Source organism: Desulfobacterales bacterium, from assembly GCA_030066985.1.
Classification (GTDB): domain Bacteria; phylum Desulfobacterota; class Desulfobacteria; order Desulfobacterales; family JAHEIW01; genus JAHEIW01.
In genome coordinates this window covers 1-57,671 of the sequence record JASJAN010000003.1, presented here as the reverse complement: position 1 = coordinate 57,671, position 57,671 = coordinate 1, and the positions used below count along the sequence as shown (strand labels likewise).

The following is a 57,671-nucleotide window of genomic DNA, read 5'->3' as shown; positions in this document are numbered from 1 at the left end:
TTCGGTGGCGCGTTCGAACTCGGCGATCACCTGGGCGCCCAAAAGCAAGATAATCGACGCAATCTCGATACTCAGCAGAATGACCACCGCAGTGGCGAAAGAGCCGTAGATGACGCTGACCAAGGAAAGTTTGGCAAAATACCAGACCAGCACATGACGGGTAATTTCCCATAAAATGGCAGCTGTCGTCCCGCCAAGCAGGGCATGGCTTATCGTGATTTGCCCGAAGGGCATTACCAGATATAACGATGTCAGCATGAGTATCAAACCGACCAGCCCCACCAGGTAAAGCCCGATGCCGGAAGCCCAGGCGAAGCCAAAACTTTTTCCAAAAACAGTCAGGGTTTCACCTTCGATGGAATCCAGCACACCTGCAATGACAGTGATGATCACAATCCCGACGCCCATTAAAATCATATAGATGTAAGGGATGATGGCCGAGATCAGAAAATGTCGCCGATGGGTTTTGATGCGATGGTAAAAGATGACTGACATGGCCGACTCCAGCATGCTAAAGGCCATGGAACTGAAAAAAAGCATAACGCCGATACCAATAATGCCCACAAACTGGCGATATCGAAATAAGGCCCCCACTTCTTCGGCTATTTTTTCGGCGTGACCGGGGACTATCAATTCCAGCTCCTTTATGATGATTTCCAATAACTTTTCCTGCTCGATAAATTGCGACAACCCGATTAAAATCAGCGCCAGCATGGGAATGATGGACAGCAGGGAATTATAGGCCACGCCGCCTGATAAGAGCAGACCCTGATTGCGCTTAAATCCCTTCAGCACCCGCCACATAAATTTGCCCGGGCGCCTCAGTATTTGTCGGCTATATTTTTTGGTGTCCGTCATGCGTATTTTGTAGGATTTTGTTTAAAAAGCGATTTTTAAATGGCAGCTGAGAACGCGTTCGCTTTATCGTAGCCGAATGAAAGGAATTTGAATATTGGACTGTTGGAATAATGGGTTTGGTGGAACAATAATTGTTTTTAACAATATAACCGGCACCGAAAGTTAAAGCCAGTGCATCAACCGTATTTCATACCCAATATTCCATTGTCCCACGATTCCATATGCATTACTTTGTATCCAGCTTTAAATTTTTCAAGACGGCAAATTTATTTGAGCGGGTTTCCTGCGCGCACCCGCAATCATTTTGATTGAGGTTAGATCCGCATTGCGGGCATAGGCCTTTGCAGTCTTCAGTACACAATGGCTGCAGGGGAATGGCCATCAACACCTGTTCTTGAATGCCCTGCTGTAGATCTATTTCCTCTCCCCGAAAATACAGCAGGCCTATCTCTTCAAGCTTCAATTCAATCTCATCGTCATCGAGTACATCCATGAGGCCCGGCACTTCACGGGTGTAGGTTAAGGCAAAGTCTGACGCCAGGGGTGTGTCAAAATCTTTCAGGCAGCGGCTGCACCCGATACGAATTTGGGTTTCGAAATGACCGTCGACCTCGTAAAGCTCTCTGATCTTGAATGCCTTTACGCTGATATTAAAAGGTTCCCGAAATTCGCACGTCCCGTTTTTAACGAGGTCTGCAATTATCGGCAGAACCTGAGGTTTGGCTTCAAATTCACGGAATATTTCTTTATCTTTGATTTGTTCGGTATGCAGGATTAGCTTTTTCATATTTGAATGGATTGCAGAATTGATTATGAGTCGATGCTTTCAGTATGATAATGCAATTCCTTTGGTTAATCAAATGCCCTTTTTGCGCGTCCGCCAAATAAATTGAGGTTTAATGCAGACTTTGATATGTTTTCATTATGAGCGCTGCTGCGAAAAATGATAAACAGGAATCCGCGACACCCGCAACAGGTCCCAAAGACAATGCAGCGTCGACTTGCAAGCGCTGCGGCACCTGCTGCAGCAAAGGCGGGCCCTCTTTTCACGAGGCCGATAAGGCCTTGATCGAATCCGGCGTGATCCCCGCCAGGTGCTTGTATACCATTCGCAGGGGGGAAATGGCCTACGATAATGTGCGCCAGTGCCTGGCGCCGGCCAGTTCAGATATCATTAAAATCAAAGGGAAGGGCAACAGCTGGACTTGTTTGTTTTTTGATGAAGCGCATGCGGCCTGCACGATTTATGAAGACCGACCGATTGAATGCCGGGCGCTTAAGTGCTGGGATACGGCCGAACTCGAAGCGCTATATACCCGAAAACGATTGAAACGCTCGGATTTGCTGGCCGATATTGAAGGCTTGTGGGATCTCATTACAGCTCATCAGGAACGCTGCAATTACGATACAATTTTAACTCTGGTGAAAGCCATTAAAAGCAAGGGGGCAGCAGATGCCCGGCAAAAACTTGCGGAAATCATTCTATTTGACATCGAGATTCGAAAGCTGGTGATATCCCGGGGAGAGCTGGATGCAGACATGCTTGACTTTTTATTTGGTCGACCCCTCAGCCAAACGCTCAGACATTTCGGTTTAGAAGCGGTAAAAAAAGGAGATAAAATCGTCGTTGAGCAGCGTTAAGGCCATAAACGAATCAAATGATCCTTCTGATTCACGGGCCTGCAAGATGTCATTTTACCTGTGACAAACCACCCCTTGAAATTCTATCAGTGGTATCTGGTTCAGACTCCGGCTGCGGGGTTCCAGCCTCAGTGGCTGCCGGGTTTTCAATTGATGCTTCGCCCCAGATATATTTGCCGTATTTGGCATAACCGAGGACATTATTAAGCCGAGGGTCGGCGCTGCTGTCTGTCGGAATAATGTTGCCGGTAATCAGTGGGTGAAGGTAACTGGCCAACTCCCGACAACCGCCTCCGGTCAGAATGATGGAATCGATATCCCAATCATCAGCCCAGAGCCGGTCAAGATCATTCGCAATGGTCGACGCTAGCTGTGAGTAGACCTGATCCCTGATTTTTTCAAATGAGAAGCCGTGGCCGCGCATCTTGATGGTGCCTTCCTCAGCCGCTTTGTACAGACGGTAAAGCTCGACACTGACGCCGCATTTTTCTCTGAGTTTGTTTGAAATAACACCAAATCCCTTTGAAATACCGTTGTCAAAAGTGCGGCTGCCACGGTCGATATAGCGTAAATGATCAAGAATGGTAAAGTCGGTGGTGCGAAAACCAATATCGACCACCCCCACTTTTTGATTGGCCATCTCCTCGTTGATAATCTTGCCGTCTTCATCCATCAGGCAGTTTAAGATACTGCCCAGGGGCTGCGGCAGCATGCGCACCTTGTTAATATAAATTTCACGGGTGGTCTTTTCACCGCTGTGGGAATGGTAGGTGACTGTGTGATGTCCGGTCAGAATCTCGTTAAAACGCTCATGGTTTTGTTTAAAAAATCCAATCGGCAATCCAGAGACAACATTGATGGGAACATTGATCGGTGTATTGTTTTTTAAAAACAGTCCTGCAATGGTCAGTGCCAGAATTCTGACATAATCGGTGATCAGCCGTTCCTGGTCGAGCGTAAAGTTTAAAACGCTGGACTGTTGCTCGGCCAAATCGCCCACAAAATAGGATTTGCCGTCGATGGACACATGGATATGATCCGTTGGCCTGCTGTCACCAAAATCCGCCCAGAATTGGATTTCAGATGCATCCCCGAAAATTGATTTAAATATGACGGTTTCCTTACCATCGGTGGCTTTTGTAAAACCAAAACCGATATCAATGCCCAGAACTTCCATTTTTGCCTCCCTAAACTATATGAGCGACGCACACGCCAAAACCATACTTATATAAAAATATATCCTATCGTTTTTTAAAAGTCAAAAAAATCAAGTAATCTAAAAGTTGATAGATTTAATTGATTTTATATTGATTTCAGATGTTTGAAAGGCTTATGCCCAACGGCGACCCCATCAGCAGCGCTGCTGTAGTCTGCTGAAACCTCGCCAGAAACAAATGCGCCCAGCTTTGCGATAGCATTAGAAGATATTCGCTTTTCTCACAAAGCGGATCAGGGGGCGTTATGATAAGTTTCGGGCAATTGGATCGTTTTCTTTAGCAGATATCACCCGATTTTTTGATCAAATATTGATTATAAAAAGCGCGAGACTCAAACAATTGTCCAATCGATCTTAAACTTGTCTTTGAGAATCGAGGCAATATGGTCGTCAAAAAAATGATGCTCAACAATATGGGTATCGGTATTATATTTGATCTCAAGATGTTGCGCGTCCGGTACTCGGCTAACACGGCATTGTGAAAGCGCTTTAAGACCAATGCCGGCAGCTTTTAGCACGGCCTCCTTTGCCGTCCAGTACCGGAAAAAGGTCTCAATGGTCCTATCCGCCAGTTCCCATTCAGATTCAGATGCTGTTTTTTGAAACAAAGCTGAGCTTCTTGAACAAACTTTTTCAATATCAATACCGACCGGTGAGGGGGCCACCACACCGCCGACGTACGCTGCCTTGTGCGTAATCGACCAGTAGGTTCCGTCAAAGGGCAACGGCGCTTTGCGCTCATCTTGATCCAGTTTGCCGATCCGCACGCCACTTTTTTCAGCCGATATTTCCAACGCCCGACGGGCATGCTGACTCAAATACTGGACGCGTTTTTTGGGTGTTAGATCTTTAATCACCTCCGGAACAGCCATTATCACGGGATATATTGTTTTATCTCGGAATGCGGAATGCGGAATGCGGATTGAGTCCATTTTCATCAACTTTTGCTAACTTCTAATTTATAATTTTGTCTTTTTTCTTCTGTCATCCGTCCTCTGCTTGCCGCGGCGTAGCTCGACAGAGCGAAGACGGGACTTCTGACTTCTGGCCTCTGACTTCTTTCCTCTGACCACCAGCGCCAGATCATAAACCGTCTTTTTCGGAAGATCATATTTTTGAGCAAACGTGCGGGCGATTTCGGAGAGGCTGCCCGTTTTTTTGTCCAACGCTTTTTTAAGCTCAGTCTGGATGCTTTCGATATCCGGTTTTTCTATTGAATCGCTGCCTGCCACCAGCAAGGTGCACTCACCCTTCACCACCGGTCGAGCGCTGATGGTCTCTAGAATTTGAGACAGTCTGCCCCTTATAAATTCCTCATGCAGCTTGGTCATTTCCCGTGCAAGGACGGCCTTGCGATCTCCCATACAGGCAATGATGTCCTGCAGGAGTGAATGAATGCGCTTGGGTGACTCGTAGAAAATGAGGGAACAGGACGGATCCCCCAAAGCGGTCAGAAATGTAATGCGTCTACCCTTTTTTTTAGGGGCAAACCCGACAAACATATACGAATCGGTGGGTAGACCGGATACGCTTATGGCAGCCGTGGCGGCGGATACCCCCGGGATCGGGGCTACCTTGATCTTTTTTTCAACGGCGGCTGCTATCAATCGAAAACCGGGATCGGATACGGCCGGTGTACCGGCATTGGAGATTAGCGCGATCGATGTCCCGTCCAGCAATTTTCCGATCAGCTGCGGGGCGCGCTGTATCTCGTTGTGTTCATGATAAGAGATCAGGCTCTTTTTTATACCGTGATGGGACAAAAAACGGCCGGATTTACGGGTGTCTTCGGCTGCCACCAGATCAACCGATCGTAAAATGTCGAGCGCCCTGAGGGTAATGTCGTCCCGGTTGCCTATTGGTGTGGCGACGACATATAGGACCCCTCTTTTTGGGAAATTTTTGGTGTCACTCATAAGCTAAATCAAAGGCATTCTTAATAATGTCGACCCGTGGTGTGTCCTGATTGGATATCACGGAAACCACATCAAATCGGGCCCGGGCTGAGCTTTGATTGGTGGCTTTAAGGTAATAGAGGGCCACCATTGATATTTTCTTTTGTTTTTTAGGGGTTACCGCCCATTTAGGACTTCCGAACTGTACCGAAGTCCTGGATTTGACCTCCACGAAAACAAGGGTATCTTTTTCTTTGGCGATGATATCTATTTCGCCCAGGCGGGTGCGATAATTGGTTTCGATAATTTTATAGCCCGCTTTTTTCAAATGCCGAACCGCAAGCGCCTCACCCTGTTCGCCAAATTTTTGCCGCCAATTTTTCATTTTCAGATCTCAGGGCATTTTTTTTATATTTTAGATAGCTCAGTGTACACTCCTATTTTAGAATTCATCAATAGAAATAAATAATAAATAAGGTGTGAATTGCTTTAAAATGCGTAGATATTAGTCGAGGGTTAGGCGCGAGGAGGCGAAAACGGCGCCGCGTACATATAGTACGTCAGCCGCTTTCGGCGACGAGCAACACCACCCTCGGCTAATAGATGGGTATTTTTAAGCAATTCACGAGTATTCTTTGACGCCCCTAAAGGTCTTCCGATGAATCGGACAATATCCAAATTCGCGGATGGCCTCTTTGTGCGCCAGGGTGGGGTAGCCTTTGTGCTTATAAAATTCAAATTGTGGATAGTATTCGTGATACTTTTCCATCAGGCGATCTCGAGTGACTTTGGCCACAATCGAGGCTGCGGCAATCGATACGCTGAGGGTATCGCCCTTGGCAATCGGCTTTTGAGAAAGATGAGATGAAATTCTGAATGGACCGTCGATCAGAAGACAATCGGGCTGGGGGGTTAGATTGAGGGTTGCCATGGACATCGCCAACAACGACGCCTGCAGGATATTGATGCGATCGATCTCAACCGCATCGACGATGCCAATACCCACTGAAATTGCCTGCTCATAGATCCCATCATACAAAAGGGCCCTTTTTTTGGCTGACAATTTTTTCGAATCCGTAACATCGACGATCGAAAAGTTCGGCGGCAGAATCACTGCTGCAGAAACAACGGGACCGGCCAGGGGACCCCGACCGGCCTCGTCAATACCGGCAACCGTTTTGAATCCTTTTTCAGTGGCTTTTTTTTCGAAAAACCACAAATCCATAATTTCACATCAGGAATCAGAAGTCAGATGACAGAAAACAGTGGACGATTGGATGAAGACAGAGATGCATATATTTTTTCTGTCTTCTGACCTCTGACCTCTGCATCTAATTTAAACGGCGCTCTTTGATCCTGGCGGCTTTGCCTCTGAGTTTGCGCAGATAATAAATTTTGGCACGCCTGACCCGGCCCCGGGTGACCACTTCAATTTTATCGATGGCAGGCGAGTGCAGCGGAAAAATTCTTTCTACGCCGACTCCGTAGGAAACTTTGCGAACCGTAAATGTTGCATTCGTGCTACCCTTGCGTTTGCCGATAACCACGCCCTGAAATACCTGTATACGTTCTTTTTCACCTTCTTTTATTTTTACGTGGACTTTGACATTATCGCCCGGTCCAAACGCAGGGTGGTCAAGTCGCATTTGCTCTTTTTCCAACTGTTCAATCTTTTCCATCATTCCTCCAAAAAAATCAAAATATCAATTTAGTGCTTAATTTAGTCCTTACTGTTGAACCAATAGCCGGTCAAATATAATCGCCGCCGCAGAACGCACCGAAAGATGGTTGTAGTCTGTTTTCCCTACGATCGGTTCGAGCACATAATCGGCTGTTAATATAAAATCTTCGCTCAACCCCCAGGCGGTGCCCAATACCAGCACATGTGGTTTACCGTTTTTCAACATACTACGGCATTTTTTATAACTGATGCTCGCCGGGTACCTTCGCGCGCAGGTTGCAATCGTTATTGGATGCACGCCCTCTGAAGCGGTTATCTGGTCGACCACATCCGCGTATGCGTCATTGACCCGGATCATCTCCAGAGCGCTGCGCCTCTTGGGATTATATTGCGCCCCAATGCCTTCAGTCCAATGAGAAATGATTTTTTCCACCAGATCTTTTTGGTCCTCAAGGGGCGTTACGACAAAAAATGCCTTCAAGCCATATGTTTTGGTGGCCCTCGATATATCGTGCAAATCCAGATTGGTCAAGGCGGATGCTATTGTTTCGCCGTTTTTATTGACCACCGGGTAATGCATCAATGCAACATAAAGATTGGGCATATCGGTTTGCCCGTTTACCCGTTAGCCCGTTTAGCCGGTTTCCTATCCAATAACTATCGGGCTAACCTCCAATAAATTGAAGGGTTAAAATATTATGTTTTTGGTCACCTGGACATCATTTGAAAATCAGGTGTCCGATTCTTTTTTTAAATGATCCTTGTGGTGCCAACTTAAAATGTTTTGGATATTCCGGGACCACTTTTCTAATATTTCGATCTCCCTGGCGCATAATTCTTTTTTTTGCAAAAGATCGATGCGCCTGATTAACGTTCGCATCAGCGCTGATTCCAGCCGCCAATTTTCAATCTCTTTATGATGTCCGGATAACAGCGTATCCGGTACGGCTTTGCCTTCAAAGACCTGCGGGCGCGTAAAGTGGGCGTGTTCGAGCAACCCATCTGCGAAAGAGTCTTTTTGGGCAGCATCTTCACCCCCCAGCGTGCCGGGGATCTGCCGCGTGACGGCATCGATGACAACCATGGCGGCCAGTTCGCCGCCAGTCAAGACATAGTCTCCGATAGAAATTTCATCGTCAATCAGGTTGTGATCGATGCGGTCATCAACGCCTTCATAGCGCCCGCACACGAAAATAAGCTCCTTTGACGCGGCCAGTTTGTGTGCGATTTTTTGATTGAAAACACGTCCCTGTGGTGATAGCAGAATTTTTCGGGCGTTCGGCGCTTTTTGTTCGGCAGCCCGGATAGCTGCGGCCAAAGGTTCAGGCTTCATGACCATCCCGCTGCCGCCACCATAAGGTCGATCGTCAGTTACCTGGTGCTTGTCTTCGGCAAAATCCCTGATGTTCAGGGTAGAGGCAAAAATGTTTTTTTCTTCTATGGCTTTTCTAATAATCCCGTGCTCCCAAAAAGGAGCAAACATATCCGGAAAGATGGTTAATACGATATATCTCATATTTTAAAGATCAAATTCAGCTAATCTTCTTCCAGACCATCGGGCAGGTCAACCCGCATTAAATTGGATTCAATATCGATGGTCTGCACAACCGATTCAAGCGCCGGAATCAAGACCTCGCGCTCGTCATTCTTAACAACATAGACATCATTGGCGCCGGTTTCGATGATCGATTCAAGGCGCCCGAGGTAGCGATCGTCGGTTGTAAGAACCTTTAGACCGATTAACTCATACCAGTAATAAACACCTGTCTCTAATTCTGGAAGCGCCGCCTTTTCGATCTGCAGATCGGCGCCGACCAATGTTTTTGCCTGATCACGGTGGTTGACGTTTTTCAATGCCAGAAGCGCTCCCCGGGAATGTGGCTTGATCCAGTCGATGTCGTAACCTTTCTGGCTGCCGTCGGGGGTGCTGACCGTTATGATGGTGTCCGGCGCGAAAATTTCCAGCGATTCGGCATATGAATGAATCTTGAGGATGCCTTTAATGCCGTGGACCCCCACAATCTTTCCAATGATGACGCGTTCTTTTATGGGTTCCGGTTTATTCAATAATTTCCAGCACAGTGCGCTTTTTTAATTTGGCAGATGCGGCGCTGAGTATCGTTCGCATGGCCTGAGCTGTTCTGCCTTGTTTGCCAATAACTTTGCCCAAATCCTCTTTGGCCACTTTAAGTTCAAGGACCGATGTCTGATTTCCCTCAACCTCAGTTACACTGACATCTTCCGGGCGATCCACTAGTGCTTGAGCGATATAGCTGATCAGGTCTTTCATAGCGCCATCTCCTTTGTGTACCGGTTGAGTAACAGGGGGGATGAACGACTAAATATAGAGCTAACCGCTTAATGTTAGCACTATGCTTTATCGGCGAAAATGCCTTCTTTTTTGAATAAGCTTCTTACCGTGTCTGACGGAATGGCACCTTTCTCGATCCAGTAATTGATACGATCCTGATTTAAGGTGATCTCTGCCGGATCTTTTAAGGGGTTATATGTACCTAATTTTTCGAGGAATTTTCCGTCTCTGGGGCTTTCACCGTCAGCAGCGACGATTCGATAAAACGGCTTTTTCTTGGCCCCGTGTCTTGCCAGTCTAATTCTAACACCCATTAATGTATCTCCTTCAAAATGGCAGCACTCCGCGGCCCATACCGCGCATGCCACCCTGGTTTAATTTTTTTAACATTTTTAACATCTGCGTATAATTTTTTAAAAGCTTGTTTACGTCTTGAACCCGGGTGCCGCTCCCATTGGCAATGCGCTTACGCCGGCTGCCGTTGATTATTTGATGATTTTGCCTTTCCTGAGCGGTCATGGAATTAATAATGGCTTCAATTCTAACAAATTCTTTTTCATCCACCTGCAGATTTTTCAATTGTTTCATCTGCCCCATTCCCGGGATCATTTTTAACAGATCGTTAAAAGAGCCCATCTTTCGAATCTGCACCATCTGGTCGCGGAAGTCCTCTAACGTAAACTGGCTTTTTCTTAGCTTTTTTTCAAGTGCTTCCGCTTTCTTTTGATCGACGACATCCTGTGCTTTTTCTATCAGGGTAAGGACATCACCCATGCCCAGAATACTGGACGCCATCCGATCCGGATGAAATGCTTCCAGATCGCTTAGTTTTTCACCGACGCCGATGAACTTGATCGGCTTGTCGGTTATGGACTTAATGGATAGGGCCGCGCCGCCGCGGGCATCGCCATCCATCTTGGTCAGAACGACACCACCGATATCCAGGGTCTCATTGAATGCCTTGGCAATATTGACCGCATCTTGACCGGTCATGGCATCGGCCACCAGCAAAATATCAGACGGATTAACGGCAGTTTTGATATCCGCTAGTTCCGCCATAAGGGCTTCATCGATGTGCAGACGCCCGGCGGTATCCAGCAACAGCGTATCGCATCCTTGCTGCTGCGCACCGCTGAGCGCCTCCTGACAGATTTGAACCGGCGTTTGATCCGTGCTCGACGGGAAAACCGGCACATCCAGCTGGTTACCAAGCTTTTGCAGCTGTTCGATGGCAGCCGGGCGGTAAACATCTGCCGGGACCAGGTACGGTTTGCGTCCTTTTTTCCTCAAAAATACAGATAGTTTGCCAGCCGTCGTCGTTTTGCCGGAGCCCTGAAGGCCAACCAGCATGATGGCAACCGGCGTTCTGCCCGAAAGATTAAGCTGCTCGTTGCGCCCGCCCATCAATTCTGTCAGATTTTGATTGACAATTTTGATAACCTGCTGGCCGGGTGTCAGGCTTTCCAGGACCTCCTGACCCATCGCCCGCTCTTTGATATCAGCGATAAAGCCTTTGACAACCCGATAATGGACGTCGGCTTCCAAAAGGGCCATGCGGACTTCTTTCAGCCCTTCCTCTATATTTTTTTCCGTCAGCTTGCCATGGCCTTTGAGCTTGCGGAAAATTGAATTTAATCTGTCACTTAAGCTGTCGAGCATGGTTTTTACCCGATTGAATCCATAAATTCTTGAAAATACAATCACAACAATGATATGTCAAGAAAATTAATTGCCACCAAAAGCATATAAAACCACGAAGATCACGAAGGTCACAAAGAAAAATTATTCGATTTACGACTTTTAGACTCTTCTTTAACTTCGCACTCTTCGTGGTAATGTATCTTATATGTCAGAGGCATAATTGCAATTTCAGATTACAAATGCGGTGTGTCACCAAAAATGAAAACTCTCGGTAAAAAAATAAATATTATGGAGCTTTCCAGAGAACGCTTAAACAGTTGGCTGGCGAGTCGCCACATTGAATCCTACCGGGCCGATCAGATTCTGAAGTGGGTTTACACACGCCAAACAGACTCATTTGACCGCATGACGGACCTATCGCAGGATCTCCGTGCCCGCTTGATGGATAATTTTACCATCGACCGCTTGACTATTGAGCACATCGCAACATCCAATGACGGCACCCGCAAATATGTGTTTAAGCTTAAAGACAGCAAACGCGTTGAAAGTGTCCTGATACCGGAACGCGACCATTATACCTTGTGCATTTCGAGTCAGGTGGGCTGTGCTCAAAATTGTGAATTTTGCTTTACCGCCCAAATGGGTTTTCAGCGCAATTTAAGCAAGGCCGAAATTGTTTCTCAGGTTCGCGACATTAAACATGACCTCAAAGATCCCAAATTGCTGACCAACCTGGTTTTTATGGGTATGGGCGAACCATTGGCCAATTACCGCAATCTGGTCGCCGCCATCGACATCATCACCGACGGGCGCTTTGGTTTTGGTTTTGCCGGGCGTCGGGTGACCGTCTCGACGGCCGGTCTGGCATCCCGGCTGGCCGATCTGGGCCGCGATACCCGAGCGAATCTGGCGGTCTCGCTCAATGCAGCCGACAATCAAACCCGCAGCCGTTTGATGCCGATCAATCGAAAATTTCCTATTGAAAAATTACTCGAAGCCTGCCGGCACTTTCCGCTGCCCGGCGGCCGGCGCGTCACTTTTGAATATGTCCTTTTAAAAGATGTCAACGACGCCGCCGATGATGCCCATCGTCTGGCCAAACTACTGCGGCCCATTAAATCCAAAATCAACTTGATACCGTTCAATTCCCACCCGGGATGTGGTTATCAACGGCCAACCGAAGATGCCATCCTGCGATTTCAAAAAATTCTAATCGATAAAAACTACACGGTCATGATCCGGCGCAGTAAAGGACAGGATATTTCAGCCGCCTGTGGGCAGTTAGCTGTAAGGGGGGCAGGTTTATAGGTAAGAGAGGTATTACGCATTGAGTGTCTTTTAATTTTATAGGTAACATTTAGCGGGTTCAAGGTTCTGCGTTCATAGGTTCAGAGTTTGATTTACAAAGGACAAAGATCTGAGATCGTAAAACAATAGCAAGTTGAAAGTTAGAAGCAGCTATTAACCAGCGTTCACAACCTTTGAACCCTGAACCCTGAACCTTTGAACCTAAATGAGCAGCTTTTTGAAGTCCGAGGTGGGGATACCGATGACTTCGATAACCCGTTTGCCCGCCGGGCTTTTGACAACCACTTCGATGGGGGTCAGGTTGGATGCTTTGCTGTAACCGACGCATATTGAGCTGGCCAGATAAACCTCTTGATCTGATCCGCCGTTCGGAACCAATGCGATGGGGCTGGGGTAATCCTTGACATCAATAATCGTATCCATTTTGGAATCGTGATATTTTAATATGTTTTCATTGTCTTTTTCGGTGCGCCCGACAATCAGTTTCGCGTCTCGGTTGAGACGAAAATGGCGGCCGTATTTTAAAAGGTGCAATTCTTCTTCGGTGCATGTGTCCTGATGGTCAAATAAGTCCTTCAACCGGCGGGAATAGCCGACATCGGTCAGCAGGCAGCCGCCGGCCGGAGCTGGGTAATCTGTGAGGCCGAATTTAGAGGCCAGCTCAATTTGCCGTTTGCGACCCCGTCCGGCAATATCCAGCAGCTGCTCCCGGTCAACCCAGCCTTCCTTTTCAGGAATCGTTTCCGGAAGTTTCTTGGCGCTCAGGGGACGCAGGATGTATCCCTTGAAACCGGAGTGCTTGGCCACATACATCAGAGACGATTTCGTCTGGGACATGGGTCGCTGCCCCAGGACTTCTCCACTAAACAGAAAATCGAAATTGTTGGCCGCCATCATCTCCCCGGCCAGTTTGAACATGAGCGCGTGGCAATCCATACACGGGTTCATCTGTTTGCCGTATCCGGCCGGCGGATTCCTGAGCATCTTCATGTAAACCGGGTAAATGGGTTTGACCGTCAGAGGAATGCCGGTTTTTTCGGAGGCCTTGCGGGCTTTGGCCGCCGTAAAAAAAGGTGTTTCAAAGGAGATCCATTCAACATCAATGCCCTGCTCGCGCAGCAACAGACCGGCCAGCGTGCTGTCCAGGCCGCCTGAACAAAGGCCTAAGGCGCGTATGTTTTGTCTTCTTGTATTCATAGCCTATCGAGCTGCTTTTCAAATTTGTTTAGTGATAATCCTTTAATACGCTGTTGTTTGCACTTTGTCCGTGGTCGGTTGTACCGGTCTGAGATTTTTCTGTCTTGACTGCGTTTGCAAAAGCGGCGTATATCCTTCGTTTTAATACAGTAAGATCATAGCTTTACAATAGTCTCTATAAACAATTTTTGCAACTGACGACGGACAACTGACCACTGACCAATTGATATGCAGGTAAAAACACGCGCTGATAAAATCCGCAGGATTCTACGTGAAATTTTTCCGGAAGTTAAAACCCAATTATTTCACCAAAATCCTTTTCAACTTCTGGTGGCAACCATCCTTTCGGCCCAATGCACCGACAAGCAGGTCAACCAGGTGACACCGGTACTCTTTAAGCGCCTGAAAACCCCTGCTGATTTTGCCGCGGCCCATCTTAAGACCATTGAAAACCTGATTCGCTCCACCGGTTTTTTCCATAACAAGGCCAAAAACATAAAAAATTGCGCCCGAGCCATTTTAGACCGGCATGATGGGCAGGTGCCTCAAACTCTGGAAGAGCTGGTGAAGCTTCCGGGGGTAGGGCGCAAGACCGCCAACGTGGTTCTGGGGGCTGCATTCGGCATTCCCGGTGTTGTGGTTGACACCCATGTCGCGCGTATTTCAAACCGGCTGGGTTTAAGCGCAAACAAAAATCCAGTTAAAATTGAATTTGATCTGATGAAAATCATTCCGCGGCGCGATTGGAATGATTTCTGTTTGCGACTGATTTTTTTTGGCCGCGCCACCTGTATGGCCCGCAAACCCAAATGCCCACATTGTCCGCTAAACAAAATTTGCCCCTGGCCTGATAAAACCCGCTAGTGTTGCGCAACGAATTCCTCGCTGTTGTTACTTCCTTATATTATATAAGGTAACAAAATCTATTTGTATAAATAAGTACAATAAAAATTTGGATTTGTATTTAACCCACGCCTGATTGCCCGATCTGAGATCGAGCGCCTGAATCAAGCTTTCTATTTAAAGCTGAAATCTCCCGTTAAGCAGCTGAAAAATAAGATTTATTGTTATTATTTGTAATTATAAGTATTATAAACTATAAGTTCAGTAATAATATTGACATATTATTACAATAAAAGCTATAAAACCACTTTGAAAATCTGGATTTGGCCCTGAAAAGGCGTTGTGGGTCCACAGGCGGATCATTATGAAAAAGCTTTTGACCACTAAAGAAGTCGCTGAATTTTTAAATGTGAATGAAAAGATGGTTTACACCCTGGTGGCTGAAAAAGGTTTGCCGGCTTCCAAAGTAACGGGTAAATGGCTGTTTCCCAGGCATCTGGTGGAACAATGGGTTGAAACCCAGACCATCAACTATCCGGAAACAGGCAACCTTCATTCCATAGACCCGGGTATCCTTATTCTGGCCGGCAGCAACGATCCCTTATTGGATCGTGCGATTTCGCTTTTCAACAGCCAGACTCAGGCACCTTTAGCAGTATTTGGAAACCTGGGCAGCATGGGCGGCCTGCGAGCCCTACGCCAGAATCTATGCCATATTGCTTCAAGCCACCTGCTGCAGGATGATGAGGAAGACTATAATTTTGAATATGCTTTCCAGGAGCTGGACTCCATGCCGGCGGTAGTCAATTTTTCACGGCGCGAGCAAGGTCTCCTGGTGGCAAAGGGCAATCCCAAAAAGATTTGCGGCGTCGCCGATCTAACCCAACCCGATATGCGAATCGTCAACCGATCGCCGGGGACCGGAACGCGTCTATTGCTGGATCGCGAATTTAAAAAAGCCGGCATTAAAGGAGAAAAAATCGATGGTTACGGTAATGAGGTTCACCGTCATCTGGACGTGGGGCTTGAAATCCTGGCCGGGCGTGCCGACACCGGCCCCGGCATCGGGACTGTCGCCGGGTTATTGAATATCGATTTTATCCCCATTCGCTGGGAACGATTTGATCTGATGGTTCTAAAGGATCGATTTTTTGATGAAGCCATTCAGCGGTTTTTAGGTCTTTTGCACGAAGAGCCGTTTCGGACCATGGCGGATGCCTTACAGGGCTATGATATCAGCTTAAGCGGTAAGATGATATATCCGGGTGCGGATGATACAGAACAGAAGACAGATGACCCGTCTTCACTCTGACGAGCTTCCGTCTTCGTTAACCGCCGTCGCTAAAGCTATGGCGGCCAAAAAAACTTCGCCGGACAAGACGCCGGGCAAGCAGAAGATAGATGACAAGAGACAAATGACAGTGGAGCGAATATGGAAATTGGATGCAAAGGGAGGATGTAATGAAAAAACTGGGGATTAAACTTTTTATAGCGGTTTTAACGATTTATTTTTTTGGCGGCATTGCTTCGGCAGGGGATAAAATCATAAAGATGTCGACCACAACCAGCACCCAGGCTTCCGGTCTTCTGGACATCTTGCTGCCTGAGCTGGAAAAGGATACCGGCATTCAGGTGAAGGTCATTGCAAAAGGAACCGGAGCGGCGATCCGCGATGGCATGGACGGTAATGTGGATGTCATCTTTGTGCATGCCAAAGCCCGTGAGGATAAATTTGTGCACGATGGGTATGGTACAAAGCGTTATGCCGTCATGCATAATGACTTTGTTATTCTTGGCCCTCAAAAAGATCCGGCTGCCATAAAAGGGTTGACCCATGCGGCTGCGGCCCTCAAGAAAATTGCGGCGGTCCAGGCAGGGTTTGTCTCGCGGGGTGATGACAGCGGCACGCATTCAAAGGAGCAGGCCCTCTGGAAATCCACCGCTTTACCTCTGGAAAAAATGACGCAAACCATCGTCAAAAAGGGCAAGAAAAAAGAAGTTAGATTTGTCCGTCCCCAGGGCCAATGGTATCTGTCCATCGGGCAGGGTATGGGCAAAGCCCTGACCTTTGCAGATGAAAAGCAGGCATACATCCTGGCCGACAGGGGCACCTATATTAAGTACAAATTCGGACGCGATGTGCCCATTGACCTGGTGGTGCTGTGCGAGGGGGATCCGGCTTTGGCAAATCCCTATGGGGTGATTCCGATCAGTCCCCAAAAACATCCGCACGTCAAATACGATCTGTCCAAATCCTTTGCCGAATGGCTGGTATCAAGCAAAGGGCAGACAGTGATCAATAATTACCGTCTGTTGGGCAAACAACTATTTTATCCGGATGCGGTTAAATAGGTTGTGCCCGTTGAGCCCGTTGGCCCGTTTAGCCGGTTACGCAATCTTCAAATCAGTCACTTTCATTCATAAACCGGCCTAACTGGCTCAACCGGCCAACCTTTAGCTAAAGGCTATTTTGAAATTATAAGCAATAACATTTTTGATTATTTAACACCCTGGATTGAGCACCAATTGTGGAATTGCTGATTGACAGTTTTATTTCCGCCATTGCCCTGGTTGTTTCACTTGATCAGGAGATGGTTGATATCGTTGCCGTTTCTTTAAAGGTCAGCGGTTATTCAACGCTTTTTGCCAGTTTGGTGGGGATTCCGCTCGGTTTTTTGGTTGCCTTTGAATCTTTTCCGGGCAAGCGCTTTATGATTACCTGCCTCAATACGCTGCTGGCGGTTCCAACGGTGGTCATCGGGCTTTTTGTATATGCCTTTATTTCCCGCCGCGGGGTACTGGGTGTTTTCGACCTGCTGTACACCCAGAAAGCCATTATTATTGGTCAGACTTTGCTGATCATCCCGGTGATCACAGCGCTGACCATTGCAGCCATCAGCCGAATTGATCAGCGCTACCGCAAGACAGCGATGACCCTTGGCGCCAATCGCCTGCAAACGGCCTTTGTCATATTCCGTGAAGCGCGTTACGGTATAGTGGCCGCGGTCATTGCAGCATACGGCCGCGTCATCTCGGAAGTCGGTATCAGCATGATGCTGGGCGGCAACATTCGCGGATTTACCCGCACCATGACTACCGCCATGGCCCTGGAATATGACAAAGGCGCCTTTACCCTGGCGGTGGCCCTGGGCATTGTGCTGCTGGGTCTGAGTTTCGCAATGAATCTGTTATTTCATTTATTTCAGGGAAGGATTCGTTCCTGATGCTATTTAATATTGCGCGGCTGACCAAAACATATCAGGATCGTACGATTCTTGATATTCAGAAACTGGATATCGCAAAAGGGGCGATTTATGGGCTGCAGGGCCCCAACGGTGCCGGCAAAACCACCCTGTTAAATATTCTAGCCTTTCTTGAGCCCCTCACCAACGGTGTGTTGACGTATAAATCTAAACCGGTACAGTTTGTTGAGCCTTACTTGCAGCGTTTGCGTAAGGAAGTGGTTCTGGTTGATCAATTGCCCCTTCTTTTTACGACGAGCGTATTTAATAACATGGAATTCGGTCTGAAAATCAGAGGCATTGACAAAGAAGAGCGCAAGCGCCGAATTATCAAGGGGCTCAATATGGTGGGGATGGCGGATTTTATGGATTCCCCCGCCCATCAGCTTTCCGGCGGGGAGACCCAGCGGGTGGCGCTGGCTGCCCGCTTGGTGCTCAAACCGGAAATATTGCTGTTGGACGAGCCCACCGCCAATGTCGATGTTGCCAGCGCACAGCAGATCAAAGAAGCGGCTTTGATGGCGCGCCGGGAGTGGAACACCACTTTGCTCATCGCCAGCCACGACCGCGACTGGCTGTACGATGTTTGTGACCAGGTAATGCACTTGTTTAAAGGTCGTTTGTTCGGCACCGGCAGGGAAAATATCATTTTCGGTCCCTGGCGTCCTTTGAGCGGACATCTTTGGGAAAAACAATTACCCGACGGGCAGTGTATTCGCTTGTCCGACCCGCCCGGACCGGATGCAGTGGCTATTCTTGGACTCTCAGGCATCGCTAATGGAATGGATAAGCAGCGAGATGAACACGATGCCCCTATCCTAAAGGGCATCGTCACCCGTCTGACACTTGATAAAAACAGCGCCGATACGCTGGCCACCATTCTTATCGGTTCCCTGCCGCTTACCCTAAAATTGTCCCACCACAAGGTTCAACAGGAAAACCTCTATCCGGGCCAGCACGTCACCCTCAAGTATGATCCAAATACTGTTAAATGGCTCTAAACCAATATTAAATTCGTAAATTTTTACCGGACGTAAAGGTTTCAGGTGTCAGGTTTCGGGTGTCAGTAACTAATGGGACAGGAAACAGACGCCAGATAATACCTTATTTACTCGCTTTCACCATCTGCACTGCCCTGTCTTTCCGATGTGCCCTGACACCTGACACCTGAAACCCGAAACCTAATAGTTTGGGATTGCAACATTGTGCGTGAATCCCCATACATTGGAATTTATGAACCAATTAAAAAATAGATGAAATGTATCGGATGGCGACGAAGAGCAGGGTGAGCATGAGAATAATCTTGATGATCTTGGCGGGCATATATTTTTGAAGACGTGCGCCGCAATAAATGCCTAAAAAACCGCCGGCGCCAAATAAAGCGCCCAGCGCCCAGTCCGGTGCAATTGCCAGACCGGTATACGCAAATAACGGGGCAATGCCGGCATAAAAGACAACCCCGGCAATCGAAGTGGCAAACGTGGCAAACAAGGTGGCACCGGCGATGGTGTACACCGGTAAACCGAAAAACGCTACCAGAAATGGTGCAATAATAGCCCCCCCACCAATACCGTAAGTGCCCCCGACAATTCCAACGATAAACGCGAGCACCAGCAAAGCTATGGTATTAAAAGAAAAGGTCTCACCGTAAAAGCTATAGCTGAAACGGGTTAGGGAGACGTTGATGGTTTTAACACCGGTTGTCTGGATGGGTTTATTTTCAGCCTTCGCTGCCTTGCTGTCTTGTTCGGCATAGAAACGTTCTTCGGCAGCTTTTGCTTTTTCAATTGAAATATCATTTTTTTTAATCGTTGATTGAACGAGTCGCAGGCCGATATATAAAAGTACGCAACCGGCAAAAAATTTGAAACTTTTTGGATCCGGCAAATACAAAATTCGAATAATAGCGCCGATAAATATACCCGGCAGGGTTCCGATGATAATAACCCAGGTCAGCGGCCAGGACATGCGCTGTTCTCGCATGTAGCGATAAACGCCGCTGGGGATGGAAACGACATTATAGAACAGATTCGTGGGAGAAACTGCTGGGCTTGTAAAACCCAATATACTGACCTGAAAGGGCAATAAAAGGAATGCGCCGGATACCCCGGCGGTTGAAGTAAACAGTGAGACAATAAATGCCACGCCAAAGGGGATTAATGGCGAAACCGTTACGCCTGACACCTCAAAATGCATCAGCCTGAATCTCCGGTGATTCGATGTTTATCACTTGATCTGCGCTTATATTCTGATGCGGTTATTATGATATTTTTTTGAATGAATAGCAAACATGAAAATTTATCCTGACTGGTTTTACTTTGCATTATGGTTGAATTAAGATAGTATTTGGTATACAAGAATCAATTTTGATAAGAAGCTAATGATGTCCACCTCATTGAGACCATCAGCGGGCGGATCATGACTGAGTCTCTGTTAAATGAAATCTAAAACCAGATTAAATCTGCTAACTAAAAAGGATACATCCGTGAAAGTGGGTCGAAATGATCCCTGCCCCTGCGGCAGCGGGCTAAAATATAAAAGATGCTGTCTGGGAAAAGAAACCCAGGATAGTAAAGATCCCGGAGCGCTGTATGCCCAACGCTACAAGATCCGTCTAAAAAAGCAATCCGATATATTGGGTATTCGCAGTGCCGGGCAGCTGGTTTTGGACACTTTTGATCAGATCACTCATCTTATTCGACCGGGAATAAAGACAGATGATATTAACACCATGGTGCATGAGTTTACCGTTAAAAACGGGGCCCGCCCGGCGCCTCTAAATTACAGAGGATTTCCGAAAAGTGTCTGTGTTTCGGTTAACGAAGTTGTGTGCCACGGTATCCCCGGCACGCGGGTGCTGGAAGACGGCGATATCGTCAATATCGACATTACTTCGGTGTTGGACGGCTATTATGCGGATGCCAATCAAACCTTTTTTGTCGGCACGCCCGGGCCCGATGCAGTTAAAATTGTCGGCGTTGCTAAAGAGTGTCTCAAACGCGGTATGGCTATGGTTCAACCCGGCAACACCATCGGCGATATTGGTTGGGCCATTCAAACTTACGCTGAGAGCCAGAATTGTTCGGTGGTAAGAGACTTTGTCGGCCATGGCGTCGGGTTTGAATTTCACGAGGCGCCTCAGGTCCCGCATTTTGGCCGGCGAGGGCAGGGCATTCGTCTTATTCCGGGGATGGTTTTTACGATCGAACCCATGATCAATATGGGTAGCCACGAATTGAAAATTCTGGATGACAATTGGACGGCGGTGACTAAAGATAAGTCTTTATCCGCTCAGTTTGAGCAAACCATCCTGGTAACGCAAAATGGTTACGAAAGTTTAACTCCGTATAATTTGTCCTAAGGATTCTCCGTGATAGACCTGCCTGTTCTGTTTTGAGCGAAAATTAATATGGCCTCACGCAAAGCCGCAAAGGCCCAAAATTTCATTAAAGCCTAAAGAATTTTAAATTTTACCTACGCTCAAGAGGTCTGTTCGACTTCCCAAACGCATCACACTTCAGACACTAAACCTTCCGGTCGCCGACCTGTCTTTTTAGCCACAATCTGCAAAATTCCCAGCATAGCCAATACAATCACAATGATACAGGTGCTCATGGCATTGGCGCTGGCAGTCCAACCATCATTGTCTAACATGATGATTTCGATGGCTGCCAGGTGGACGGTGGCCGAAACCAGAAAGATCACGGCGCTGATAGTGGTCATTGAGCGCATGAAGAAATAGACAAAGTTTTGAAAGAAGGCTACCCGTGACAGGGGAAAGATAATGCGGAAAAACGTGCGGAAGGTATCGCCGCCGAGGCTGATGGCTGCCTCTTCAATGGACGGATCGATGTTTCGCAGATTGGATATACTGGACAAGATACCCAGGGTGAAATTGCAGATCACGATATTGATCACAATGATCCAGGGGGTTCCATAAAAAAAGTAATACGGTTTGTTAAAGGCCAGAATGTATCCCAGTCCCATCACCAGACCGGGGATTGCCGCCGGCATGACCGACAATAAATAAATCGTCTGTTTCATAAACGGCTTGCGGGTTTCCATAACATAACCGGCAACTAGTGTGATAAATGCACCGACAATTCCTACGATCAGCGAAACCCAGACACTGGTCCAGATAGCGGAATATCCGCCGATGGAGGGAAAATTATAATGGGCCAGGGTCAGCGTCCAGTCATAGGGCCAAATTTTAACAAAAGAGCCGATGATAACGGTGGCAAATACAAGAAAAATGGCAAAAGTCACCAGGCTGCAATAAATCGTGTAGGAGATCTTTTTTAGCGGCCGCGATGGTGGAATCACGGGTCTGGCCGCCCCGCTGATCATCGAAAATGTTTTGCGGGAAATGTAATAATTAAGCATGAACGCCATCAGCGACGGCACCAGTAAAATGATGCTGATGGTTGCTCCCAGGTCAAAGCGGTAGAGATTGGTGACCTGGGCATAGATTTCGGTGGCCAGCACATTATAATCGGCACCGATGACCACCGGGTTACCGAAATCGGTAATGGTTAAATTGAACGTCAAGGCTGCGGCACTGAAAATGCCGTATTTTGCAGACGGCAATGTGATACGGGTGAATACTTTAAAAGGTGACGCGCCCAGGCTTTCAGCGGCTTCATCCAACCGGATGTCCACTGCCGATAGGGTGGTATATAAAATGACAAAAGCGTGCGGCAGGCAATACAGAACTTCGGATACAATAATGCCGGTCGCCCCGTAAATATTCCAGTCTGTTTTTAGAAGATGAGCTGTTATCAGACCATTGCGGCCGAACAGATAAATCAACGCCAACGCCTGAATAATTGATGGTGCTATCAGCGGCAACATGATGATATTGCGAAAAAAGGTCTTGCCGCGAATGGTGGTGCGGGTCATCGCATAGGCGTAAAAAAACACGATAATCGTAACGATAATAGTTGTGACGACCGATACATACAGGCTATGCCACAGCGCTCTGACGGTGTAAGCGGTGGTGAAATATTTTTGAAAATTGGCGAAAGTGAAATTGGCCAGGGCAAACTCGCCACCTTTGAAGAAACTCATCTTGAGAATGGCCGACAGGGGAAAAAGCATAAAAAAGCAAAGGATTAGGCCAATGAAAATCGTCACTGTGGGAACAATAAAGCGATCGATCTCCATCCTTGCGGCCGAAACTTGGTATTGTGCGGATATGTCAGCAGCAGCGGTTGTATCCATTATGCAAATCTTAAATTATTTGCGAATCTGAAGATTCCTTAAAATTGCTCTAACCTGATAAACTAAAGGCTTTGAATTTATTGAAGTTGGCTTAAAAATAGTAGATCACGTCCAAGGGCGCGGCGCAAAACCGATTCGAAAACGGAGCATACACGGTAGTATTTGAGTATTTCGAATCGGTTTTTAACAAAGCCCTTGGGCGTTAGATGCATTTTTAAGCCAACTTCTAAATGAGTTTTCTGAACAACTCCTCATACTGATGAAACGCCTCCGGCGGAAAATAAAGTTTAAATTTATCCTTGCGTTTTAAGCCCAGACGCTCAAATTCTTTTTCGGAAATATCCACCAGCATTTCTTCTTCTTCCAGGATAAACGTCACTCTGACAATGGCGCCTAAAAAATTTATAACCTCGGCTTCAACTTCAACAATATTGGAAGGTAGATAGTTTTCGGCGAGCGAGCTTTCATCCACCAGCTCAATGTTTTCGGGCCGAATGGCCAGATATACCGTCCCTTTTTCGGAATCAGCGAGGTTTGCGATCGCTAGTTCCAGCCGGCCAAACTGGACTTTGCCGTTTATTTTCTTGCCGGTGATAAAGTTGGAGGTGCCCACAAATTCAGCAATAAAGCTGGTTTTTGGCTTTTTGTAAATTTCCCACGGCGAGCCGATCTGTCTGATCTCACCATCCCGCATGATTGCAACTCGATCCGCCATCGCCAGGGCTTCTTCCTGGTCATGGGTGACATAGATCATGGTAATACCGAGCTCTTCCTGCAGCTTTTTGATAACCGTGCGAAGACGGATACGGATCTTGGCATCCAAAGCGCTCAAGGGTTCATCGAGTAAAAGGACTTTCGGCTTGATTGCCAGCGCCCGGCCCAATGCCACCCGTTGCTGCTGGCCACCGCTGAGCTGGGAGGGGTAATGGCTTTCCCAGTCAGCCAGTCCCACCAGCTGGAGGATTTCACTGACACGTTCATCGATCAGTCGGTTGGGCATTTTACGCATTTTTAAGCCAAAGGCGACATTCTGATGCACCGTCATGTTGGGAAACAGAGCATAAGACTGGAAAACGATCCCAAAATCCCGTTTCTGCGGAATAACATCATTGATAATTTTGCCGTCATAAATGACGTCCCCGCTGGTCTGCTGCTCGAATCCGGTGATGATTCTTAACAGTGTGGTTTTGCCGCATCCGCTGGGTCCCAAAAAGCAAACAAACTCACCGGGTTCGATCACCAGATCAACATCCTTGACCGCCACCAGCTCGCCGAAATTTTTGTTGATATTTTTTAAAACAAGCTCTTTAGAGGTGGTTTCCATAAGTAGATCCGATTAAAGACAAAACTTCATAAATCCTCCCGGAGGAGGATTTATGAAGTTTCTAAATGCATCATGAAAGACAGGTCTATCTCAGGAAATGGCTTTGCCAGACTTCCAGGATTTTGGTGCGATTTTCAGACTGCCACGGAAAATCCATCGGGGCCAGTTTAATCGTTTCAAGGGCGGGCAGGTCTTTTGGCCCGGAAACACCGGGATAGGTGACGCCCAGTTTGAATTTGGCATATTCTTCCATGGCCTGTTTGCTGATGGCCCAGTCCAAAAATTTCTTGGCGGCGGCCTCATTTTTAGCGCCCTTGAGCAGCGCGTTGGCCTCAAGTTCAAATCCGGCGCCTTCCTGCGGCATTACCAGTGCAACCGGAAAGCCTTTCTTTTTCAAAGAAGAGTACACAAAAGCAAAAGAAGCGCCGACTGCATATTCGCCGGCGGCGGTCAGCTTGGCCGGTTTGGAGCCGCTCTTGATGTACTGGCCCATGTTTTTATCCAGTTTCTTTAAAAAATCCCATGCTTTGTTCTGTTCGACGGGTTTGTTCTTGTAATCCGGGTCCATCATCACCAGCAGGCTGGCGACCTGTAAAAATCCCGTGCCGGAGCTGGCCGGGTTGGGCATGATCAGAGCGTCTTTGTAAACCGGATTCAAAAGATCATTCCAGCCCTTGGGCATCGGCATGTTTTTTTGTTCCAGAACTTTGGTGTTCGGGACCAATGCGGCGGCATACAGGTCAATGGCAGTCCAGTAACCTTTGGGGTCCTTGAAATTGGCCGGAATCTTATCCCAGCCTTTGGGTTTGTATGGGACCAGCATACCCTTGGGGACAAATTCCGACATATTGGTCACCGCCCAGCCCCAGATGCAGTCAGCCTGGGGATTGTCTCTTTCGGCCAGCATGCGCGCGCCCAGTTCACCGGTAGACAGTCGGATGGCCTGAATATCCAGATCCGCCAGCTCTTTTTTGGCGACTTTCAGATATTCGACGATCTCTTCATTTTCCAGGGAAGTATACACCACCACCCGTTCCTTGGCGGCGGCTACGCCCGCGATTAGAAAAACAGTAATGAGGCCACAGATAAAAAGAATTCCAATCTTTCTCATAATATACCCTCCTTTTTATTGGTGTTCTGCTGAACTAAATTTATTTTTTAAATCGAGCTATACGTTGAAAATAGATAGCTTTGATATGTAGGGTATGTCAAGAAGAAACACGGCGTTTGCCCGCATTTCGTTGGATTTAACGTGCGGATGCACGAGCGTTTTGTTTAGAAAAAAGGGCGGCAAGTATTTTTTTATGATTGATTTTTTTTCAATACTAGCTTTTTCAAATGTTCAAAAACATCAGGTCCTTCAAACGCAGCCTTTTGTTTACCGGCAGCGATCTGCTGCATGCGCTCTATCTTGGGTTTGTCGAAATTGCTGAATTTCTCATCAATAAGCTTGAGTTGGCCATGAATCTGGTTGTAAATCAATATGGGGCCGAATAACATCTCACCGGCGGCTTTGGGTGTCAGGGTTCCGAAAATGATATGACGGCTGAGCTGAAATGCTTTGGGCGCGGGTATGTAGTCTAACAGCTCGGCAAACAACTCCAGGCTCTCAGTGACGCCATCCGGGAAATCTCTTTCCAGCGAAGCCTGACCATCTTTGGCTATTTCATCTATGTCGGATGCATTAAAGGAAAGATCGAGCTGGTCGATGCATTCCTGCTGGACGGCTTCGACCGATTCTTCTTTGCGGCTGAGCTTGACATCCGAGTCTTTGAGAATTTTGATGATGTTGCGGATTTTGACCATTTCTTTGATCAGCGGGCTTTTGCGGATGGTCACATCTTCAATGGTCGTGCGGTAAATGGGCAGCTCGTTGTCGAGAACCAATATTTTTTTTTGCTCCCCATCTATGGGCTCAACATACAGATCCAGATCCCGCTCTTTCTGGTATTCATAGGGGCTCATTTCCAACAGTTGACGCATGGCGTCTTTGTCCACCTTGCGGCCGCTTTCGGCCGGTCCAATGGAAGCCATCACCTTGGCGGCCAGGCGGTCGATTTTTATTTTGGTCAGCAGATTTTCTTTGAAGGACATGGGGTTCCCCTATCAAATATAAATAATTAATAAAACGGCAGGTCTTAATCCAAATATTTGTGGCAAATGTTTGGCCTATCGTTACGGGCTTCGGGATACTTGTTGCGCGTTTTGCGCTGTAGAAAGCATCCTTAAGTTTCAACTCGTAACCCGGAACGCGTAACCTTTTAATTCCACTATTCAAGATAGTGGAATTTTCTCCTGCTTTACCACATCGCCTTTGGCAAGTAAACTTCACAGTTAGAACCGGGTCTGATGGTTGTCGGGTTGCCAACAATGCGTTATTTGTATATATAAAAACTGAATTTTGCACGAGTCGGAGGCTTTCATATGCAAGGCATTTAAGGTCGAGGTTATCCGCCTCAAGCGGATGCCTCGGCCTTAATAACTTAGCAGATGGAAGCCTCCGGCTTGCCGCGTTGTTTTCTGGGTGAAAATTAATGAGATAAAATGATTTTCATCCTTTATACCTTGTTGGTATTTGTTAATAAATTCTATAATTTGTTTATCTGTTTGTAATTTAATGCAATCTCAACTTCTCATTAATTTTCATGCAAGATTCAGGTAAAAACTTTTTTGTATGTTACTCGGTAATTGAAAGAGGACAAAACGATGACAGAGACGGTTAAACTGATTTACGGTCAAAATGAATATGAACTTCCGATTGTCGAGGGCTCCGAGGGGGAAAGGGGCATTGATATTTCGCAGTTGCGGGCCAACACTGGCCTGATCACCCTTGATCCCGGTTATGCCAATACCGGCAGCTGCTCTAGTTCCATCACCTTTATGGACGGGGAAAAGGGCATATTGCGATATCGCGGTATTCCGGTGGAGGAGCTGGCCGCCAAGGCCACCTTTAAAGAAACCGCTTATCTTTTGATCAATGGCCGCTTGCCGAATCGCGAGGAGCTGACCCAATTTTCGATCCTGCTCAACGACAACTCGCTGGTGCATGAAGACATGCGCACCTTCTATGAAAGCTTTCCGCGTTCTTCTCATCCCATGGGAATTCTGTCGTCGATGGTCAATGCCCTGAGAAGTTTTTATCCGGAGTTACAGAACCTGGAAGAAGAGATTAACATGACCATGACCCGCTTGCTCTCCAAGATTCGAACGCTGGCGGCCATGTCCTATAAAATTTCAAGAGGTCATAAAGTGGTCTATCCTCGACCGGATTTGGCTTACTGCGCCAATTTTTTAAATATGATGTTTGATTCACCGGTCAAACCCTATGAGCTTGATCGCGATGCCGTCGATGCTTTGCGCGTATTTTGGATTTTGCATGCCGACCATGAACAAAACTGCTCGACATCGGCGGTGCGGCTGGTGGGAAGCGCCCGGGTGACGCTGTATGCCGCTATCTCAGCCGGCATTGCCGCTTTGTGGGGCCCGTTGCATGGCGGGGCCAACCAGGCCGTTATTGAAATGCTCAGTGATATTGCCGAGAACAAAAATATGGACACGGCGATTGAAAGGGCCAAAGACAAAAAGGACCCCTTTCGCCTGATGGGATTCGGGCACCGGGTATACAAGACATACGACCCACGGGCCAAGATTATGAAAAAGATGTGTGACGCGCTTTTGGCCAAACTGAAAATTTCCGATCCGCTGCTGGATATTGCCAAAGAACTTGAAGAGGTGGCGCTAAAAGATGATTATTTCATCGAGCACAATCTGTACCCGAATGTCGATTTTTACAGCGGTATTGTGTTGCGGGCCATCGGTATCCCGACCAACATGTTTACGGTTATGTTTGCCATTGGTCGATTACCGGGCTGGATTGCGCAGTGGAAGGAAAGCCTGGATGATCCCAACTGGAAATTGGGTCGCCCCCGCCAGATATACACCGGTCCGACGCAGACTAAGTTTATCCCCATCGATAAACGCTAAAAGCTATCTCAAAAATGCATATAAGGCTCAAGGGCTGCGTTAAAAATCGATTCAAAATGCTCGCATACTTACGTGTATACTCCGCTTTTGAATCGATTTTTGCCTTGCCTTTGAACCTTATCTACAATTTTTGATATAGCTTTAACCTTAGCAATTAATGCGCTAGATTAATTCCCACCATCAAAATTTGGGTGCATTGATTGGCCAACTCTAACTGACGATTGGCGCAGTCCACTTTGTCCAGCGCACATCAATGAACACTTGGGAAATAGATCCAGGCGCTATTTTGTAGTCGTCGGAACCACCATGACGGGGCAGGGCGAGTGCGCAATCACACTTTGGGCGACACTGCCCATTAGGACCCGTTTGAGCCCGGTGCGGCCATGGGTTCCCATGAGGATCAGATCAACATTTTTATCCTTTGCTTCCTGGACAATAAATTCGTGCGGCGCGCCCCCCATGTGAACGATGGTCTCGCATGGTATTTTGGCTTTGTCGACCTTTGCTTTGGCCTCATCAAGATGCTGCCGGACCTCTTCTGACATATGTTCCACAAGGGTCGGGGCAACTTCCATTTGTTCCGGATACAGATCGACAACACTGACGACAAATATTTGACTGTTACAAATCCCTCCCAGGCTGATGGCCTGTTCCACCGCGGCCATACTAAAGTCGGACCCGTCAACAGCCACCAGGATTCTTTCACCCCGGGTTAAGGGACATACACATACCAGTTCTGTCATAATAATATCCTCCCGAATAAGCTCAGCGCTCATAGCACGGTTGCCAGATGTTAGATTTCATCCTTATGCTTAGTGCGCTGCCAATATCCCAATCATGGACAGGGCAACCATAGCGGCTACCCATAATGAAAGCCATACATAAAGATAAATCTTGTCAGAGACATATGCAAACGCCGCGGCAACCAGAGCCCACAAGGCGACGCTGCAGCCCAAAGCCAGACCAAACTGCGTGAAGCCATCGCCGTAGGTGAAATACTTCAGATAAAAATGACCACCGGGGAATCCGCCGCCCACTTCCTGCCATACGGTCTGGGCATCTTTGCCCTGAAAAATGGCGTTAAAAAGCTTATAGGGATTTAAAACATTGTTTTCCGGCGCTGCCACGGATATGACCGGACCGACCGTGCAGATCAGACAGGCGACGATGGTCACCCAGTATACGATGGCACCATATACAGTTTGTGCACGCGGCATTGTCGGGGTTTCTGGAGCACTCATATCATCTCCTCCTTTAGGATTCTGATCGTGTGAATTTAATAATGGAACGGGTAACGGCGGCAAATATCACCAGAAATACCAACCCGTTGAGCCATATCGGCACCGCGCCGATGACACCCAGCATGCCGAGACCCTTGGTCAGCAGCCCGAAGCAGGCAAAAAACATAAAACCGATGAGCAGGAACCTGACAAAACCAGCCTTGACCCGGATCAGAATTAGGGAGCCGAGCAAGCCGCCCAGCACCTGCCCGACCAGCCATGGCGCAGCAAAGACCGGAATGATGGCGCCCATTAGCAGATAAGGCCAAACGGCAATACAATCGCCCATACCAAGCAGAACCCCGCTGTTGGCAGCCGCCACCTTGAGGGGAACGGCCATGATCACATTTTGGGCCGGTACGATGGCCCAGCCGGCTCCCAGGCCGAAAAATCCGGAAAGCAGGCCCACGCCGATAATGGCCCCCAGCACCCAACCGGCCCGGGTCAGCGGATAATCAATGACCTTGTTTAGGGATACCTCGAAGTAGGGTTGGGAGAGCTTGAGTCGTTTTGTGAAGCCATCCACTTTTTTAACCTCGGGCCACTCGATTTTCTTACCGCCGACCAGAAAATAAACCGCCAGCGAACATAGAATGAGACCCAGGGCCAGGCGCACGAGGCCTTCGCCGGTCTCTCCCAGGTGCTGGGCTACGTAAATGGCGCCCTGGGCGCCACCGAAAGCCCCGACACCATATGCAGCCGCACAGAATATACAGATTTTTAAGTTGGCCAGGCCGCCTTTCATAAAAGGACCGGTGGAGATCAGACCGCTGAACATGGCCACAATCAGACCAGTGGCCCGGACAATGAGACTGTCCACAGGTGTAAAAGCCAGCATAAAAGGCGTAAATAAAACACCGCCGCCAATGCCGCCGATCACGGCCACCATCGCAATAGCAAAACTGAGTAAAAAGAATCCGAAAATCCATCCCCAAATGGCTGCGCCGGACATTTGGCCGGGTTGCGTCTCCGCACCAAAAGTGAACAGGCTCAACGCAACATACGATATGATGAGCACCAGCACCATCACATTGACTTCAAGCCAGGGGGATTTAAAGAATTTGCTCATCCGTTTCCTCCTCCTTATTGTGATTTGCAGAAAGAGCCATCTACCACACAATGAATTTATTTGTCAATCAAAATATGGATCTGTAAGTATATGAAAATCCAACTAATACAGATATTTATACCGTAATGTGGCACACGGCTGCCCCAACAGCAGGCTTGTTGGTTCGGTAAGCGCGAATCAATATGGGTAGGTGCGAAAAAGAAAAACCGAGCGTGTGGAGCTTCACCGCAGCATCTTTCGATGTGCGGAGAGCTCGCATGCACACTCGGTTTGCATGACCATTTGGTAGGTCTTTTTAGGCTAAACTAGAAAGTCCAACGAGATGACATCCAGTCCATCATGTCAGATCTACTGCATTCGTATAAAGACTATCTTTTGGATAAAATTGGGTTACAGCAGTTGGCGGTTAGGCCAAGATGCGATCACTGTATGGCGATTATTGGCTTTTTTTCTGCCCGTCCTTGTAACCTTCTTCGTACGCTTTTTCTTCAGACTTTTTGTGACGGTCGTACAAATAACCTGCGCCCGCCCCGGCAGCGGCCCCGACTGCTAATCCTACGGGGGTGTTGCCCGCTGCGGCACCAATGAGGCCACCGCCGGCAGCACCAATGGCAGCGCCTGTGCCGGTCCGCCTGCCGGTATCCGATGAACACCCTCCAATGACCAGTCCCAGGCTGATGACGATAATGGCTATAATCAATAACTTTTTCATGGTTTTCTCCTTCTTTAAAATGAACTCAAACTTAAAAGGTGCGGTGTATCGATTCATTTAGAAATAAGCGTTAAGCAGAGATATTATTGGCTTTTTTTCTGGCCGTCTTTATACCCGTCTTCGTATGCTTTTTCCTTGGATTTTTTGTGGCGGTCATACAAATAACCGGCACCCGCTCCGGCGGCTGCTCCTGCGGCTATGCCTACCGGGGTGTTGCCCGCCGCGGCACCAATGACCCCGCCACCGGCAGCACCGATTGCAGCACCCGTGCCCGTCCGCCTGCCGGTATCCGATGAACACCCAGCAATGACCATTCCCAGGGCGATGACCATAACCATCACGATGACTATTTTTTTCATACTTTGCTCCTTTTACAAAAACCTTTGATTGGGGCTTGTTGGCGAGTTGCCATTCGCTTGCTGGATAATGAGCATTGACTGCTTGATGAATTATACTTTCAGGTTCTCTGAGTCAAATGCTATCATCCAAATTCTAGTAGCGATTAACAATATGCTCCTGATGGTGTTTTTCCTACTCAATCAATTGCATGGCCAAGTCGTTGTGAGGAATCTAAAGAATGTATCTACCGGTTGCTCTTGGCTGTATTGCGGTTTCGATTTGGCCCAACCGACGAACTTATTAATGGCCTGGTTGCGCGTTGGCGGCGGATCGGTGAAACAGACCATTCGAATACCTTTTGGTCCGGTATGGGCAGCTTCGTAGTAATCGTACGCTCCCTGAAAATAACCATGGCAAAAGTTCAGCGCATGGTTGAAAAAGGGATCGTCCGGGGCCGCCGAACACAAATTCAGAAGTTGTTGGGTTGTCTCGGCTTTAAAGTCTGCCTGTGTAACCGAGCCGGCGAATGCGAAACCCGGTACTAATGAAACCAATACCACTGCATAGAATAAAGATTTGAATTTCATCTTGAAGTCCTCCTCTCATAGCTTGTAATTAGGGATTGAATCTGGTTGGAAGAACATGAGTTTAACTTAAAATCGATAACTTATTGTAATCATGAACTGCAATGCGTCAATTGAAAAAAGCAACTTCCATATAGGTTTTTCTTTTACAAAAAATACACTTCATTTGATACGTGCATGATTGCATTTTACTTTTCTTCTTTTCCCTGGTTTTTCTCTACTTTCTTTCCAATTCCACAGGAACCGGTTCTGCTTTCCAGATGTCTGCGCAGTACTCTTTAATTGAGCGGTCAGATGAGAATTTGCCCATGCGGGCCACGTTCAGAATTGACATCCGCGTCCAGTGCGCTGATTTCCGGTAAGCCTCATCCACCTGTTGCTGGCAGGCAAGATAATCGGCAAAATCTGCCAGCACCAGATATTCATCATGGTACAACAAGGCATCGATGATGGGTTTGAACAGATAGGGGTCTCCATCGGAAAACTGTCCTGAGGAAATCGCATCGATAGCTGCCTTCAACCTGTTATCTGATTGGTAGACGTCATAAGGATTGTAGCCTGTCGCTTTGCGTCTTTTGACTTGCTCGGCTGTAAGACCAAACAGAAAAAAATTCTCCGCACCTACTTCTTCGCGCATTTCAACATTGGCGCCGTCCAGGGTGCCAATGGTCAAAGCCCCGTTAAGGGCGAATTTCATATTGCCGGTGCCGGAGGCCTCCTTGCCGGCCATGGAAATTTGTTCGGACAGATCGGCAGCCGGATAGATCAACTGGCCGATCTTTACGCTCAGGTCCGGTATGAACACCACTTTGAGCCGGTTGCTGATGTCCGGATCGCTATTGACGACCGCACCCACGGCGTGAATCAGTTTGATGATCCGTTTGGCCAGATCATACCCCGGGGCGGCCTTGCCGCTGAAGATAAACGTTCGCGGAACGACATCCAGATCCGGCTCGGCCTTGATGCGCTGGTACAGTGAAATTATATGCAGCACCATCAGGTGCTGGCGCTTGTATTCGTGGATCCGCTTGACCATGATGTCAAAAATCGATTGCGGGTCGACCTTGATACCGGTCTGGGTTTCAACCAGATCGGCCAGCCGATACTTGCTTTCCAACTTGATGCGTTGCCACTGGGCTTGAAAGTCCGGATCATTTGCATGGGGCTCCAACTGGCGCAGGGCCGTCAGGTCGGTTGCCCATCCGTCGCCCACGGTTCGCTTGATCAACCCGGCCAGTCCCGGATTGCTCAATACCATGAAACGGCGTGGGGTAACCCCGTTGGTCTTGTTACTGAACTTATCCGGCATCATTTCAAAGAAATCGTGCAGCACATCCTTTTTGACCAGCTCGGTGTGCAGGGCGGCCACGCCATTGATGGCATGGCTGCCGACACAGGCCAGGTTGGCCATTCGCACGGCTTTTTCGCCGGATTCATCAATCAACGACATGCGCGCCAGACGCGCATCATCTCCGGAAAAGCGTTCGCGCACCTGATGCAAAAAACGGTGGTTGATCTCATAAATGATTTCCAGATGACGCGGTAGCACGCGCTGAAACAGCGGCAGCGGCCAGGTTTCAAGTGCTTCGGGCAGCAGGGTGTGATTGGTGTAGCCGCAGGTCTCAACTGTAATCTGCCAGGCGGTGTCCCAATCCATGGTATGCTCGTCCACCAGCAACCGCATCAGCTCGGCCACCGCGATGGCCGGGTGGGTATCGTTGAGTTGAACTGCCCATAGCCTGTGTAGGTCCTTAAGACGTCCTCCCGCCTCCAGATGAAGGTCGATAATATTTTGCAAAGAGCAGGAGACAAAAAAGTATTGCTGCTCCAGACGCAAGCGCTTGCCGGCGATGGGCTCATCGTTGGGATAAAGCACCTTGGTCAGGTTCTCCGAAGCCACCTTTTTATCCACGGCACCGTAGTAATCACCTACATTAAAGGCCTGAAAATCAAAAGATTCAGCCGCCTCGGCTTTCCACAGGCGCAGCGTGTTGCAGGTGTTGACGCGGTAGCCTGAAATGGGGGTGTCAAAAGGGGTGCCTTTAACCACCCTGTCCGGTATCCAGCGCACCTGTTCCCGTCCTTGAGCATCCCGCTCACGCATGGTATGGCCGCCCAATTTGACCTCGAAGTGGACCTCCGGCCGGCGAATTTCCCAGGGATTGCCCAGGTGCAGCCAGTTATCAGTCATTTCCACCTGCCAGCCATTGCGGATTTCCTGGTGAAAAATGCCGTGCTCGTAGCGAATGCCAAAGCCGATGGCCGGCACCTGCAGGGTTGCCAGCGAATCCAGGTAGCAGGCCGCCAGCCGGCCCAAACCACCATTACCCAGACCGGGTTCTTCCTCCTGTTGCAGCAATTCATCCAAATTCTGACCGGCGGCTTCCACCGCCTGGCGCACGGGATCCTCGATCCCCAGATTGATCAAATTGTTGCCCAGATGGGGCCCCATAAGAAATTCCGCCGATAGATAGCAGACGATTTTAACGTCTTTTTGCAGCCAGGTCTCAACGGTTTTGACCCAGCGATGCAGCAGTCGATCCCGTACGGTGAAGGCCAGTGCCATGTAATAATCGTTGGTAGTGGCTATTTCCGGAAATTTTCCCTGAATATAAAACAGATTGTCGAGCACGGCCCGGCGCAGTGTTTCTACGCTGGTTCCGGTACGGTCGTCTTCAACCAAGATGTGATCGCGCGATATGGGTTTATCTGAAGCGGCCATCAGTATGTCCTTTCTTCTGGAGGGTGAGAAATAACCAACAACAGATTAATGAGTGAAGAGATTTTAACTTAGGGACGATTTAGGATGCGCGCAACATTCTGTGGAGATTTTTTTATGTGAGCAAGGATCGCTCTTGAACTTTATGCTTAAAGCTCTAAGTGATAGCCACCAACTGATACAGCCGTATGGCTGCGTGAATGGCCGTACGGCTGCCGATTGCGTTCATCGCCAGTTGTCTTAATTTGCAGATGCTATGGAGATGGCCTCTGAGGTTCGCCTTCGATATGAAAAGTGTTGTAGATGTAATCTAATTTAGCTCCGAGCTTTTTGTTATGTGCCTTGTTGAGTTTGGTGGCCGGTTTCTTTTTCCATGCTTCGGTCTGCGCAGTCAGCGCATCTTGCAACTGCCATTTATAGGTATAGGTTTTGCCCTCAAGCGCTGCCACCGCTCGGATCTGTTCTTCACTTAGATATTTTTTATCCAGCTTTTCGATTCTGGCGGCATCTAACTGCATCTGGTAGATCTCCGCAGCGGCAATGACCAAACCTTCCTGATCACCAGGCAACTTCACACGCTGGCGAACTTCGCCCCGGAAGACCATGCCTTTTTCAATTTTCTGATCTTTGAGGTCCATCAACTTGTCTGTGGGAACACCTGATTTTTGCAGATGTTCTATCACGGGCGGTGACAGCTGGTAATAAACTTTACGGTACACCTGTTGATTGAAAACATTCTGCAGGAAAAACAGCATGAAAAAACAGATGATCGCTGCAATGAGGGGCGTAGAAACCCATCCGGAACCAATGTTCAATAAAACCCTCCATTTAATCTGACGTGCACCACTTGCCCCTTTCAGCAGACCAATCCCAATGATGGCCCCCACCACAGCTTGCGAACTGGAGACCGGGATCAATGGAATCGGCGGCAGGCCTTTACTAACCAAAAAGTGTTCCAGCCCGGTTGAGGAAAACAGGAATAAGACGATGGACAGCGTGACTACCACCACGAAGGCGCCCACCGGGTTGAGCGGAAAAAGGGTATTGCCGACGGTCATCATGACCCTCTTTGAGTAGGTAATCACACCCACTGCTATAGCAATGCCGCCTAACAAGAACAATTGCTGGACACCGGTCAGCTTGAATAAATCTCCAATTTGAAAATCGGTAAATGGGGAAGAGGATACAAAAACGCCCATCACATTGCCGATATTATTGGCCCCCAGACTGTAGGAGCCCATGATACCGGCGATAATCAACCCGTAACGCGTGTATTGATCCATTCGCAATAAATGGGGTTTTACAGTACCGATGAAAATCATCGCCAGTTTGTAGATCAAGGCACCAAATATGGCGCCCAGAACCGGGCAGGCGACCCACGTGCCCAGGATCTTGATCAATGCATTTATGTCGGTGATGGAACCTGTAAAAAAATTCCAGCCGATAATGGCACCGACCACGGCCTGGGTGGTGGAAACCGGCAGACCGAGTTTGGTCATCCAGAATACCGTCAGCGCCGCAGAGAACGCACACATAAACGAGCCAGCAATGGCATTGACCGCTCCCAGCTTACCCAATCCGTGGGCAGCACCCGCGCCACTGATGACGGCACCTAATATGACAAACACGCTGCACAAAACAGCGGCCGTGGTGAAAGTCACCATACGGGAGCCCACCGCGGTGCCGAACACGTTGGCGGCATCATTGGCCCCCAGCGACCAGCCGAGAAACAATCCGCTGGAAAGAAATATCAATATCAGTGTCATGTCCATGACGTTTTCCTCACATGCCGTATGCTAAAGGGAGCGCTTGATGGCGTAGATGGAGAGCCGGTCACCGATGTGTTCGGCATCATCGGCAATATGATCGATATCGTTGACGCTATTGCTCAAGATCCACTTGAGTTCGAAATTAAGATTGGCATCAGAGAAGATCTGTTTCTTGAGACGTATGGCCGATTCATCGGATGCGGACTCGTGATGGCTGATCTTATGGATATGATCGCGTACAGTGTTGATGTCCTTAAAATAGGCACGTGCAGCCTGAACAGTGGATTCCACTGTTTTAACAACAGCTGATGTAAGTTCCCTGTAACCGCTTACTATCCCAGCGGGCACATCCGGATTGAAAATGGTAATATCGGTGAACTTCTGGTGAAGTGAATCAAGTATACGATTCAGGGCAGCGATCAGCTCGAGAATATCGGCGCGCGCATCCGGCACCAGCATCTGGGCATACAGATTGGTGACAATATCGCGCCCCAGTTTGGAGGCGTTTTTTTTAAGTTCATTGAGATGTTGCAGTTTCGCCTCACAGCCTTCATCCACACCGCGCTCGGCAAGGATCCCGACACCTTCTTCGAAAACCATGGCGCCCTCTGCGACCCGATCGAGGAATTCATCGATCTGGTGAATCAAGGTCGACGTTCTTCCAAACAATGGCGGCACATCGATTTTTTTCATCTTCGACTCCTCTATGGATTGAAATGGTTAAGCCATGCCTCGTTTTTGTTTAAGACAATCTTTTGACATTCATTATCTTTTCTGCTCTCAAACGGACTCAAATGTCAATATATTTAGCTATCAAAAGTTCTGCTATTTTTGTTGACGGGTAAAGCGACAATAAGGACATCACATCGTTTTTTTAGACTTGTTAAGCAGAGCAACTGAAATAAGATCACAAGCATTCGTGTTGAGCTCAACGGCGTGTTTAGCACACCGCTTGCTCCGATACGGTTTTCAAACATTTTATTAATCACAATTGTAGCAGGTCGCTGGAGCCGGCGAGGGATTCTGTGCCGCAAACTTTTTTCTGAATAGGTATGTCAACCTAAGCACTTTTTACTGAGTGCCAAATTTTAAAACGGCCATATCATGGGAATGAAAAGCGAACCCATTACCCAGACCAGCAGATTAAGCGGCATGCCCAGTTTGAAATAATCACTGAAACGGTACGCGCCGGGTCCGTATACCAGCAGGTTGGTTTGATAACCGATAGGCGTAGCGAAACAGGCACTGGCGCCAAAACAAACCGCGATGATAAAGGGTTTGGGGTCAACGCCCAGACCGTTGGCGGCTGAAATGGCGATCGGCAGCAGTAAAATAGCGGTGGCGTTGTTGCTCAGGACATGGGTGCTGATACTGGTCAGTAGAATCACCCCGCTTAAAACCAGCGTCGGGCTGGCCCCGCTGAATAGACCCAGAAATGCTTTGGCGTAAAATTCAGAAGCCCCTGTTTTTTCAAGGGCGGCACTCAGGGCAATCGTGGCGATGATAATCAGCAAAACGCGCCCGTCCATCGCACGATAGGCGCTGCGCAGCTGCAAGCATCCGGTGATAACCATCAGAAAAGCAGCCGCCATGGCGCACACCATGATATCAGCCATTCCTGTGCTGGCGGCTACGATCATGCCACCGAATATTAAAAAGGCGCGCCGCGCCAGCCGCTTGTGCACAATTTCATGATGAACATCTTCAACAATGATGAAATCCCTCTCTCCGCGCAGTCTTTCTAAGGATGGTTCCGGCAATCGCGCCAGCAGAATATCGCCAATCTGCAAGCGAACATCTTTGACTTTTGGCTCGGCATAGTGCAACTCCCTGCGTTTGATGGCGATAATATGGATATCCGGATCGCGCCGCAGACGGCTGGATACCAGCCGCTGTCCCACCAGCGACGACTGGGGGGGGATGATCAGCTCCACAATCAGCGCTTCTTTCTTTTCAGATTTCTTTTCAGACGAAAAATTTAGATCCTGATCGGCCATCGGGAGCTCCACTAAATCATCGTGCAGTAATTCCACCAGATCATTGGCCGAGCCTTTGACCAGCAAAAGATCATCGGCAGCCATTTTGACGGCATCCCGGTCCGGGTAGTACACGTGCGAATAGCGGATCAGTTCCAGTACTTCCATGTCCGGATATTTTCCTTTAAAAGACAGTTTCGGATTTTCTCCGATAATACGGCTTTCACGCGGGACGTGTAATTCGGCCAGATAGCGGCGATTTTCATCATTTTTTAGCTCACAGATCGGATTGTGCACGCTGGGCATCAGCTTGGGGGCGGCAACAATTAGAAAAAGAATACCCAGCACGGCAATGGGCAGACCGAGCGGGGACAACTCAAACATGCTCAGGGCGCCATAACCATGCCTGGCGCTTAAATCGCTGATAATGATATTGGTCGAGGTTCCAATCAACGTACAGGTGCCGGCTAAAATGGAAGCATACGATATCGGTATCAGCACTTTAGATGGGCTGAAACTCAGCTCACAGCTGAGGCTCAATATAATGGGAATGAATAGAACCACTACCGGTGTGTTGTTGATAAAAGCGGATGCCACACCCACGATCGTTAGGATCAAGAATACGGCCAGAACGGGCCTGCCACGGGAATAAGTCAAGACTTTTTCACTGATAAATCCGACCGCCCCGGTGCGGATCATACCACTGCTAATCAAAAACATGGACCCCACGGTGATAACCGCCGGGCTGGCAAAGCCGGCGATGGCTTCCCTAGGTGCCAGAATCCCGCTGATAACCAACACCACCATAATACCAATGGATGTCAGATCCACCGGTAGCTTCTCGGTCACCAGCAAAATCATGGCCACTATTAAAATGATGGTTACCAACCAGATTTCCATAATGCGTCCTTATCAATTAATGGGCTTTGAATGACATAAGCGCATGTAATAACTTTAAATCAAATTCATCATTGTCAAGACTTCTGCATCTTCGTCTTTCATAAAGTGCACCCTTTACACTTAAAACCGTTTCCGTGCTGTCATTCAGAAACTCTAAATGATCGTAAAATGAATCGTATGTATCCAGTGTTTTGCGAACACATAAAAAATAGGTTGCAATTTGATGTCGTTTCGCTGTATATACATCTATACATTTAGTCGACTATGCAACATGCCGAATTCACTCACATTCACCCTACGTCCGAAGCTGATGCCTTAGCGATGGTTGTGCCTTTGTTTCAAAAGGATGATCCTGTGAAAATTGTTGACAGCTCCAATCCGATTCCCAAATACCTTCAGATCAGCGCCTGGTTAAAGGAGCTCATCGAAACCGGAAGATACCAGCAGGGTGCACAACTGCCTTCTGAAGTTGAACTGGCCAAAATGTGCGATGTCACCCGCACCACCGTCCGGCAGGCCATTGCTGAATTAACTGCCAAAGGATTGCTTCGCAAAGAAAAGGGCACCGGCACTTTTGTGTCCGCACAGGCCCCGGCCGAGCTAAGGCAAAAGCTAACGCATATATCCAGCACCACGGATTTGATGCAAAGCAGCGGAATCACGCAAAAATCCAAAGTATTGGAAAAACGGATCGTTCAAGCTGATGATAACATTGCCAAACAGCTATTTTTAGGTGCCAATAAAAAAGTTATTCTGGTACGGCGGGTTCGCATGGGTGACGGTACCCCTTACGTCTTTGAGGAAAGCTACCTCCCGCTTGATTTATTTAAGGGCATTTTGGATCTGGATCTGACCGGCTCTTTGTATAAAATAATCTCAGAGCAGTTCAATGTCGAGCTGGCACGCTGTGCCCAGACCATCAGTGCTGTCAATCTGAATGCTGAAATTGCCAAGATCCTCCGATTGCCTAAAAATGCAGCAGGAATTTTTATGGAAAGCCTTACTTTTGACGAGAACAGTATCCCGGTGGAGTTGCTCTATTCCTATCTCCGGGGCGATACCTATAAGCTTGAAATCGAACTGGGCCGATACCACGCGTAACGGTCAAACATTAGAAGCATCACGCATACATCATTGAGGAGGAAAAAATGGCGATCGTTAATGCTAAAGAGATGCTGCTGAAGGCAACGGCTGAAAAATATGCTGTCGGTGCGTTTAATTGCACCAATTTGATACAAATGGAGGCGGTGGTGGAAGCGGCCATTGAGCTGAACGCACCGCTGATTCTGCAGTGCTCGGTGGCGCCGTCAAAATTTTTAAAACCCCAGGTTGTCGGCGCGATCTATAAAACCCTCGCAGCTGAGGCGCCTATTCCGATCTGTTTGCACCTGGACCACTGTGCGGATGTTGAATTCTGTCAGGTGTGCGCCGATGCCGGTTACACCAATATTATGATTGATGCCTCCAAACAAGAATTTTCCGAAAATATCCGCCAGACCAAAGCTGTGGTGGACTATTGCCACGCTGCCGGCGGCATTTCAGTCGAGGGCGAGCTGGGCACCGTATCCGGGGTTGAGGATCAGGTGCGGGTGGCCGAAAGCGAGGTGGAGTTGTGTGACCCCGAGCAGGCGCTGACCTTTGTCGATCAGACCGGTGTCGATATTTTTGCCCCTGGTATTGGTACCGCCCATGGGGTATACAAAACCAAGAATCCCAAAATCGATTTTGAGCGCCTGGAAAAAATCGCTGCCCTAATTAACGGCCAGCAAGTGCGCGTACCTCTGGTGATCCACGGCGGCACAGGGTTGAAGCCGGATGTCGTCAAAAACCTGATTGCCCTGGGGGGATCCAAATTTAATGTTTCCACTGACCTGAAGCACACCTTGATCGATACGACTTACGACTATATTTCAGAAAACCGGGATCAATTCAATCCGGGGAAAATCGATGTGGCTGTCAACGCGGCGATTAAAGATAAGATTAAATATTGGATTGAATTACTCGGCAGCACTAACAAGGCCTAAAAGCTGGCCGAAAATGTATCTAACCCGCCCGAGGCGGACAGGCGCCCATGGGCTGTGTTATCCAGGATAAATGGATTACACATCTATTTCATGAAGATTAAGGTGTGCATTAAACCGTTTCAAAATACTCGCGTACTAGCGTGTACGCTCCGTTTTTGAAACGCTTTACGCCGTGTCCATGAGCGTGATCTATTATTTTAGGCTCAGCTTTATACATGTACAAACAATTATTAAGACTGATTTAACTTAAGTTATTTTTTAGAATTTGCTTTCATTTTGTAGATAGTCATACAGGGGGGAGGAGAAGATATGTCAGAGCTAAAAGCCATTTTCTGGGATCAGGACGGGGTGATCATCGATACCGAAAAAGATGGTCACCGGGTGGCCTTTAACAATATGTTTAAAGCATCCGGTTATGATTTTGATTGGGATGTCGACACCTATGGCGAGCTGCTTCAGATATCGGGTGGCAAGGAACGCATGCGCCATTATTTCACTGAAAAAGGCATTTTGCTGGAAGGTATCGTCGAAAAAGACAATGAATTTTTGCTAAGCCTGCACAAGAAGAAAACCGCTATTTTTGTGGAGATGATTGAAAGCGGCATCCTGCCCCTTAGAGCCGGAGTGCATCGGCTGATGCGGGAAGCCACGGCAGCCGGGTTGCGACTGGGAGTCTGCACAACGGCCAACGAACGCTCGGCCAATGCGATCGCTAAAGGCATGCTGGGCGACATTAACCTTGAGTTTGTGCTGGCCGGAGATATCGTCAGCAAGAAAAAACCGGATCCGGAGATTTACCTGCTGGCGTTGGAAAAATCCGGCCTGTCGCCCGATGAGTGTATTGTGATTGAGGACTCGCGCAACGGGTTGCTGGCGGCCGAGGCAGCCGGTCTGCGATCGGTGGCCACCACCAACATCTATACCGAAAATGAAGACTTAAGCCCGGCCTCGATCGTGGTAACCTCCCTGGGGGACCCTGATGGCGAGAAGGGTGAGCTGAAACAATCTAATAAGCCTTTTGAATTTGACGGCGTTTTGCATGCCCAGCAATTAATCGAATTCTTCTCAAATTGAACTCAAACATTTAGGGGATCAAAATGATTATCGGCGTTCTAAAAGAAATCAAGGCTGATGAGAATCGGGTGGCGATGTCTCCCGGCGGGGTTGAATTTATGCTGCAAAACGGCCATTCGATCCTGGTCGAAAAAGATGCCGGCAATCCCAGTGGGTTCGACAACGCGCTATATAAAAATGCCGGAGCGGAAATTGTGGACCAATCAGGGACGATTTTCGAGCGGTCAGATATGATTCTGCGCGTCAAGGAGCCGCAGCCAAGCGAATATGAACTTCTTAAAAAGGGTCAGATATATTTTGCCTATCTCCATCTTGCTGCCTCCGAAGAAGTGACCCAAACCATGGTTGATTGCGGGATCATCGGAATTGCCTATGAAACCATCCAAAATGACAATGGATCTCTACCTTTGCTCAAACCGATGAGCGAAGTCGCTGGGGACATGGCGATTCAGCAGGGGGCCAAATATCTCGAAATGGCCCAGGGCGGTCACGGTGTCTTGCTGGGCGGTGTGCCGGGAGTGGATCCCGCCACGGTTGTGATCCTGGGCGGTGGTGTTGTCGGCATCAATGCCGCCAAACTTGCCTGCGGCCTGGGCGCCAAAGTATACATTCTCGATATTGACCTGAATCGCTTGCGCTATTTGAGTGATGTCATGCCGGGCCATTGTATCACCCTGATGTCCAGCCCGGCGGCCATTCGCGAGGTGCTTCCCAAAGCTGATGTTGTCGTGGGTGCCGTTTTGGTGCCTGGCAGCAAAACGCCAGCCCTGGTCAGCCGTGATGTGATCAAGAGTATGAAGAAAGGATCGGTTCTGGTGGATGTTTCCATCGATCAAGGCGGCTGCTTTGAGACATCCAAAGAAACGACCCATGCCGATCCAACTTATACGGTCGATGGCATAGTCCATTATGCGGTCAGCAACATGCCAGGGGCGCTGCCCAGAACATCAACTCTGGCCTTAAACAATGCCACGCTACCGTATGCGGTGGAGATCGCCAATAAAGGCTGGAAAAAAGCCATGCAGGAAAATGCTGAAATCAAACGCGGCGCTAATGTCGTGGAGGGCAAAGTGACCTATAGTGGGGTTGCAGATGCGTTCGGTTTGAAATATACGGCCATCGATAAACTTCTTTAGAAGCGGTCTCAAAAATGCATCTAACGCCTAATAGCTGTGTTGAAAACCGATTCAAAATGCTCGAATACTATCATGTATGCTCCACTTTTGAATCGTTTTTCGCCTTGCCCTTAGACGTTACCTACTATTTCTTAGACCGCTTCAACGATGTTTTTTAGGGAATGAACTCTAGTGAAAAGGAGCCAGAAATGATTGTAGGCATTTTAAAAGAAATTAAGGCTGAGGAAAATCGCGTATGCATGACACCTGCCGGTGTGGAAGTCATGCGACAAAACGGTCACGAAGTTCTGGTTGAAAAAAATGCCGGCATGGGCAGCGGATTTGATAATAAAACTTACAAAACTGCCGGTGCAGAAATCATTAACACCCCCAAAGAGATTTTTAAACGGGCCGATATGGTGATGCATGTCAAAGAGCCGCTGCCGGCTGAATATGATCTGATCCGTAAGGATCAGATCATTTTTACCTATCTGCATCTGGCAGCGGCCGAGGAATTGACCCATGTTCTGATCAAAAGCGGATCCATCGGTATTGCCTACGAGACCATTCAAAAAGACGACGGGTCTTTACCGCTGCTGACGCCGATGAGCGAAGTGGCCGGCCGCATGGCAATCCAGCAGGGCGCCAAGTACCTGGAAATGGCCCATGGCGGCCACGGTGTTTTGCTCGGGGGCGTGCCTGGCGTTGACCCGGGCACGGTGGTCATTATCGGTGGCGGCATAGTGGGTACCAATGCCGCTAAAATGGCCTGTGGTTTGGGGGCCAAGGTCTATATCCTGGATATGAACCTGGAGCGCTTACGTTATTTAAGTGATGTGATGCCCAGCAACTGCTTTTTGTTGATGTCCAAGCCGACCACCGTGCGTCGGCTGATCAAAGAGGCCGATGTGGTCGTCGGTGCCGTGCTGATTCCGGGTGCCAAGGCCCCGCGTTTGATCACCCGGGAGATGCTCAAAACCATGAAAAAAGGGGCGGTGCTGGTGGATGTGGCCATTGATCAGGGCGGATGCTTCGAGACAGCCAAAGCCACCACCCACGGCGAACCGATCTACGAAGTTGAAGGTGTGGTCCATTACTGCGTGGCCAACATGCCGGGCGCGGTACCCAAAACCTCCACCCTGGCACTAACCAATGCCACCCTGCCGTACGCAGTGGAAATCGCCAACAAGGGCTGGAAAAAAGCCATGCAGGAAAATCCTGAGATCAAATACGGCGCCAACGTGGTCAAAGGCAAGGTCACCTATGATGGGGTCGCTGAGGCGTTTGGGCTGGATTTCACGCCAATTGAAAAGCTAATCAAATAAGATAGCTTTCAGGTGTAAGTTATCAAAAGGTGTCAGGTTTCGGGTGTCAGGTGTCAGGTCACACGTTGGAATAGCAAAATTAAAATTATGACAAACCGCACACGTCTCAGAGGCTTAAAGACAATAGATAGGCCCTGCGGGCTTGATACTCACACCTGAACACTGACACCTGAAACCAATAAAGATTTAAAGCAGAAGGAGATCGCAATGAAAAAGGAATTGAAGGATTGGTTCGTGCCCTGGCTGATGTCGGCCAGAGAATATAACACCAGCATTCTGGATAAAGCCTGGGCCCAGCCGGATCATGCTCGTCTGATGCTGAATGAGAATCCAATTCAGCCGTCTGAAAAAATTATTGAGGCCGTTGCCGATGCAGCGCGGCACGGCAATTGGTATCCGGACAGCTTCAAGGCCCTGCGCACCAAGATAGGACAGATGTATGATCTGGGCCCGGATAATGTTGCGCTGTGCAATGGCTCTTCGGAGACCATCGATGCCATGATGCGCATTTTCATGCAACCCGGGGAAGAAATCATCATGTCCACCCCGACTTTTGAATTGTTTCCGGTACGGGCAGAATTATGCGGTTGCAAGGCGGTGCAAATTCCCCTGCGCGAGGGTGATTTGCAGTACGATGTCGACGGCATGCTTAATGCCATCACCGATAAGACCAAATTGCTGCTGGTGATCAATCCTAACAACCCCACCGGTGTATTTATCGATGATGACGATCTGATCCGGTTCTGCGAAACTGGAATCCCGTTGTGTATTGATGAGGCCTATGCCGCCTATACACCCGAAAGAAAAACCACAGCACCGCTGATCAAAAAATATCCCCACGTGTTTTTGTCCGTTACGCTCTCCAAAGCCCATGGATTTGCCGGTATTCGTTTCGGCTTTGTGCTGGGATCAGAAGAGATGATCAAGGCCTTCAACACCATGTTTTTGCCCTGGAATGTCAGCCTGATGTCGGCCGCAGCCGCAGAAGCCATTTTTGATCATCCGGCCGAAGTCGAAGCCAAGGTCAAACACAACAACAGCTGGATGGATCGCTTTAGTGAGGAGTTAGAGAAACTGGGGCTCAAGCCCTATCCGGCCCACGGCAACTATATGCTCGTGGATGCGTCCATGACCGGCAAAACCACCTCTGAAATCCTGGATGCGGCCATTCAGACGCATAAAGTGTATTTAAAGCGCATTGGTGACATCCACGGTAAAAGCGGCTATTTTCGCGTCACTCCTGGTGTCGATGAAGAAAATGAGCGCTTTATCGCGTTTATCCGGGACTACTTTGGATAGACTATAAATTAGTCTAAATATTTAGCAGACTCGATAGATCCTATTTTCAAATATTGTAGAACAATTATTTAGGTTGGCCGGTTGGGCCCGTTGAGCCCGTTGTATTATATGGTAGGTCTTCCCTTCTTTTTTACGGATCAACGGGCTAACGGGTAACGGGCTCAACCCTTTCCGATTGGAAGTGTTTTTAACGTAGATTGTAATCAAGCTGAACTCTCCGAACCGAGGAGTACAAATGTGAAGGACAGCGCACAGGTTGTTATTATAGGTGGCGGCATTGTTGGCTGTAGCACGGCTTACCATCTGGCCAAGATGGGATGGCCGGATGTGGTGCTGGTTGAAAAAGATGAGTTGACCAGCGGTTCTACCTGGCATGCAGCTGGTCTGGTCGGACAGCTGCGCTCGGATCGCAACCTCACCCGCATGCTGCAATACAGCGTCAACCTTTACGAACAGCTCGAAGCTGAAACCGGATTAAATACGGGTTGGCAGCAAACCGGCTGTCTGCATTTGGCCAGTACTGCAGAGCGCATGCTGGAGCTAAAAAGGGGGGCCACCACCGCACGCAGTTTTGGGTTGGAAATGCACATGATAACGCCGCAAGAGGCCTATGATCTTTGCCCGATCATTTCGCTGGACGGCCTCATCGGCGCTGCCTTTATGCCCACCGATGGCCAGGCTGATCCGTCGGGCATTACCCAAGCGCTGGCCAGAGGGGCGCGCAGGCACGGGGTCAAGATCTATCGCCATACTTTGGTGACCGGGTTTGAATTCGGTCGCAAAAGGGTCTCGGCTGTCAAAACCACGCAGGGTGATATCCAGTGCGAAATCGTGGTTAACTGCAGTGGCATGTGGGGTTACCAGATGGGTCAAATGTTGGGGGTCAATACGCCGGTGGTGCCTTTTCAGCATCAGTATCTGGTGAGCGAGGTGATCGAGGGGGTTCCGAAAAGACTGCCGACCATCCGCGACAAGGACAACCTGATCTATTATAAAGGCGAGGTCGGCGCACTGGTGATGGGCGGGTACGAAAGAAATGGCATTCCCTGGGCAGTTGATCAAGTACCCAATGATTTTTCTTCACGTTTGCTTGATTCCAAAACTGAGCAATTTATGCAGCTGGCTGAGCCGGCCATTCGGCGCACCCCCTGTCTGCAGTCTGTTGGTATATCCAGGCTTATCAACGGCCCGGAAGCTTTCACACCAGACGGCAATGCCATCATGGGGCCGGCACCGGAGCTGGACAATTGTTATGTGGCCGTAGGCTTCAATGCCTTTGGTATTGCCGCCGCCGGCGGCGCCGGTAAAATGATGGCCGAGTGGATCATCGCTGGCGAACCCAGCCTGAATATCTGGCCATTGGATATTCGCCGGCTCGGGCCGCACCACCGCAGCCGGTCCTACAACCTGGAGCGCACCCGGGAAATTTACGGTAAGCACTACACCATTCACTGGCCCAACGAAGAGCACGAATCGGCGCGCGGGATCCGGCGCACACCGCTGTATGCGCTTCTCAAAGAGAAAGGGGCTGTCTTCGGTGCCAAATACGGTTGGGAGCGACCCAACTGGTTTGCGCCCGATGGCATCGAGCCCGCAGACGAGCCAACCTTTGGCATTCCCAGCTGGTTTGAACATGTCGGCAACGAACATCAGGCCGCTCGTGAAAAAGTGGTGCTGATCGATCAAACTTCATTTGCCAAATTTGAAATCGCTGGTCCTAAATCGCTGGATTTTTTAAATTGGCTGGCAGCCAACAATATCGACAAGCCGGTGGGCAGTGTCACCTATACCCAATTGTGCAATGCGCGCGGCACCATCGAATGCGATCTGACCATCGCCCGGACTGCAGAGGATAAATTTTTTCTGGTCACCGGCACTGCTTTCGGGCGCCATGATGCCGAATGGATAAAAAAATATATGCCCGCTGACGACAGCGTTTCATTCAGGGAAGTCACTGCCGGTCTGGCGGTGATCAATGTGATCGGGCCCCATTCGCGCCAGTTGCTTGAAAAAGTTACACGCGATGACATCAGCAACGAGAATTTTCGTTACGGCAAATGTAAAACGATCACCGTCGGCAGTGCCCCCGTCACCGCCCTAAGGATCACCTACGTTGGTGAATTGGGCTATGAGCTGTATGTGCCGACCGAGTTTGCAAGTCATGTATATGAGAGTCTCTGGCATGCCGGTCAACCGCTGGAGATTTCCAACGCCGGTTACCGGGCCATCAATTCCCTACATCTGGAAAAAGGCTACTGCCTGTGGGGAGCCGAACTGACACCTGAATATACGCCTTATGATGCCGGGTTGGGGTTCTGCGTGGCCTTAAACAAGGGTGATTTTCTCGGGCGTGAGGCATTGGTCAAAGCCAAAAAAGAGGGGTCGCGCTGGAAGCTTTGCACATTTACGATTGACGCCGATCAACCGGTTATGCTGCGGGGCAGCGAACCGATTCTGCATGAGGGCAAGGTCATCGGCGTGACCACCTCCGCCGGTTACGGTTACAGTGTTGCCAAAACGATTGCTTATGGATATGTGCCGCCCAACAAAAGCGGTCATTCGGATGGCTATGAAATTGAGTGCACCAAACAAATTTACCCCGCCACACGCGAGCCCCAACGGGCTTTGTATGATCCTGAACGCAAGAAAATACTTTCCTAAGATCATATTCTAAAATCCATTTTTAAATCGCTTCAATATTGACTTTAGGATTATCTACCTTAAGTTGATGGATTATAACGCAAAAATCTATTCGCAAGAGACCAAATAAAATGGCTGCAAATTGACGAACGTGAAAGGAGGCACCAAATGATCGACCATAAAAACAGCTTTCTACTCGTGATGTTTGGCGTGCTCACCCTGCTATTCATTGCCGGTTGTTGTGCAAACATAAAACAAATGCCGGCGGCAGCCGGTACCCCGGAGATTGAAAAAAATAATGTTGTTTTCAAGGGCGGAAAATCTCAGACGGGTACGGTTCAAATGATATCTGTGGAGGTATACTGCCCCACAGGTGACGGTACCAATGACATAAAAATCGGCTGGGCGGGTACCAGTAGCGGTAGCGGAGAGTTTGCGTCGATTAACTTTCCCGAAGCGGATTTTGGCGACGGTCCTTCCAAAGTGGAGATAAAAGCCTGCCATCATAACAGTATGCGCGTTGAAGCCTTCGACAAAAACAACAACATGATCGATGATGCTGCAATACCTTCCAACGAGCAGCATGTGTCCAAGACCCTTGTCCTCGAGGGCGGCAATATTCGCCGCATCGATGTTATCGGATCTGAAATCGGAATTAATGATGTGTGTTGGTAGAATCGATTGCTAGCCACCACCGGCAGCTTCGGCCAGTAGAGGCCCACAAGCCGAAGTGCATAACCGTCTATATTAAAATTAATCAGAACCCATTAAAGATTTGAGCTCTGCGAAATCTTCGATAACGGTATCGGCGCCCGCTTGAAGAAGGTCTTGTTTTAAACGGGCTCTGTCTGGTGCGGAAAAAAGGGTACCGATGCCTTTAAATCCGGCTGCCGCTCTTTTGGCAGCCACCATATCGTCTGGCATGTCGCCGACGTAGTAGTGTTCAGTAATTGTGCCCTCAATTTTGGCTGCAATGGTATCGAGCATGTAGGGGTGGGGCTTGCTCAAGGAGATCTTTCTGTCCTCTGATTCTAGAAGCCGTTTTTCCTGTTCGAGGCAGTCTTCGAGCGCCATGATCTGCGTAAAATACTTTTTAATACCAAAATGGTCCAACGGATAATCAGCCTCGGCTCTGGGTCTGCCGGTGGCAATTGCTAAAACATGCATTGCGGCCAGTTCTTCAAGCAGACCTTTGTCAATCAGCAGTTGTTCGCGATGGATCAGACCGTCGCTAAAGTAGAATTTTGGTTTTAGGTCATACGTGGTCTCAAACAGGTCTTGCCCCAGATAGACTTCCTGAAAAATCTGTTTGATAATGTTGCCGCTGCCCACATCCCCCTTGTACAGGCCATAGATAAACGCATTTTTGGTTCGGCCGGCTTTTTGCAGCAAAGTTGTCAATGGCTCGGGGGTTGATCTCAAAAAATCACCCAGTGCACCCATATCGCACTTGCTGATGGTTTCTTGATATTGTGCCCAGGGATCTTTGCTCCGATAAAGCGGCGGTTTTTCGATCTGGTTAAACAGCAGGTTGATGACCAGGCAGGATAAATCCCAGTCATTGTTCAGCCCGCCACTTTGTTTGACCGCCGCCAGATCGGCGAGCGAAAAAAAAGGATCCGGCAGTTTGTCGAATGATGGCGCAATGTTAAAAAATAGTTTGGCCGTTTGGCGAACCGTTTCGCGATACGACTTTGAAACATCGACTAGAACGCCATCCATATCAAAAACGATCAGTTTGTTATTCTTCATTTATTTTCCTGTCCAGCGTTAGCGTTGCATATTTTCGATTACGCTCCGAATTTGCGGGATGGCTGTTATAAAATAAAAATCATAGGCTGAAAAGGTCTTTTTTTTCTTTCCGCTGCGATCGACAAGAACCGGCATGGCGCTCCAGTTTAAAAGCGGCAAATCCGTATATCCGTCACCGATCACCATTGTGCGATCCGGCGACAATTTCAATACGCTCATCATGTGCAGCTTATCTTCCGGGTCCGGTAATCGAAGTTGCATTCCAGTTATGCGGTTCTTATCAAACTGAAAGCGGTTGCCTTCAATAAGGTTAAAACAGTTTTCAAGCCCTGCAAACTTCAAAACCCGCTCACTTAAATCGGCAGTCCCGCAACTCAATACCATCATCTGGTAACCATCTGCTTTTAATTGTCGGTAGACTTGGCGGTCCACCGTTGATATTTTTTCTGCCAACTTTCGGCAAACCTCATCGATAACACCTGATGGCGTGCCTTTTAGCAACCGGATGTAAGATGTTTTAAAGGTCCGGCGCAACCGCTCATGCTGATCAGCATAAATGATTGCTTTGGTGTATGCTTTCTTAAGGCAACCAAAGGATTTCCGAGTTTGATTCATCACGTGCATTAACAGGGACTGCTCGCTGTCATAGGGCTTGAGCGGCAAAATGGTTCCGTCAAAATCCCACACAATGCTGATTTTTTTCATTTTAACTCAACAATATTTCTATAAAAATAGAGGCGTTCAAACATATGGTACATCTAAATATATCGATTGACTTTTTAACGAAAACTTGATTTTTTAAGGTTGCATTGACATCCAAAAGCTCTCTTTTCAATAGCTGACAACGCCGCAGAAAACAACTTATTCGTTACCAATTTAAAGGTTGCCGGCTTGGCGCAAATATTCTCATCAACCGATCATTGGATTGCTGTTCTGACACTGGGCAAGTTTCAGTAATTCGCTCTTCATCTGTCTCATATGGTGTATTTTCTTTTCTATCTGTGGGGAAGTACTTTAACAAAATTTCAATTCATTGAAAGGAGGATTATCATGTCCAAAAAGACCGTTCTCATTTTTTGCATGGTTTCTGCTTTTGCGCTGGTATTTACAGGCGGCCTTTATGCAGCCGAAACCCTATCTTTGCTGACCTGGAAGGGCTATGCACCCAAAAATCTGGTCGAAAAATTTGAAAAGGAAACCGGTATCACCGTAAAGGTGACCTACTCCAACAATGAGGAAATGATCGCCAAACTGCGCGCCACCCGGGGCGCCGGCTTTGATCTGGCTCAACCCAGCCAGGACCGTATCGCATCGGTTCAGGAAAAATATAAGATTTATCAACCGATTGATATGTCCAAGGTCAATACGTCCCAGATTATTCCTTCCATGCTCAAAGCTGTGCAGCTCAATACCATGGTCGATGTAAAATCATACGGTGTGCCGTTTTGCTGGGGAACATCCGGTTTAATTGTTAACCGCAAATTTGCGCCGGATGCCAAAGATTATTCGGATCTGCTCAAAGAAGCGTACAAAGGCCGTGTGAGCTACCGCCTCAAAAGACCGACACTGATTGCCATCGCTTTTGCCATGGGTGATGATCCCTTTGCCAAATACAGTGATGTCACTGCTTACCAGGCATTAATGGAAAAAGTCGGCCAGGCCTTAATCGATGCCAAACCGGTTGTTAAAAATTATTGGACCAACGGGGATGCCTTGCTGCAATCCATGCGGTCTGAAGAAGTGCACCTGGCAATGGCCTGGGATAATGGTGGCTGGAAACTGCATGTGGAAAATGCCGATATCGACTTTTTGGCTCCTAAAAGCGGCGCGTTGGGCTGGATCGATACCTTTGCCATACCGGCCAAGGCCAAAAACCTTGATGCCGCCTATAAATGGATTAACTTCATGCTGAAGCCGGAAAATGCAGCTCAGTTTACGAACATGGAAAAATACGGCACGGCTTCCCTGGGGTCCATCGAGTTGACCAATATCGATATTCGGGGCAATTTCCAACGCTGTTTTCCGCCGGAAGCTGTGGATAATATAAAGTGGTATCCACCGGTGCCGGCGAAGCTTGAAGAAATCGAAGGTAAAATTTTGGACAAGGTCAAAGCTTCTAAATAGTTATCCGGCAGTGCTGCTGAGATCTTAGCCATTTTACCTGGATTTGAATTGAGGGGGCTTGTTCCGGTTATTGCGGAATTGCCCCCTTTTTTCATTAGACCATTTAAAACTCCTTCAATTCCATCATGCAAATTGATCTAGCGGTTAAAGAGGTCAGTAAAACCTTTGATGATTTTGTGGCTGTCGACAAGGTTTCTTTTGAAGTCGCCGATGGCAGTTTTTTTTCGATTCTAGGCCCCTCCGGTTGTGGCAAAACGACCTTACTAAGGATGATCGCGGGGCTGACCGAACCTTCTGCAGGCACCATCGAAATTCGCGGTCGAAGCATGCACGGCATTCCCCCCAACAAACGCCCGGTCAACCTGATTTTTCAGCATTTGGCTTTGTTTCCCATGATGAATGTTGGTGAAAACATCGCCTTTGGTCTGCGCCGACGTGGCGACGATAAGACCACCATTAAAAACAAGGTCGATACCATCCTGGAGCGTGTGGATCTGACCGGTTTTGCCGACAAAAAGGTTGATCAGCTTTCCGGCGGTCAGAAACAACGGGTGGCCATTGCGCGCTGTCTTGTTCTGGAACCGGCGGTTTTGCTGCTGGATGAACCGTTGGGGGCATTGGACCTGAAATTGCGGGAGCAAATGAAGGTTGAGTTAAAAAAACTTCAGGCAAAAGTCGGCACCACCTTTGTATATATTACCCACGATCAGTCTGAAGCCCTGGTGATGTCCGATCATGTGGCGGTGATGAACCGCGGCATTTTTGAGCAGATCGATACCCCCCAGAATTTATACAACAGCCCGGACACCCCTTTTGTGGCGCAGTTTGTGGGCGACAACAATACCTGGACCGGCAGAATCCGGCAGTGCGACCAACAAGCCGCCGAGATAGAAACAAGCGACGGCAGGATATTTCGGACCAAAATTCGGCAGCAATTGCAGACCGGGGATGAAGTTGACCTATTTCTACGGCCGGAAGCCATGCTGATTCAACCTGACGCGGGTCTGGCGAATCTGAATCGTTTCGAGGTCATTGTCAAAGACTTGCTTTTTGACGGCGCCAACAGCCGCCTGCTGGCCAACCCCTTGGATGCTGATATGGAATTGCTCATCGCTTTGCCGCAAACCCATCAATATGACTACATCCGGAAAAACGATCAGATCGAAATCGGTTGGGACGAGCAGTCCGGCATCTGTTTTCCGAGGCAGATAAATCAGGACTGAGGTCTGGGGTATATCGAAATAGAAAAGGGCGAAAATGGCCATGCCAGCGCATGGCGGAAAATGACAGCGCATGATTTCAGGGGGACGATTCATGACGGATACCGACACGTCATGTTGAAACGGTCGGACACCAAGCTGGTTTTTTGCTCAGTCCCCAGTTCTCAGCACTCAGTCCTTTTTTTCCCTGACACCTTTAGTTAGCAACTCGCAACCAGTAACTGGTATTAATTGTGATGAAGAATCAACTACGATGGGGATTGTTTTTCTTCCTGACGCCCGTGGCGCTCTGGCTGTTTGTGCTGATCGTGCTGCCCCACATCGATCTGCTGGTGATGTCCTTTCGTTTGGAAAACGATGAAGGCCAGATGGTCTGGAGTCTGAGAAATTATTTAAATTTTTTTGAAGAGCCCATCTACTGGCTAACCTTTGTGCGCACCGCACTCTACTCAATCTTGGTCACCTTTTTGACTTTTGTGATCGCCCTTCCGGTGGCATTTTACATCACCAAGGTGGTTAACCCTAAATATCAGGGCTTTCTACTGGTTTTGCTGTTGCTGCCTTTCTGGGTTAGCGAGCTGGTGCGGGTTTACGGCTGGATGATCCTGCTAAGAGAAAGCGGGGTGATCAATCACTTTTTACTGAAAGCGGGGATATTGAAGCAGCCCATTGAGATGCTCTACCGAGATTCCACCATGATCCTGGGCCTGGTCTATACCTCCATGCTGTTTATGGTGGTGCCCATCGTATCGGTGCTTGACAGTCTGGACAACAGCCTGATCGAGGCCGCCTATGATCTGGGTGCCAATATGTGGACCATATTATTCAAGATTATCATCCCCCATGCTACCCCCGGTATCGTATCGGGCGCCATTGTAGTGTTCATGCTGACCCTGGGCAATTACCTGACGCCGAATTTGATGGGCGGTAAAAACTCGCTCTGGTTTACCGAACAAATTTATAATCAGTTTATCGCCTCTTTTAACTGGAATCAGGGATCCGCATTCGGCTTTTTACTGCTGGTGCTGTCTTCATTCGTTGTGTGGCTGGGACTTAAACTGACCCGGCAGAATTTAAAGAAGGTGGTGCAATGATCCGAACACTGCCAACCTCCAAAACGTATAACCGCTGTTTTAAGCTATATGTGGTTTTGTATTTTATCTTTTTGTTTGCGCCGTTGCTGGTTACCTGCGTGCTGGCTTTCAATGATTCTCAGTTTCCGTCCTTGCCCTGGAAGGGTTTTACGTTGGAATGGTTTACCGCTGATTTACCGCAGCGAGTGGGTATTTTTCATGATCAAATCAATCTGGACAGTATCTGGGTCAGTTTTCGGGTGGCTTTTTTTGTCACGTTGCTGTCACTGGCGGTGGGCACCTGCGCTGCCTTTCTGTTCGAACAGGAAGATTTTCGTTTCAAACAGGGGCTTTATTTTTTGATGCTGGCGCCGCTGGTTATCCCGGGTGTGATCCTGGGGATATCGATCCTGTTGTTCAGCAATACACTGGGGACCCATTTTGAAGATAGTTGGAATATAGATGTGGAATTGTTTCGTCCCGGCTTCTGGCTGGTAGTGCTGGGACAGTTTTCCTTTATTGCCACCCTGGTGACGCTGGTGGTTTCGGCCCGTCTGCGCAAGTTTGACCGCACCCTGGAAGAGGCAGCCATGAATCTGGGTGCCAATCGATTCGAGGTCATCTGGCACATCACCTTAAAATTTTTAAGACCGGCACTTATCGGAGCGGGCGCGGTGGCGTTTCTGATGTCTTTTGAAAATTTTAATACCACCCTCTTTCTGGTGGGCTACGAGGCAACTCTACCGATTAACTTATACCTGCAGGTCAGAGACGGCAGCACACCGGTGATCAATGCGATTTCTTTTTTGCTGATCGTGGGCACGTCTCTGCTTGCGCTGGTAAATCTTTATTTTAGCCGCAAAGGTGATTGAAAGGAGGAAAAAATGAAGGCAAAAGAAACAGCAATCGTTTTAATCGAATTTCAAAACGAATTCTGCAAGGAAGGGGGTAAACTGCATGACGGCGTAAAGACAGAAATTGCCCGTCAGAACACGATACCAAACGCGGCAAAACTGGCCGAGGGAGCACGTAGAAAAGGCGCTTTGGTTATCCATTCACCATTTGTATTTAATGAAAAATATTTCGATGATCATCAAATGCAGGGTATTGTCAAAGCCGTGGCAGATAACGATGCCTTTCGTGAAGGAACCTGGGGTGCTGAGATTATTGACGAATTAAAGCCGCAGGAAGGGGATGAGATCGTTGGCGGCAAGTGCACCTTGTGCGGATTTAATAAAACCAACTTGGACGAACTGTTGCAGGAAGGCAAAATTAAAAACGTTGTAATTGGTGGTTTTTTGACAAATTTTTGTGTTGAGAGTACCGCGCGCACCGCTTATGACAAGGGCTATGGTGTTACCATAATGAAAGATGCCACTGCGGCTACCTCAGAAGAAGAGCAAAATCACGCGGAAGCGAAAATTTTTCCGCTACTGGGTCAGACCCTTTCTGTCGATCAATTTCTGGAACAATTGGAAGACTAACTCATCTTAATGGGAGAACAATTTAATGACCGGAGCAAAATCTAATGGTTTTGCTTCGGTTTTTATTTCTACGAAATTCACATCTCAATTTCGAAAACTGAAAAGTAGGGATTGTCAGATGAAATTTGCAATGAATCAGTCACGTTTAAGAAATGTGGAAGCAGGCACGGAATCTACAATTTCAGGTAAGCCTAAATTTATTATATTAGCTCATGTATTATGTGTATTATGCAATCGGGGCCTCGAGCAATTAGCTGCATAAATACTGCATGAGTTGGCCAAAATTAGGAATACCGGTTGATTACCTATTGTGATTCATGTATCCAGAGACTACTTTTATTAAGTCGAGTTAAATTCATTAGGATATTATGGGGTGCCAAACACCCTGCAAAGGTTTTTCGGGATTGGTACTGCTTTTTGGCTCGACGGCGTGTTTTATCATTTCGTTTAGGGGACGCGATTGCAATTGATGGAAAGGGGACCAGAAGGAATAAGAAACATGAAGTACAATCGATTAATAGAAAAAACCGACTGCGATTCGCCTGTTTATCAAAGAAAAGCCTTTTGTTTACATGGAAAACCAGCCGTAGCTGCAAATTTTTTGGGATTTGCGCTGGTTTTCCTTACGATTGTTATAATGCTAACAGGCTGTGCGACGACATTGCCCAAAGATGTCCAGCGAACGCCTTCAACAGCCTTTGCAGACCATGAAACCACCCCAACAGGTCGGCTTTTTGATAAAAAGGCACAGCAACACCCCGGGAAATCGGGATTTACAATCATCAGCAAGGGAAGGCGGGCCTTCACTGGCCGTATTGCCATGACCGCCATT

Annotated in this window: 55 protein-coding genes (1 of these 55 running past the window's edge); 23 read left to right on the top strand and 32 right to left on the bottom strand. The window is 48.3% G+C overall.

Annotation, left to right across the window (positions count from 1 at the left end; all coding sequences use genetic code 11):
* Positions 1-858: the 5' portion of a YihY/virulence factor BrkB family protein gene (locus tag QNJ26_02295; GenBank protein ID MDJ0984347.1), read on the bottom strand. 42 nt of this gene lie to the left of the window's left edge; the window shows 858 of its 900 coding nt (coding positions 1-858); its start codon is at positions 856-858; its stop codon lies off the left edge, out of view.
* A gap of 226 nt (positions 859-1,084) precedes the next feature.
* Complete coding sequence (locus QNJ26_02290; protein MDJ0984346.1) at positions 1,085-1,645, bottom strand: DUF177 domain-containing protein; 561 nt, start codon at positions 1,643-1,645, stop codon at positions 1,085-1,087.
* Positions 1,646-1,782: 137 nt separating this feature from the next.
* On the opposite strand from QNJ26_02290, the gene QNJ26_02285 reads away from it, so the two are divergent.
* Positions 1,783-2,499, top strand: a complete 717-nt coding sequence (locus QNJ26_02285) for a YkgJ family cysteine cluster protein (GenBank protein ID MDJ0984345.1) — start codon at positions 1,783-1,785, stop codon at positions 2,497-2,499.
* A gap of 49 nt (positions 2,500-2,548) precedes the next feature.
* On the opposite strand, the gene QNJ26_02280 is transcribed toward QNJ26_02285, so the two are convergent.
* The 12 genes from QNJ26_02280 to ffh all read right to left on the bottom strand — a co-directional run bounded on the left by QNJ26_02280 (position 2,549) and on the right by ffh (position 11,261).
* A complete protein-coding gene (locus QNJ26_02280; protein ID MDJ0984344.1) occupies positions 2,549-3,676 on the bottom strand; it encodes a ParM/StbA family protein in 1,128 nt (375 codons plus the stop codon).
* 371 nt (positions 3,677-4,047) lie between these two features.
* Positions 4,048-4,653 carry a 4'-phosphopantetheinyl transferase superfamily protein gene (locus QNJ26_02275; GenBank protein ID MDJ0984343.1) on the bottom strand — a complete coding sequence of 202 codons (606 nt, stop codon included), beginning with the start codon at positions 4,651-4,653 and terminating at the stop codon, positions 4,048-4,050.
* A 21-nt stretch (positions 4,654-4,674) separates the two neighbouring features.
* Complete coding sequence (gene rsmI, locus QNJ26_02270; protein ID MDJ0984342.1) at positions 4,675-5,631, bottom strand: 16S rRNA (cytidine(1402)-2'-O)-methyltransferase; 957 nt, start codon at positions 5,629-5,631, stop codon at positions 4,675-4,677.
* A complete protein-coding gene (locus tag QNJ26_02265) occupies positions 5,624-5,995 on the bottom strand; it encodes a YraN family protein (GenBank protein ID MDJ0984341.1) in 372 nt (123 codons plus the stop codon). The genes rsmI and QNJ26_02265 overlap by 8 nt, the downstream gene beginning before the upstream one ends.
* A 237-nt stretch (positions 5,996-6,232) precedes the next feature.
* The gene (locus QNJ26_02260; protein MDJ0984340.1) at positions 6,233-6,835 is read right to left on the bottom strand and encodes a ribonuclease HII; all 603 of its coding nucleotides are present in this window, start codon (positions 6,833-6,835) and stop codon (positions 6,233-6,235) included.
* 106 nt (positions 6,836-6,941) lie between these two features.
* Complete coding sequence (gene rplS / locus QNJ26_02255; protein MDJ0984339.1) at positions 6,942-7,292, bottom strand: 50S ribosomal protein L19; 351 nt, start codon at positions 7,290-7,292, stop codon at positions 6,942-6,944.
* A 45-nt stretch (positions 7,293-7,337) separates the two neighbouring features.
* On the bottom strand, positions 7,338-7,895 hold the full coding sequence (locus QNJ26_02250) for an RNA methyltransferase (GenBank protein ID MDJ0984338.1): 558 nt from the start codon (positions 7,893-7,895) through the stop codon (positions 7,338-7,340).
* 126 nt (positions 7,896-8,021) lie between these two features.
* Positions 8,022-8,807: a tRNA (guanosine(37)-N1)-methyltransferase TrmD gene (gene trmD, locus QNJ26_02245; protein ID MDJ0984337.1), complete on the bottom strand. Its 786-nt coding sequence runs from the start codon at positions 8,805-8,807 to the stop codon at positions 8,022-8,024.
* A 20-nt stretch (positions 8,808-8,827) separates the two neighbouring features.
* On the bottom strand, positions 8,828-9,358 hold the full coding sequence (gene rimM, locus QNJ26_02240; GenBank protein MDJ0984336.1) for a ribosome maturation factor RimM: 531 nt from the start codon (positions 9,356-9,358) through the stop codon (positions 8,828-8,830).
* Complete coding sequence (locus tag QNJ26_02235) at positions 9,351-9,581, bottom strand: KH domain-containing protein (GenBank protein MDJ0984335.1); 231 nt, start codon at positions 9,579-9,581, stop codon at positions 9,351-9,353. The genes rimM and QNJ26_02235 overlap by 8 nt, the downstream gene beginning before the upstream one ends.
* Before the next feature lie 80 nt (positions 9,582-9,661).
* Entirely contained in the window at positions 9,662-9,916 is a 255-nt protein-coding gene (gene rpsP / locus QNJ26_02230; protein MDJ0984334.1) for a 30S ribosomal protein S16, read from the bottom strand.
* 13 nt (positions 9,917-9,929) lie between these two features.
* A complete protein-coding gene (ffh, locus tag QNJ26_02225; GenBank protein MDJ0984333.1) occupies positions 9,930-11,261 on the bottom strand; it encodes a signal recognition particle protein in 1,332 nt (443 codons plus the stop codon).
* A gap of 240 nt (positions 11,262-11,501) precedes the next feature.
* Between ffh and rlmN the strand changes: the two genes are divergently transcribed.
* Positions 11,502-12,551 (top strand): 23S rRNA (adenine(2503)-C(2))-methyltransferase RlmN, encoded by a 1,050-nt coding sequence (gene rlmN, locus QNJ26_02220; protein MDJ0984332.1) that lies wholly within the window; start codon positions 11,502-11,504, stop codon positions 12,549-12,551.
* Between the two features lie 201 nt (positions 12,552-12,752).
* Here the strand turns inward: rlmN and QNJ26_02215 are convergent, their stop codons facing one another.
* Positions 12,753-13,748: a tRNA 4-thiouridine(8) synthase ThiI gene (locus tag QNJ26_02215; GenBank protein ID MDJ0984331.1), complete on the bottom strand. Its 996-nt coding sequence runs from the start codon at positions 13,746-13,748 to the stop codon at positions 12,753-12,755.
* A 228-nt stretch (positions 13,749-13,976) separates the two neighbouring features.
* Between QNJ26_02215 and nth the strand changes: the two genes are divergently transcribed.
* The 5 genes from nth (at position 13,977) to QNJ26_02190 (ending at position 18,834) form a co-directional block, all read left to right on the top strand.
* Positions 13,977-14,612, top strand: a complete 636-nt coding sequence (gene nth / locus QNJ26_02210) for an endonuclease III (GenBank protein ID MDJ0984330.1) — start codon at positions 13,977-13,979, stop codon at positions 14,610-14,612.
* 343 nt (positions 14,613-14,955) lie between these two features.
* Entirely contained in the window at positions 14,956-15,903 is a 948-nt protein-coding gene (locus QNJ26_02205; protein MDJ0984329.1) for a helix-turn-helix transcriptional regulator, read from the top strand.
* Between the two features lie 149 nt (positions 15,904-16,052).
* The gene (locus QNJ26_02200) at positions 16,053-16,943 is read left to right on the top strand and encodes a substrate-binding domain-containing protein (GenBank protein MDJ0984328.1); all 891 of its coding nucleotides are present in this window, start codon (positions 16,053-16,055) and stop codon (positions 16,941-16,943) included.
* A gap of 176 nt (positions 16,944-17,119) precedes the next feature.
* Entirely contained in the window at positions 17,120-17,815 is a 696-nt protein-coding gene (locus tag QNJ26_02195; protein MDJ0984327.1) for an ABC transporter permease, read from the top strand.
* Complete coding sequence (locus QNJ26_02190; protein ID MDJ0984326.1) at positions 17,815-18,834, top strand: ABC transporter ATP-binding protein; 1,020 nt, start codon at positions 17,815-17,817, stop codon at positions 18,832-18,834. Before QNJ26_02195 ends, QNJ26_02190 begins: the two co-directional genes overlap by 1 nt.
* 241 nt (positions 18,835-19,075) lie before the next feature.
* Here the strand turns inward: QNJ26_02190 and QNJ26_02185 are convergent, their stop codons facing one another.
* Entirely contained in the window at positions 19,076-20,029 is a 954-nt protein-coding gene (locus tag QNJ26_02185; protein MDJ0984325.1) for a sulfite exporter TauE/SafE family protein, read from the bottom strand.
* Positions 20,030-20,270: 241 nt separating this feature from the next.
* Here QNJ26_02185 and map point away from each other — a divergent pair, with 241 nt between their 5' ends.
* On the top strand, positions 20,271-21,194 hold the full coding sequence (gene map / locus QNJ26_02180; protein MDJ0984324.1) for a type I methionyl aminopeptidase: 924 nt from the start codon (positions 20,271-20,273) through the stop codon (positions 21,192-21,194).
* 149 nt (positions 21,195-21,343) lie between these two features.
* On the opposite strand, the gene QNJ26_02175 is transcribed toward map, so the two are convergent.
* From QNJ26_02175 to QNJ26_02160, 4 genes are all read right to left on the bottom strand, one after another.
* Positions 21,344-23,053, bottom strand: a complete 1,710-nt coding sequence (locus QNJ26_02175) for an ABC transporter permease subunit (protein ID MDJ0984323.1) — start codon at positions 23,051-23,053, stop codon at positions 21,344-21,346.
* A 226-nt stretch (positions 23,054-23,279) separates the two neighbouring features.
* Positions 23,280-24,377 carry an ATP-binding cassette domain-containing protein gene (locus tag QNJ26_02170; GenBank protein MDJ0984322.1) on the bottom strand — a complete coding sequence of 366 codons (1,098 nt, stop codon included), beginning with the start codon at positions 24,375-24,377 and terminating at the stop codon, positions 23,280-23,282.
* 85 nt (positions 24,378-24,462) lie between these two features.
* Positions 24,463-25,488, bottom strand: coding sequence for an ABC transporter substrate-binding protein (locus QNJ26_02165; GenBank protein ID MDJ0984321.1), 1,026 nt, complete (start codon positions 25,486-25,488; stop codon positions 24,463-24,465).
* Between the two features lie 191 nt (positions 25,489-25,679).
* Positions 25,680-26,471 carry a hypothetical protein gene (locus QNJ26_02160; protein MDJ0984320.1) on the bottom strand — a complete coding sequence of 264 codons (792 nt, stop codon included), beginning with the start codon at positions 26,469-26,471 and terminating at the stop codon, positions 25,680-25,682.
* Positions 26,472-27,083: 612 nt separating this feature from the next.
* On the opposite strand from QNJ26_02160, the gene QNJ26_02155 reads away from it, so the two are divergent.
* Positions 27,084-28,361 carry a citrate synthase gene (locus QNJ26_02155; protein MDJ0984319.1) on the top strand — a complete coding sequence of 426 codons (1,278 nt, stop codon included), beginning with the start codon at positions 27,084-27,086 and terminating at the stop codon, positions 28,359-28,361.
* 281 nt (positions 28,362-28,642) lie between these two features.
* Here the strand turns inward: QNJ26_02155 and QNJ26_02150 are convergent, their stop codons facing one another.
* From QNJ26_02150 to QNJ26_02105, 10 genes are all read right to left on the bottom strand, one after another.
* The gene (locus tag QNJ26_02150) at positions 28,643-29,104 is read right to left on the bottom strand and encodes a universal stress protein (protein ID MDJ0984318.1); all 462 of its coding nucleotides are present in this window, start codon (positions 29,102-29,104) and stop codon (positions 28,643-28,645) included.
* Positions 29,105-29,173: 69 nt separating this feature from the next.
* On the bottom strand, positions 29,174-29,602 hold the full coding sequence (locus tag QNJ26_02145; GenBank protein ID MDJ0984317.1) for a hypothetical protein: 429 nt from the start codon (positions 29,600-29,602) through the stop codon (positions 29,174-29,176).
* A 13-nt stretch (positions 29,603-29,615) separates the two neighbouring features.
* Entirely contained in the window at positions 29,616-30,710 is a 1,095-nt protein-coding gene (locus QNJ26_02140; GenBank protein MDJ0984316.1) for a sulfite exporter TauE/SafE family protein, read from the bottom strand.
* Between the two features lie 436 nt (positions 30,711-31,146).
* Positions 31,147-31,422 (bottom strand): glycine zipper domain-containing protein, encoded by a 276-nt coding sequence (locus QNJ26_02135; protein MDJ0984315.1) that lies wholly within the window; start codon positions 31,420-31,422, stop codon positions 31,147-31,149.
* An 83-nt stretch (positions 31,423-31,505) separates the two neighbouring features.
* Complete coding sequence (locus QNJ26_02130) at positions 31,506-31,781, bottom strand: glycine zipper domain-containing protein (GenBank protein MDJ0984314.1); 276 nt, start codon at positions 31,779-31,781, stop codon at positions 31,506-31,508.
* A gap of 180 nt (positions 31,782-31,961) precedes the next feature.
* The gene (locus tag QNJ26_02125; GenBank protein ID MDJ0984313.1) at positions 31,962-32,348 is read right to left on the bottom strand and encodes a Rap1a/Tai family immunity protein; all 387 of its coding nucleotides are present in this window, start codon (positions 32,346-32,348) and stop codon (positions 31,962-31,964) included.
* 214 nt (positions 32,349-32,562) lie between these two features.
* Positions 32,563-35,067, bottom strand: a complete 2,505-nt coding sequence (locus tag QNJ26_02120) for a glycogen/starch/alpha-glucan phosphorylase (protein ID MDJ0984312.1) — start codon at positions 35,065-35,067, stop codon at positions 32,563-32,565.
* Positions 35,068-35,318: 251 nt separating this feature from the next.
* The gene (locus QNJ26_02115; protein ID MDJ0984311.1) at positions 35,319-36,836 is read right to left on the bottom strand and encodes an inorganic phosphate transporter; all 1,518 of its coding nucleotides are present in this window, start codon (positions 36,834-36,836) and stop codon (positions 35,319-35,321) included.
* Between the two features lie 24 nt (positions 36,837-36,860).
* The gene (locus QNJ26_02110; protein ID MDJ0984310.1) at positions 36,861-37,526 is read right to left on the bottom strand and encodes a DUF47 family protein; all 666 of its coding nucleotides are present in this window, start codon (positions 37,524-37,526) and stop codon (positions 36,861-36,863) included.
* A gap of 395 nt (positions 37,527-37,921) precedes the next feature.
* On the bottom strand, positions 37,922-39,709 hold the full coding sequence (locus tag QNJ26_02105; GenBank protein MDJ0984309.1) for an SLC13 family permease: 1,788 nt from the start codon (positions 39,707-39,709) through the stop codon (positions 37,922-37,924).
* Between the two features lie 354 nt (positions 39,710-40,063).
* Here QNJ26_02105 and QNJ26_02100 point away from each other — a divergent pair, with 354 nt between their 5' ends.
* The 8 genes from QNJ26_02100 (at position 40,064) to QNJ26_02065 (ending at position 49,861) form a co-directional block, all read left to right on the top strand.
* Positions 40,064-40,810 carry a GntR family transcriptional regulator gene (locus tag QNJ26_02100; protein ID MDJ0984308.1) on the top strand — a complete coding sequence of 249 codons (747 nt, stop codon included), beginning with the start codon at positions 40,064-40,066 and terminating at the stop codon, positions 40,808-40,810.
* A 47-nt stretch (positions 40,811-40,857) separates the two neighbouring features.
* Complete coding sequence (locus QNJ26_02095) at positions 40,858-41,733, top strand: class II fructose-bisphosphate aldolase family protein (protein ID MDJ0984307.1); 876 nt, start codon at positions 40,858-40,860, stop codon at positions 41,731-41,733.
* 309 nt (positions 41,734-42,042) lie between these two features.
* Entirely contained in the window at positions 42,043-42,807 is a 765-nt protein-coding gene (locus QNJ26_02090; GenBank protein ID MDJ0984306.1) for an HAD-IA family hydrolase, read from the top strand.
* Positions 42,808-42,830: 23 nt separating this feature from the next.
* Complete coding sequence (gene ald / locus QNJ26_02085) at positions 42,831-43,943, top strand: alanine dehydrogenase (protein MDJ0984305.1); 1,113 nt, start codon at positions 42,831-42,833, stop codon at positions 43,941-43,943.
* Between the two features lie 188 nt (positions 43,944-44,131).
* Complete coding sequence (ald, locus tag QNJ26_02080; protein ID MDJ0984304.1) at positions 44,132-45,247, top strand: alanine dehydrogenase; 1,116 nt, start codon at positions 44,132-44,134, stop codon at positions 45,245-45,247.
* A gap of 207 nt (positions 45,248-45,454) precedes the next feature.
* Positions 45,455-46,546 (top strand): histidinol-phosphate transaminase, encoded by a 1,092-nt coding sequence (locus QNJ26_02075; GenBank protein ID MDJ0984303.1) that lies wholly within the window; start codon positions 45,455-45,457, stop codon positions 46,544-46,546.
* A gap of 237 nt (positions 46,547-46,783) precedes the next feature.
* A complete protein-coding gene (locus QNJ26_02070; protein MDJ0984302.1) occupies positions 46,784-49,207 on the top strand; it encodes an FAD-dependent oxidoreductase in 2,424 nt (807 codons plus the stop codon).
* Between the two features lie 147 nt (positions 49,208-49,354).
* Positions 49,355-49,861 (top strand): hypothetical protein, encoded by a 507-nt coding sequence (locus tag QNJ26_02065; protein ID MDJ0984301.1) that lies wholly within the window; start codon positions 49,355-49,357, stop codon positions 49,859-49,861.
* 78 nt (positions 49,862-49,939) lie between these two features.
* Here QNJ26_02065 and QNJ26_02060 read toward each other — a convergent pair whose 3' ends face one another.
* Together QNJ26_02060 and QNJ26_02055 are read right to left on the bottom strand one after the other, a co-directional pair.
* Entirely contained in the window at positions 49,940-50,938 is a 999-nt protein-coding gene (locus QNJ26_02060) for an HAD hydrolase-like protein (GenBank protein ID MDJ0984300.1), read from the bottom strand.
* An 18-nt stretch (positions 50,939-50,956) separates the two neighbouring features.
* Complete coding sequence (locus QNJ26_02055) at positions 50,957-51,643, bottom strand: HAD family hydrolase (protein MDJ0984299.1); 687 nt, start codon at positions 51,641-51,643, stop codon at positions 50,957-50,959.
* 345 nt (positions 51,644-51,988) lie between these two features.
* On the opposite strand from QNJ26_02055, the gene QNJ26_02050 reads away from it, so the two are divergent.
* The 6 genes from QNJ26_02050 to QNJ26_02025 form a co-directional block, all read left to right on the top strand.
* Complete coding sequence (locus QNJ26_02050) at positions 51,989-53,062, top strand: extracellular solute-binding protein (GenBank protein ID MDJ0984298.1); 1,074 nt, start codon at positions 51,989-51,991, stop codon at positions 53,060-53,062.
* Between the two features lie 125 nt (positions 53,063-53,187).
* The gene (locus QNJ26_02045; GenBank protein ID MDJ0984297.1) at positions 53,188-54,285 is read left to right on the top strand and encodes an ABC transporter ATP-binding protein; all 1,098 of its coding nucleotides are present in this window, start codon (positions 53,188-53,190) and stop codon (positions 54,283-54,285) included.
* A 233-nt stretch (positions 54,286-54,518) separates the two neighbouring features.
* Positions 54,519-55,376, top strand: a complete 858-nt coding sequence (locus QNJ26_02040; GenBank protein MDJ0984296.1) for an ABC transporter permease — start codon at positions 54,519-54,521, stop codon at positions 55,374-55,376.
* Positions 55,373-56,227 (top strand): ABC transporter permease, encoded by an 855-nt coding sequence (locus QNJ26_02035; protein MDJ0984295.1) that lies wholly within the window; start codon positions 55,373-55,375, stop codon positions 56,225-56,227. Before QNJ26_02040 ends, QNJ26_02035 begins: the two co-directional genes overlap by 4 nt.
* A gap of 12 nt (positions 56,228-56,239) precedes the next feature.
* Positions 56,240-56,839 carry a cysteine hydrolase gene (locus QNJ26_02030; protein ID MDJ0984294.1) on the top strand — a complete coding sequence of 200 codons (600 nt, stop codon included), beginning with the start codon at positions 56,240-56,242 and terminating at the stop codon, positions 56,837-56,839.
* A gap of 460 nt (positions 56,840-57,299) precedes the next feature.
* A partial coding sequence (locus tag QNJ26_02025) for a hypothetical protein (GenBank protein MDJ0984293.1) occupies positions 57,300-57,671 on the top strand: 372 nt, incomplete at its 3' end.

Excerpts from the sequence above, each read along its gene's own strand:
- QNJ26_02135 (MDJ0984315.1), bottom strand. The coding sequence starts at position 31,422 with ATGAAAAAGTTATTGATTATAGCCATTATCGTCATCAGCCTGGGACTG.
- QNJ26_02185 (MDJ0984325.1), bottom strand. The coding sequence starts at position 20,029 with ATGCATTTTGAGGTGTCAGGCGTAACGGTTTCGCCATTAATCCCCTTT.
- ffh (MDJ0984333.1), bottom strand. The coding sequence starts at position 11,261 with ATGCTCGACAGCTTAAGTGACAGATTAAATTCAATTTTCCGCAAGCTC.
- QNJ26_02095 (MDJ0984307.1), top strand. The coding sequence starts at position 40,858 with ATGGCGATCGTTAATGCTAAAGAGATGCTGCTGAAGGCAACGGCTGAA.
- QNJ26_02130 (MDJ0984314.1), bottom strand. The coding sequence starts at position 31,781 with ATGAAAAAAATAGTCATCGTGATGGTTATGGTCATCGCCCTGGGAATG.
- QNJ26_02110 (MDJ0984310.1), bottom strand. The coding sequence starts at position 37,526 with ATGAAAAAAATCGATGTGCCGCCATTGTTTGGAAGAACGTCGACCTTG.
- QNJ26_02150 (MDJ0984318.1), bottom strand. The coding sequence starts at position 29,104 with ATGACAGAACTGGTATGTGTATGTCCCTTAACCCGGGGTGAAAGAATC.
- QNJ26_02170 (MDJ0984322.1), bottom strand. The coding sequence starts at position 24,377 with ATGGAAACCACCTCTAAAGAGCTTGTTTTAAAAAATATCAACAAAAAT.
- rplS (MDJ0984339.1), bottom strand. The coding sequence starts at position 7,292 with ATGATGGAAAAGATTGAACAGTTGGAAAAAGAGCAAATGCGACTTGAC.
- QNJ26_02065 (MDJ0984301.1), top strand. The coding sequence starts at position 49,355 with ATGATCGACCATAAAAACAGCTTTCTACTCGTGATGTTTGGCGTGCTC.
- QNJ26_02275 (MDJ0984343.1), bottom strand. The coding sequence starts at position 4,653 with ATGAAAATGGACTCAATCCGCATTCCGCATTCCGCATTCCGAGATAAA.
- QNJ26_02115 (MDJ0984311.1), bottom strand. The coding sequence starts at position 36,836 with ATGGACATGACACTGATATTGATATTTCTTTCCAGCGGATTGTTTCTC.
- QNJ26_02175 (MDJ0984323.1), bottom strand. The coding sequence starts at position 23,053 with ATGGATACAACCGCTGCTGCTGACATATCCGCACAATACCAAGTTTCG.
- QNJ26_02040 (MDJ0984296.1), top strand. The coding sequence starts at position 54,519 with ATGAAGAATCAACTACGATGGGGATTGTTTTTCTTCCTGACGCCCGTG.
- map (MDJ0984324.1), top strand. The coding sequence starts at position 20,271 with ATGAAATCTAAAACCAGATTAAATCTGCTAACTAAAAAGGATACATCC.
- rsmI (MDJ0984342.1), bottom strand. The coding sequence starts at position 5,631 with ATGAGTGACACCAAAAATTTCCCAAAAAGAGGGGTCCTATATGTCGTC.
- QNJ26_02280 (MDJ0984344.1), bottom strand. The coding sequence starts at position 3,676 with ATGGAAGTTCTGGGCATTGATATCGGTTTTGGTTTTACAAAAGCCACC.
- QNJ26_02140 (MDJ0984316.1), bottom strand. The coding sequence starts at position 30,710 with ATGAGCAAATTCTTTAAATCCCCCTGGCTTGAAGTCAATGTGATGGTG.
- QNJ26_02285 (MDJ0984345.1), top strand. The coding sequence starts at position 1,783 with ATGAGCGCTGCTGCGAAAAATGATAAACAGGAATCCGCGACACCCGCA.
- QNJ26_02250 (MDJ0984338.1), bottom strand. The coding sequence starts at position 7,895 with ATGCCCAATCTTTATGTTGCATTGATGCATTACCCGGTGGTCAATAAA.
- QNJ26_02290 (MDJ0984346.1), bottom strand. The coding sequence starts at position 1,645 with ATGAAAAAGCTAATCCTGCATACCGAACAAATCAAAGATAAAGAAATA.
- QNJ26_02075 (MDJ0984303.1), top strand. The coding sequence starts at position 45,455 with ATGAAAAAGGAATTGAAGGATTGGTTCGTGCCCTGGCTGATGTCGGCC.
- QNJ26_02045 (MDJ0984297.1), top strand. The coding sequence starts at position 53,188 with ATGCAAATTGATCTAGCGGTTAAAGAGGTCAGTAAAACCTTTGATGAT.
- QNJ26_02155 (MDJ0984319.1), top strand. The coding sequence starts at position 27,084 with ATGACAGAGACGGTTAAACTGATTTACGGTCAAAATGAATATGAACTT.
- QNJ26_02055 (MDJ0984299.1), bottom strand. The coding sequence starts at position 51,643 with ATGAAAAAAATCAGCATTGTGTGGGATTTTGACGGAACCATTTTGCCG.
- rlmN (MDJ0984332.1), top strand. The coding sequence starts at position 11,502 with ATGAAAACTCTCGGTAAAAAAATAAATATTATGGAGCTTTCCAGAGAA.
- QNJ26_02235 (MDJ0984335.1), bottom strand. The coding sequence starts at position 9,581 with ATGAAAGACCTGATCAGCTATATCGCTCAAGCACTAGTGGATCGCCCG.
- QNJ26_02120 (MDJ0984312.1), bottom strand. The coding sequence starts at position 35,067 with ATGGCCGCTTCAGATAAACCCATATCGCGCGATCACATCTTGGTTGAA.
- QNJ26_02090 (MDJ0984306.1), top strand. The coding sequence starts at position 42,043 with ATGTCAGAGCTAAAAGCCATTTTCTGGGATCAGGACGGGGTGATCATC.
- QNJ26_02125 (MDJ0984313.1), bottom strand. The coding sequence starts at position 32,348 with ATGAAATTCAAATCTTTATTCTATGCAGTGGTATTGGTTTCATTAGTA.
- QNJ26_02030 (MDJ0984294.1), top strand. The coding sequence starts at position 56,240 with ATGAAGGCAAAAGAAACAGCAATCGTTTTAATCGAATTTCAAAACGAA.
- QNJ26_02200 (MDJ0984328.1), top strand. The coding sequence starts at position 16,053 with ATGAAAAAACTGGGGATTAAACTTTTTATAGCGGTTTTAACGATTTAT.
- QNJ26_02050 (MDJ0984298.1), top strand. The coding sequence starts at position 51,989 with ATGTCCAAAAAGACCGTTCTCATTTTTTGCATGGTTTCTGCTTTTGCG.
- QNJ26_02160 (MDJ0984320.1), bottom strand. The coding sequence starts at position 26,471 with ATGTCCTTCAAAGAAAATCTGCTGACCAAAATAAAAATCGACCGCCTG.
- QNJ26_02165 (MDJ0984321.1), bottom strand. The coding sequence starts at position 25,488 with ATGAGAAAGATTGGAATTCTTTTTATCTGTGGCCTCATTACTGTTTTT.
- QNJ26_02190 (MDJ0984326.1), top strand. The coding sequence starts at position 17,815 with ATGCTATTTAATATTGCGCGGCTGACCAAAACATATCAGGATCGTACG.
- nth (MDJ0984330.1), top strand. The coding sequence starts at position 13,977 with ATGCAGGTAAAAACACGCGCTGATAAAATCCGCAGGATTCTACGTGAA.
- QNJ26_02105 (MDJ0984309.1), bottom strand. The coding sequence starts at position 39,709 with ATGGAAATCTGGTTGGTAACCATCATTTTAATAGTGGCCATGATTTTG.
- ald (MDJ0984304.1), top strand. The coding sequence starts at position 44,132 with ATGATTGTAGGCATTTTAAAAGAAATTAAGGCTGAGGAAAATCGCGTA.
- QNJ26_02260 (MDJ0984340.1), bottom strand. The coding sequence starts at position 6,835 with ATGGATTTGTGGTTTTTCGAAAAAAAAGCCACTGAAAAAGGATTCAAA.
- QNJ26_02035 (MDJ0984295.1), top strand. The coding sequence starts at position 55,373 with ATGATCCGAACACTGCCAACCTCCAAAACGTATAACCGCTGTTTTAAG.
- QNJ26_02145 (MDJ0984317.1), bottom strand. The coding sequence starts at position 29,602 with ATGAGTGCTCCAGAAACCCCGACAATGCCGCGTGCACAAACTGTATAT.
- QNJ26_02060 (MDJ0984300.1), bottom strand. The coding sequence starts at position 50,938 with ATGAAGAATAACAAACTGATCGTTTTTGATATGGATGGCGTTCTAGTC.
- rpsP (MDJ0984334.1), bottom strand. The coding sequence starts at position 9,916 with ATGGGTGTTAGAATTAGACTGGCAAGACACGGGGCCAAGAAAAAGCCG.
- QNJ26_02215 (MDJ0984331.1), bottom strand. The coding sequence starts at position 13,748 with ATGAATACAAGAAGACAAAACATACGCGCCTTAGGCCTTTGTTCAGGC.
- trmD (MDJ0984337.1), bottom strand. The coding sequence starts at position 8,807 with ATGAGATATATCGTATTAACCATCTTTCCGGATATGTTTGCTCCTTTT.
- ald (MDJ0984305.1), top strand. The coding sequence starts at position 42,831 with ATGATTATCGGCGTTCTAAAAGAAATCAAGGCTGATGAGAATCGGGTG.
- QNJ26_02205 (MDJ0984329.1), top strand. The coding sequence starts at position 14,956 with ATGAAAAAGCTTTTGACCACTAAAGAAGTCGCTGAATTTTTAAATGTG.
- QNJ26_02265 (MDJ0984341.1), bottom strand. The coding sequence starts at position 5,995 with ATGAAAAATTGGCGGCAAAAATTTGGCGAACAGGGTGAGGCGCTTGCG.